The organism is Lentzea atacamensis (genome assembly GCF_003269295.1).
Taxonomy (GTDB): Bacteria; Actinomycetota; Actinomycetes; order Mycobacteriales; family Pseudonocardiaceae; genus Lentzea; species Lentzea atacamensis.
In genome coordinates, this window is the sequence record NZ_QLTT01000016.1 from 1 (window position 1) to 57,671 (window position 57,671).

The following is a 57,671-nucleotide window of genomic DNA, read 5'->3' on the forward strand; positions in this document are numbered from 1 at the left end:
GTTCATCGATCTTGGTCGACGTTGTTCTAGCAGGAACCCTGTTGCCCATCCCAGCAGGTTGACAGCTCCGCCCACTCCCTAACTTCCCGGCATTGCGCCTAGTCGTGCAGAACGCCCCGTCAGTCGTCGAACCTGGCCTGGCGCTGCCGCTACAGTTCGCCACGCCGGTGCCGCTGGCGTTCGACGTGAGTTCGTTCCAGGACAACGGCGACCGCACGGCTCGGATGTCGGCGCACCGCGACAGGAGTTCCACGTGGACAGTCCACCTCATCCTGGTCGACGAGGCGGTCTCGTCCTGCGTCTGGCAGCCGAGAATCCCTAGTGGGGTATCGACGTATCCATGGTGAGCTCGCGCTCTTGGGTGTCGCGATCGCTGCCTCCACTGTGTGGGAGATCCTCAAGAGTGCTGGCGTCGATCCGGCCTCGCGCCGGACGTGTGCGTGCCGAGAACCACGTCCGAGCAGCTCACCACGCAACAACGCGTGGTTGACCGTCGTGCTGAACAGTTCGTCGGCGTGATCGCTGAACAGACGCTGCCAAGCCGACGACGGCGTGACCGGCGAGCTGACCACCATGGCTTCGCCCCGATTGTTGGCGATCTTCACCACTGCGACCGCTGCGTTCTTCGGATCCGCGCCTACGCAGACCCTCAGTGGGCCGTTGATGTCGTCGAGGAAGATGCTGTGGTCCAGCCACTCCGTCGCACTTCGGCGCGTCCGCTCGGGTACCGAAGAACTTGCCCAGTGCGTTGGACGTGGCGCTGATGACGCCTTCGAACCACGACTTGAAGCTGAGGTGGTCCACCGACACCGTGCCTGTGCGCCCTGGCGCCCGGATGAGAGCAGTGTGCGCTGGAAGTCGGCGCGTCAGGCAGCTGCCGCGTGAGGGATCGCGGATGATTGCTCGATGGGTCGTCCACCATTCTTCGCCGTTCACGCGGAACGTCTGTGCCGGGTTCGCCGGCACGAGGACGGTGACGATGTGCCGTTCGAACTTGATAGCGACGGGTTCCTAAGCGGTGACTTCTCCCTCCTCAAAACGGGACAGGAGCCCGTCCCGGGGGCGTTGCTGACTCCGGAAGCGGCGGCGGCGGGAGGAGCACTCGTGCTGCTGGGCGAGCCGGGCGTCGGGAAGAGTTCCGCAATCCGCAGCTTGACGGCCGAACTGCCATGTCTCGATGACGTCCGCGGTGCCGCCCCTATGCACGCAATGCTGTGGGTTGACGGCGCCGACCTGATCGACGCTTCGTTCGACGGCCTGGTGGGCTGCGAGCTCGCCGCTCTTCACAGCACGGACGAGACGTGTCTCCGTCGGCTCACTCTGGTGCTGGACCAGCTCGACGAGAGCCCGATGCTCGACCGGCTGCCCGGCCGGCTCGATCGCGTGCTCCGTAGGGTGGCTCCTGGGACCGTGAGAATTCTGGTGGCGTGCCGCACTGCGGACTTTCGGCAGGTGATGAGGGAGGTACTGGCACGGCACTTCGAGAAGTGCGTGCTGGCCGATCTCGCTCCGCTGTCCCGGGCCGACGCCGTCCTGCTCGCGGGGACGAAAGTCGACGGCGAGGCCCTCGTCGATGCCGCCGTCGCGGTGGGAGCCGGAAGTCTTGCGAGCGTTCCGCTGACACTCGAACTGCTCGTCCGGATGTACGAGCGTGAAGACCAGCTGTTTGGAGACGCTGTAGCACTCTTCAAGCAGGGCATCTGGCAACTGGCGGAGGAACCCGATCCGGACCGTCCCCACAACGTCCACAGCGTGGAACAGCGTCTGGCCATCGCGGGACGCGTCGCCGCCAGGCTCCTGCTGTCGGGGAGACGCAGCGTGTGGCTCGGCAGCGGACTGGAAGCCGGGCAGTCCGACCTAGTCGCCGGCACCGTCGCTGGAGGTGTCGAGCAGACGCTGAGCGGGCCGTTCGACGTTCGCGAGGACGGAGTGCGGGAGACCCTGGGCACCGCGCTCTTCACCGCCCACGGCCAGGGCCGTCTCGGGTTCCGGCATTCGTCTTTGGCCGCCTACCTGGCCGCCGACTACGTGCGCAGGCGGAACCTGCCCCGGCACCAGCTCACAAGCCTCTTCCTCGTGGACGCCGCGGACCAGGACACGGCGAGCATTCCGGTGCCGCTGAGGGAAACCGCTGCCTGGCTGGTGGCGCTCGACCCCTCGAACACCGAGTGGCTGGCGGCCGCGGATCCCGAAAGTCTCATGGCGCACAGCGCGATCGTCAGCTCCGACGCCATTCGTGCACTCGTCGTGCGACGACTTCTCGACCGCGCCGACCAGGTGGAACTGAGCGAGACAGGTTGGCGCCCAGGCCGATGGAGAGTCGGCCACCCTGGGCTTGCCGAGCAACTCAGGCAGGTGCTGGAGCCCACGGTCGCGGAGCCTCCGGAGGGGTGGCTGGAGCTGGCGAGGATTCAGCTGGCGGTGAGGCTGGCGAGGGACTCCGCCGTGTCCGAGCTCGCGGAGACGCTTCTGAAGATCGCCGAGCACCCCGAGTGGGACACCGGTGTCCGGCAACTCGCGGCACGTACCGCGTTGGAGGCACACCCCAACGTCGCGGTGCCACGCCTACGTGCCCTCCTGCAGACACTGCTCGATCCCGCCGGACATCAGGCCGATCAGTACGACGAGTTGGAAGGGCTGCTGCTGCAGATCCTGTGGCCCGATCACCTCGCCATCGACGAACTCCTGCTTCACGTACGCGCACCGAGCCTCGCACGAGTGATCAGCACCTATGTGTTGTTCCTACACGGCTTCGCTGAAAGCGTCGAAGAGACTGACCTGCCCGCCCTGCTCGAGTGGAGCCTCGCGAGGGCCCGAAGGCCCGTACCCGCATCGCATTTCGCACCAGTCTCCTCAGCGGATCCGGCGGAGCACGGCCTGGGCGCCGAACCCGGAGGCAGCGTTCCGCACAGTCCTGTGCCGGACTACGTGGTCGAGGCGGTCGCCGAACGCGCGCTCGGATCGGTGAGCGCATTCAGCTACGTCGACGCGGTGGCTCTCATGTTGTGGCCCCGCTTGAGTCAATACGACCGGGTCGCCATACCCGCGCCGATGGACCTGGTCGCGGCGGACGGGACGGAACTCGATCAGGCTCGGTCGTTGAGGCGTGCGCTGGCACGATCGCTCGTGACGGTCGCGGTCAAGGAGAGCGGCACGAACCCTCCTGACATCTGGGCCGTTGTGGACGGTTGGCAGAGTGTCCCGCGTGTCGTGCCGAAGCGGTATGCAACGGGGGACGGGCGGCACCGCGGACGTCGCACCGCGTTGGTGGATGCTAACGACTTCGAGTGGGCGTTGAACGAGGCCGGCGCTGCACACTCGGCAGGCGAGGAGGACGTCGCTGAAGCGATGGGCCGTCTTGCGGCCTACCTGTTCGACGGCTTCAACAGGAATTCGTTCGAACTCGCCTACGCCCGGCAGGACAGTCCCGCCTGGGAGCACCTCAGATGGATCTACGACGGTGTGCCGCTCGACAGTCCGTACGCGGAAACCCTGCGGCGCGCGGCCAGACACTCTCAACCCAAGGTCTGGGACCAGTCCGCGGAGTTCATTGATGCTCAACGGCAGCGGCTGATCCTTGCGGGGGAAGGGGACTCGCACGCGTTCTGGCAACTCCTGTGGAACCTCCAGTTCGATCCGTTCACCGGCGAAGAGAGGTTCATCGGCTCAGACGACGACGTGCGGAGCTTCACCGGATTCGCCGTGCTCGGGGACGCCGCAGAGAACGCGATTCGGGCCGCGGGGCACCTCTACCTGGCCGCCGAGCACGACCACCGGGACAGCTGGCTAGGGGAGGCGAAGATCAACTATCTGGCTTGGGCCGGATGTATGACACTCGTGCTCCTGCAGCGGACGGATCGGCTGGAGGAGGTCGACCCGGCACGGTGGCACTCGTGGGCTGGGGCACTGCTGAGTCCGTGCACTGGGGCTAACGGCGGCGACAGGCTCGCTCGTCGCAAGCAGCTGCTGCAGCACGCGGCCCGGCATGCGCCCGGCGTCGTCGCAGCAGCGCTGCGGGCTCTCGTCGAGGGCGCACTTGCGCGGGGCGAGCATCCGATCGAACTCAACCACTTCGACGTGCGCCTCGGAGCCGAGATCGCCGACATGACGGCGGCGCTGGTGTCGCGGATCGGCGCGGCGCTCGGACAGGATCCCGACCGGGCTGATGCGATCGCGGCGCTGGCGACGACCCAGGCTCGGGCCATCGCGGTCACCGTGTGGGCCGAATTGGTGGGACAGCTGATCGTGGGAGGCGATGGGAGGGGCGCCGCAGCTGCCAGAGTCGCCATAGGCGGTTCCGGCCCAGGCAAGGGGGTTCAGGATCTCGCCGTCGTCGCAGCCCGAGTCCTGCTCTACCAGGATGCTCAGGAGCACTGGCCGTTCATCGCCGAAGTGGTCGTGCAAAGCGACACGTTCGGTCGTGAGGTCGCGCTCGCGTGTTCCTCGAAGGATGTCCGCGATCAAATCATGAGCCAGCTATCGGAACAGCAGCTCGCGGAAGTCCATCGCTGGCTCTCCGCATTGTTCGACCCTTCGCAGGATCCCGATCAAGTTTCTTCGCGAGAGATCACGCCGGAAGCGAGTGCGAGATCCTGGCGGGACGACACGGTCCGTGCGCTCTGGCAGCGAGCCACCGAGGCGTCGGTGCGGGAACTGCGCCGGCTCGCGGCGGAGGATCCTGCCAACCGCGTCGTCGCGGCGGCGCTGGTCAACGTCCGGCGGCAGGTGCAGGCGACCCGGTGGCTCGGCGGGGCACGGGACGGTGTTCTCGAGATGTTGGCCGACCCGTCCCGCAGGCTCGTGCGGACCACCGCTGAGCTGCTGGACCTGCTGCTCGACACCCTCAAGGACATCGCCGAGGTCCTGCCCGCGCACGGCGAGCTCCTGTGGGACCGGATCCCCGCTCCGCGACGGTCCGCACACCACGCCACCGGGGCGGAAGGCGTCGCGGGTCGCGCCTGCACCAGGACCTCGGAAACCTGGCGACCCAAGCCGGAAGCGGCGCTGTGCTCGTACTTGGCGAACCAGCTCGAGCTGCGCCTCGCGAACAGAGGGCTCGTGATCAACCGCGAGGTTCTCGTCCTGCCCCGTGATGCCTACGGCGCGGGCGACCGTCCAGACATCCTCGTCCAAGCCGACGCCACACGCGGCGACTCCCTGCCGACAGACGGTCCCACTGTCGCGAAGCGACTCTCGGTCGCGATCGAGATCAAGGGCGCCTGGAACCGGGACCTCATGACGTCGCAACGCACCCAGTTGGCCACTCGCTACCTGCCCGCTGCACACACCGACGCCGGGCTCTACGTGGTGGGTGTATTCCCCATCGATCAGTGGACGGCCACAGGGGACACCCGGAAGGCGGCAGCGAAGAAGTTCACGGACGACCGTGTGAACGAGCTGACCGGGCAGGCGTTGGAGCTCCGGCACGAGCTCGGGGTGCGCACCGAGCCGTTCGTGATGATCGTCGAACGTCCTCATCCCGCCGACAGCTGATCAGTGCGCAGCCGACCAGTGCTTCGACGGGAGACCATGCATCTTATGATTTTACGTCTAGTGACTATGCGTCACACTCTGCTTATGCTCTGTCCACCCCAGGAGCGGGGTGCCGAGAGCAGGAGGTGCGCGTGATGCACGGGCATCTGCTGTTATTGGGCTTCGACATGCCCACCAAGGGTTCGCAGGTTGGCTTCTCCTACGCCTGGGTCCTTGAGCGCGAAGTCCAACGGCTGACCTGAGATTCACCCTGGCGTGTAACTCGGTTGGAGACACCGCCTGGGGTTGGTTGACTTGTTCGGTCTCACCGCCTGTGAGGGAGAACGAACGTGAACGCCGCTGAACACGCCGACGCCGCGAACGCGGACCCGCCTGGCCCTAAGCCGATGGAGCCGTACCGGCATGACGCTGCACTTGTGCCTGTTCTGGCGCAGTTGGCCGATGTTGCGTGTCAGGACGCTGCTGACCCGCATGATGCTGGTTGGCGGGTCGATCAGCTAGCGGCGCAGCAGAGCCCTCCGGTGCAGCGCCCTGCGGCGGCGGTGTTGTTTCATACGTTCCTATACAGCCTGTACTGCGAGGAGGTCCCGCAGGCCGGCGCGAAGCTGGAGCCGCTTGAGGGGCCGTCGTACCTGCCGACGTCGTTGCGGGAGTCCACTCAGGACATGCGCGAGCTGTGGTTGGCTCTGACTGATCAGCTCACGCATCCGGTAGCGCGAGCGCGCGTGTTCGACATCGTGTTCACGCTGCGCCTGATGGCTAACAGCCGGGACGCCGCGGAGCGAGCAGCGCGGGCCTACCTTGACGCTGTCGGTGGCAGCCAGCGAGCTCAGGTGCAGGCCAACGGGGTGGTCCGTGCCTGGACACTGGCCCGCTCCGTTGGTTTGGCCACCCTTGAGCAGGAGATCAATGCTGTCATGCTCGGCATGGTCGAGGACCTACTGGACCGCGACGAGCATCCCTACGCCGTGGTCCCCATGCTGTGCGCTCTGATTAGCCCATCGCGTGGGAAGACCGCCGAGGACATCGACCTCAGAGTTGATGCCCTGCTTGACCGGACGCTGCACGCCTACCCGCAGACGCACGTCATCAAGGACGTAGCCGCCGTGGTGCGCAAGCGAGCAGCTGCTGATGCCGCCAGGGTTGAGGACGCTAACCGGGTCCTGATCAACGCGATGATGGCTGAGGCCGACGCTGCCGTTGATCCGCTGGTGATCCGCACCCACCTCGCGGACGCGGCTTCAGAAGCACGCCGGTGGAACATCAAGGACCTCGAGGACGATGCGATAGCCCGTCTGCAGACCGCACCCAAGGTGCAGTGGGAGTCAGTGGAGTTCGGGATGACGGTTCCCGCGCCCCTGTTTGACCTCTACATGCCGGGCTTCGATCAGGCCACGGACTGGCAGGAAGCGTTGAACATCTGGTTCAACACCTCCGCACCCAGCGGGAACCTGCAGACCAACGTTGAAACCACGCGCCAGGTGCTCGATGCGTCGGTGTTCCATCAGATCCTCACCACCATCGTGTTCCGTGACGGTGACCTACCTGCGCGCAAGTTGGCCGACCAAGACGACGTGTTCATGCGGGAGCTGGCTCGTACCGAAGCCCGGCAGATGAACATCTACGGCCTGATCCTGGCCCGTGGCCTGCATGAGATCAGGTTCAGATTTGGCATCCCCACGCAAAACGAGCTAGCCGAATTCCTTGGTAGCACAGGCACACACCTAGAACTGGCCAAGGCGCTAGCGACCGCGATACAGCTGTACTGGGTCGAGCTCTACGACGCCAGCACCCACATGGCCGCCCCCAAGGTCGAACCCGCCGTGCGTGCCGTCCTGCTCAAACTCAACGAACCCATCTACAAAGCCGCCGTCGGTGACACCTCAGGCCAGTTCCCTGGGCTGGGTGTTCTGCTTGACCGCCTCGAGCAGCTAGGACTCAACCACGATTGGCTCCGGTTCTTGCGCACCTTCCTGCTCGCAGATGGCTACAACGTCCGCAACCTGGTAGCGCACGGCTACCTGAACAACATCGGCTACATCAACGCAGCACTAGCTGTGATGCCCAGGGACGTTGTTCCGGTTTGGTCGGGTGACGGCCTGTCGTGAAGACAAGCGAAGGCCTCTGGTTGTGAAGTGGAGCTGTCTAGGAACCGCTTCACATGTCCGGAGGCCTTCGTGTCCCACCCTAACGCGGCACTGACGCCGCGTGCCCGACTACGCCTGGCGCGTCTGATCGTGGAGGAGAACTGGCCGGTCGCGGCGGCCGCGAAGATGTTCATGGTCGCGGAGCGGACCGCACGGAAATGGGCTGCCCGATACCGCGATGAGGGCACGGCAGGGATGGACGACCGCAGTTCGCGGCCACATCACAGCCCGAACCGGACATCCGAGCCGGTGCAGCGGCAGATCGTGGTCCTGCGGTGGCGGCATCGACTGGGCCCGGTCCAGATCGCCGGCCGACTGGGCCTGCCCGCCTCCACCGTGCACGCCGTGCTCGTGCGCTGCCGGATCAACCGCCTGTCCCGCATCGACCGGGTCACCGGTGAACCCCTGCGCCGTTATGAACATCCTCACCCCGGCTCGCTCATCCACGTCGACGTCACCAAGTTCGGCAACATCCCCGACGGTGGCGGACACCGGTTCGTCGGACGGCGGCAAGGCGAGCGCAACAAGCGCGCCACCCCCGGCCTGCCCCGAGGTGAGGACCGCAAACCCCGGACAGGCAAAGCCTTCCTGCACACCGTCATCGACGACCACTCCCGCGTCGCCTACGTCGAAATCCACTCCGACGAGCGCGGTGACACCGCGGCCGCCGTGCTGCGCAGAGCGGTCGCCTGGTTCCGCGAACGCGGAGTCGCCGTCGAACGGGTCCTGTCCGACAACGGCTCCGCCTACCGCTCCATCACCTGGCGCGACGCGTGCATCGAGCTGGGCGTCACACCCAAGCGCACCCGTCCCTACCGGCCACAAACCAACGGCAAGATCTGTGAGTCTGGAGGTGGTGCTGCAGCAGAGCTGGTCTGACTCCGGCCAAGGTATGACCGTGGTGTCCTGCGTTCGATTTGTCGGCCGGCTCTGGTGCGGCACCGTGGTGCGCACCAGCCAGACGGAACTGACCTGATAGGAGCTTGGCCAGAAGCCCCGTCACAGACCTGTCGCTCCGCCCGGCCGGTTCGCTCCGATCCGTCAGAGCAGCCTCACGGAGGGAGCGAGTTCAGCATGACAATCCCGGCTACATGTGTCATCGGTGGTGTCGACACCCACAAGCACACCCACTACGCCGCAGTGATCGATGAGCATGGTCGTTTGCTTGGTCACCAAGAGTTCCCCGCGGCCGACCACGGCTACCGGCAGCTGCTGGAATGGATGCATGGCCACGGGCCCATCGACGCGATCGGAGTGGAGAGCACCGGCTCGTTCGGCGCCACACTGACCAGGTTCCTGACCAAGGCCGGAATCCGGGCGGTCGAAGTGAACCGGCCCAACCGGCTGGCACGACGGATGGACGGCAAGTCCGACCGCCTCGACGCCGAGCAGATCGCTCGAGCAGTGCATGGGCAGACCTCGACCGCGACCCCCAAGGCCAAGTCCGGCAGCGTCGAGGTGATCCGAACTCTGCGGGTCACTCGAGCGAGCGCGGTCAAGTCCCGCACCCAGGCGTTCAACACATTGTGGGGAGTCATGATCGGGGCGCCTTCGCCGCTGCGTGACGACCTGGTCGCGCTCACCAAGCGGACCTTGATCAACCGCTGTCTGCGGCTACGTCCTGAGACCGAGGATTCTGTTGTCACTGGCTGGCGACACCGAGCGGCTGCTCCTCGCTGGGGTCAAGACCGCTCTGCGTGATCTGGCTCGTCGCTGGAAGACCCTCGACGACGAGATCAAGCTCCTCAACAAACAGATCGAGGCGCTCGTGCGGGCAGCCGCTCCGGATCTGGTGAAACTGCACGGAGTCGGCGTCGAGCTCGCCGGACAGTTCCTCGTCACCGCGGGCGACAACGCCGAACGCATTCGCAGTGAAGCGGCCTTCGCCAAACTCTGCGGCGTCGCACCACAACCCGCCAGCAGCGGACGCACCACCGGTCGGCACCGCCTCAGCCGCAGCGGTGACCGCGCCGCAAACAGCGCCCTCTACATCGTCGCCATCGTTCGCATCCGCCACCACCAGCCCACCCGCGACTACGTCCAACGACGCACCGCGGAAGGCCTGAGCAAACGCGAGATCATCCGCTGCCTCAAGCGCTACATCGCCCGAGAGATCTACAGCAACCTCCCGCGCCGCACCGCCCAGCCACAGCCAGACAGCCAACGTCCCGCAGCGGCTTGACGAACATAGGAGCATCGAACGTTTCCATCGGACCCTGGCCGAAGGCTGGGCCTACGCACGCTTCTACGACTCCGAACACCAACGCCGGGCGGCACTACCGGGCTGGCTGCATACCTACAATCACCACCGAGCCCACTCAGCCATCGGAGGCAAGCCACCCATCACCCGGCTGACCAACCTCCCTGGCCATCACAACTAGCGCTGCGCGCAACCGCGTTCCTGGTGCTGTTCGCAGCCAAGGGCGCGGCCGAGCACGACAATGCAGCCTTGAAAGCCGCACTGGCGCTCCCACACGGAACCCAGCCGCGGCGCACCCTGCGGCAGCGCATCATCGCGGCCGTCTGGGCAGCACGCCGCGAACTGATCGAGTAGACCGCAAAGCCTGGTAGCTGTGAGTGCCGAAAAGTACGTCCGTGCAGGTCGCGGGCCTCGGCGCGTGGCTGGCGGTCGTCGGGCATGATCGCGCCCCGTGCTGGTCCGCTTCGCCTACCTTGCCGTCACCCACGCCTTCGCCGCGCTGCGGCTACTGCCACTGACTGACCGTGAGAAGGACGTCGAGATTCTCGCTCTTCTCCACCAACTCACCGCCTTGCAACGCCAACTCGGCGACCGACGCCCACAACTCCGATCTGAGGACAGGGCGTTCCTCGCCGCGCTCCTGACGCCGCTGGCCCGCGCAACTCTGCGCCGACTCCGACTGCTGGTCAGCCCGGACACGGTGCTGCGGTGGCATCGTTACCTGGTGAAGCGTCACCACGCCCAGGCGAGCCGGCGTCGAAGGCGTGGGCGTCCGCGCACCGTGGCATCGGTTCGCCGCCTTGTCCTGCGTCTGGCTGCCGAGAACTCCTCGTGGGGCTATCGGCGCATCCACGGAGAACTCGCCCTCCTCGGTGTCACGGTCGCTCCTTCGACCGTGTGGGAGATCCTCAAAGCTGCTGGCGTCGACCCGGCGCCACACCGAGTGACCGTCACCTGGGCCGAGTTCCTGCGCTCCCAGGCCGAGGTGGTCCTGGCGATGGATTTCGTCGAGACCGTCACAGTGACCGGCGCACTGATTTTCGCGATTGCCATGTGCAGTGACGGCTCAGAGGCAACGGGAATCGGCTGGCTGAGAGGGAGGGCCGCAGGTAGCGCTGGGTGTCGCGGTGAGCAGGGTGGGACGAACAGCGGTAGGGGAGTTGGACATGGTGCTCACCTCGTGCCGTCGGCAGGTGGGTGTGTGACTAGTTGTTCGAGCGTGAGCGGGGGTTCGCCGGTGAGCGTGGCGAGTGCCGTGGCGATTTCGGGGCGTTGTGCGCGGGTGTAGATGCTGGTGCTGTCTTCAGGGTGGTCGTGGTGGCCGGCGTAGGCGCGGGCTATGGCGTGTCCGAAATGGCGTTCGACCCAGGTGAGGGTGGCGTGCCGAAGCTGGTGGGGGTCGGCGTGCTCACCAGATCTCTGCGGTCGCTGCAGTCATCGACGGCCAGCTGCTGCGGAGAGTGTTTGGTGGACTACGGGTCGACGATTAACCTGAATGCGCGGCAGTGTGGTGCTAACGGCGGAACGATTTCTGCGACGTTGCTCGTACGACCGTGTGCGTAGTGCCCTTCTGTCGAAGGAGTGTGGTGTCGTGGCTGAGCGGTATATTCGTGAGATCTACGAGTCGTTGAAGTACTGGGCGACCTGGTTGCCTGGGATCGAGATCGAGATCGGCGACTACGGGCCCATCAATGGTTTCGTCTTCAAACCCGAGGGCAACGTCCGGGACCGCGGCATCAAGGTGGCCACCGAGGACTCATCGGCCATCTCCTCGTTGAGTCACAAGTCGAAGGGGTCTGTTGCCGTAACGTTCCAGGTGGCGGCCGACATGGAACAGAAGGTTCCGGGTGTTCCGACAGGGAAGGCTGGGATTGGCATCACCTTCTCACAGGAGAGTGCCGTGGCGTTCTCCGCGGTCGGTTGCCAGGTATCCAGGGCGAAGGATGTCTCGCTGCTGGAGCGGCAGGTCCTGGACGGCGGGGAGAGTTGGCTTAAGGACGGGTACGTGGTGGTGACCCAGGTCGTCCGGGCGAAATCGGCCACAGTGATGATGTCGACGAGCCGCGACGCGGAGTTCGTCGCCTCTGCCTCGGCTGATCTAACAGCCGGGTTCGTCGACATCGGCAACGCATCCCTGTCTCTGACATCGCGCGTTGAGCGCAACGTGAACACGGCACTCTTCGCGAAGAAAGGCGTCACGCCGTTGTTCAGCGGTATCCGGTTCGACGAACGGTTCTGGTCAGGTTGGACAGGTGTTCCAATGGACTTGGCTTCCGGCGGCGGACAGCCATCCCCGTTTGCTGCATTGACGCCGAAAGCTGCCGAGAGGACGCCGACTACCTTTCGGTGACTTTCGGTAGCCGGCAGGCCTCGTTCGGCGATTCCATCGAACAAACCTCGTGGGTGAGCTGAGCTTCATCACCTTCCTCGAATCGGCTGCACAGCGACACGGAGCTGACCCGCTCGAGTGCGACCTGGGCACGACCGTTGCCTCACCCACGATGACGGCCCGACAAGAACCAGCTGGTCGACTGGTTGTCTGACTTCCTCAGACTTATACCCAGCCTGCACGAGGGCGTCGACCGCAAACCCGACCCGACCCAGGCGCGTGATCCGTTGGAGACGAGTGGCCGTCAACGAGCACGCATTTGTCGGAGGTACCTGGTAGACCACGTCTGCAGCGCGAGCCGCTGCACGATCGTCTGCTCCGAACGACGGGAGAACCAAGTTCGAGACGTCTGATCTTGCGGACTGCGTCTCGCCACGAGGACTGACAATCGATGGTCACAGCAGTGCTTCCCCGGAGGGTGGCGGCTCTGATGATCGGCCGTGGCGGTGGCTCAGATGCCGCTTACGGACCGATGGCCAGGTGGGGCCTAAACGCAGGGTGCACTGAGATGGCCTCTTTGCTCAGAAGGTCCGCAGTCGGAAGGCTGCGGTCTTCGATGGCGTGGATTCGCCCCTGCGGTGATTCATAGCCGATGACGCCGATCTCGTACATGATCGTGGCTAACCGCTCCCGCGTGGCGGTGGAGTACCATCTCAGATGTCGGAACTGCTCGTCGACCGACGGTACTAGGAGCGCGCGAGAGTCCATCAATTGCGCGAGGTCAGCACCCGTCATGGTGGCCGCGACACCTTGGAAGACCTTTTCTACGAACTGGCTGATGTTCGGGTACGTGTCGCCGTAGTCGGCATTGAGATTGTAGACCTTATCCTGTGCGAAATCGCCCAGGCATGCTGCAAGGTGCTGCTGGCCGATGCGCTCTCTGCCTGCCCGTGCCGCAGCTAGATTGCATAGGGTGATCATGTCGCGAGGTCCGCTTACGCAGTACTGCGTGCAGTACCGCATGAAGATTTCCGGGTCGCCAGTCCATGTGAACTTTCTTGCCCAGAGCGACGATACGTCGAGATCACCTGGTCCGATGTCGATCCCCTCTCTGTACGCGATCCGGCGTGCGACCAGCTCGATCAGTGCCTGATGATCCCAAGATAGGAATCCAATTGCGTGCCGAACACGGTCGTACTCTCGCTGGTTCTCATACCAGGACCTCCAGAGGCCGTGCTTGACGAATAGCAACACGTGAACGCGATCCTTGCCGCGTGTATTGATATCTGAGACGGCCCGGACGACGCCTTCAAGAAAGAGGGGGTTCTCGATGGTCCCGGGGAAGACGTCCTCGACGTCATCGATCATGATCGCGCCACGTTTGGACTCGAGGGCGGCGAGCACATCTGCCATTAGTTTTTCGATGGCGACTTGCACCAGGTTGCCCTCTTCTCGCTTCAGAAGGTCAGCGAGCCGCAGGTTGATGCCCGCGATACTCACGTCCATAGCGCCGGTCACCCTCCTGAGTGTCGCCGTCGAGGCGTCCAGCGCGGCCTTCAGTTTGCGAGCGGTCGCGTTGCCTGCGGGTGCGGACTCGCTGATTCGGTGCGCGAATTCTCGCAGGAGGACAGTGGCGATCGCGTTCTTCGTTCGACCTGAAGACTCCTTGACGGTAGCGGCGTTCAGGCCGAGGTATGCGTGGTCGGCATCTAGGTTCAGGGTGGCGATCTGGTCGGTGGTCGCGAGGTACCTGCGCAGGTCAGTTTTTCCGCTTCCCTTGACTCCTACGATGACCTGCACCCCGGAGGCTGCTGTCCGCCACTTCAGGCGATCTTCGATAGAGCGGAAGACGTGATGCGCTGTCAATGTGGTCGTCGAGGCGGTGGCGGCATCCGCCTCGCCGAAGTAGGTATCGGGCGAGATCATCGTTTCGCTCCGGACGCCTCGCTGTAGTGGACGCGCACGATGCGATCGATGCCTCCGGCCTTGGAGTACAGATAGAGTAGTCGACGGAACTGATCGAGGCTAATCTGTATTGACTTGTTCTTCGCCTTGAGGCGACCATGGATTGTCTTGGCATCAGGTACTGCAGGACGATGGATGCTGCGGATCGTGTCGAGGACCTTCTCGATGGGCGCTTCGCCCTGCTCCAGCAGTGACCGGACCGACGATTTGATCAGGAGATCGAAAACGGCCTGATCGTGCGCGGCGCGCGCACCCTCGCGACTCGTGGACACTTCTCCGTCGTGTGCGATGATGATCAATTTCAAGTCGAACAGGAACGCAATCAGCCGGCCGAGCGTCCTCGCCGACATGTAATGATCATCTGAAGAACCATCACCACGGATCTTCATCTCGACTGGTCTTGCCTGGCGGATTGCTTCGATGACATCGGCCGGGCTCGACCACACCCTGCGTTCATCTATGAGTCGCACGACGTAGTGGATACGCGTGTAGTTGTTGGCCATCGGTCCCCCAGCGGGTGATCGGGAAGACGCGGCGAGCGGACTCCATTAGGCGTGTGCCGTGGAGGTCGGGTGGAAACGCCATGTTGTTACAGGCTGTTACCGTTCTGAGATCTCTTGTGCGCGCGTGACACCGCCGCTCGCTCCCTCGATGTTCTTGACATGCACCTCGAAACTGGGCATCGCTGGCTGACCTGGGCTGTTACGGGTACTACTGGCCAGCTGGGCGACTTGGCAACGCTGTAGGCGTCGTGCTGGTCGCCGAGAAAGAAGTCACCGATGAGCAGTGCGGCGGGGAGACGAGTGCCCGGCCAGGCCCAGGAACAGCACCGGGACGTGTTCGACATCTGTCCAATGGTTCAGTTGGTGCCGACTGGAGGTCCCGGACGGATGGCGACTGCCAGAGGATGCTCTTCGTTCGTGAGCGCGGCGAGCGCAGTGGCTACCTCTTCGACGGTGGCGCGGACGTAGGTCGTCGTGGTGCCGGCGTCACTCTTGCCGAAGTGTCCAGCGAACGCCCGCGCGACGGCGTAGCCGAAGTGCCGCTCGACCCAGGTGAGCGTGGTGTAGCGGATCCAGTGGGTGCTCACCTGTTGTGTGGCGACCCAGGGCAGGTGTTTGCCCAGCCGTCGCCACAGGTAGTCGTATCGACGCCTGGTGATCGGGTCGCCGTTGCGATAGCGCAGAAGTTGCTCGTTGCCGACGGCGCCGCGTTCTTTGCCGAGAACAAGGAGGTGATTCATCATCGTCGGTGATACCGGTTGCCAGCGCAGGGTCCCGCCCTTTTCGAAGAGTCTGACCAGACATTGCTCGGCGTCCAGGTCGCAGTGCCGGAGCGCGAGCGCGCCGCCGCGACGTGCGGCGGTTTCGGTGTGGAAGCGGAGCAGGACGAGGTCGAGCTCGGGGTCGTTGCCGGTTGAGCCGGCGATCTCGTTGATCTCGCGGAGCCGGTTGTCGGGAAGCGCCCGGCGAGTGGTCGCGAGGCGACGTGGTTTGGGGACGCGGCGCGCTGGGTTGTCGCTTTCGGACATGAGGCGGTCTGCGGCCGCGTGCTGGTAGAGGCAGCGTGCCGCGGCGATGAGATGTTCGGCGGCACTGCGCCCGCCTCGGGAGTTCCTGCGGACGATGGCGTTCGTCTTGGTCTGTTCGGCGAGCTGCTTGATCTCGAGTGGTGTCGGCTCGTTGAGCGGTCGGTCACCCCATTCGTCGACGATGCGGTTCCAGTACGGCTCGTAGACGCGCGAGGTGCCAGCGGGTACCGCCTTGGCGACGCGCTCGACGTACTCGCGGATGTTCGGCATCGAGGTCGGCGCCGGTTGGTCGAGCAGCTGTTCCGGCCTGACCCCGAGGCGACTGAGCAGGAGCCGCACCGCCTCGAGGTCAATGTCGCTCACGACGCCTCTCCGCGGGCGTGCGCGACGAGTGCCTGGTCGAGCACCGACGTCGTGCAGACGATAAGGAGATCGTGGGCGGCAGACGTTGCGAGCAGGAGGCCGTCGCCCGCACGCAGCTGACACAGGTGCCGGATCGCGGCCGGTATCCGGACGTGGCCGAGCTTCGTCACCATCGCGGTGCCGGCAGAACGACTGAGCACGATGACTTGGCCGTCGAGCACGGTCGGCTTCAACGACGTGCCCGGCCGCCAGTTCAGGAGCCGGATCAACGACCTGTCGCCGAGACGACCTCGATCGTCGATGGTCGTGAACGCGTAGCGCGAGGAACTCCGTTGAACTCGCTCGGGAGGACGGGGTACCGGAAGTCCCGCAATTCGAGGTGAACGCATCTCGCGGCCGGCGGGGTTGGCCGTCAGCTTCTCGGCTATAGCGTCGACAAGGTTCATGCCGCACGTCCTGCTGTCGACACGTGCACGACCTGGCGGAAGTCATCAAGCAGCATTGAGACGGCGAGGGCAGCTTGGTGCGGGACCACTCCGTTCCCGAGGATTCGCAGGTGGTTGACCCGGAGCAGTGGAACCTCGGTGAGCCACCCTGCCGGAAGGCCCATGAGGTGCTCGACGAACGCCGGCGACAGCACCGGACCGCCGTGTGTGCCGGGCACGGTCGGGTGCGGAGTGGCCCGGCCTGTGACGTTCTCCCACCGGGTTACGACTTCGGAGAACGCGCGCCAGTTCGTGCGCGAGCGAGGCGGGGTGCTGGACGAGTTGCCCTGGACGACCGCGTTGACTTGGGCCTGGAGCCACGTGCTGTTCGCCGGCCCGTGGCAAGCGTCGCGTTGACGACGTCGTGCAGACTCACCTGGCGGCCGAGGGCACGGCGTCGAGCGGGATCGGCGGGCCCGCGGTTGTCGCCGTCGCGAGCTTGTGGTGTTGGAAACAGCGGGCCACGCGAGCAGGAACACGCGTTCGCGGCGGTGTGGCGCGCCGACGTCGGAGGCGCGAACGCTGCGCCAGATCGCGTCATACCGTGCTGCGGCCAGGTCTCCGAGAACGCGGTGGAGTCCGCCGTTCCTCCAGCGGAGTGCGGCGACGTTTTCCACGATGACGAACTGCGGTCGTAGTACGCGAATGCACGCCACGACGTCGATCCACACTCCACTGCGCGTTCCCTTCTGGATGCCCTTGCGTTGTCCAGCGGCGGATATTTCCTGGCAGGGGAACCCGACGGTGAGCACGTCGACCGGGTCGACCGCGGTCCAGTCGACGAGGCGAAGGTCGCCGAGGTTCGGCACGCCCGGCATGCGGGCGGCAAGGACCTCTTGAACCTGTGGGTCGAAGTCGGAGCACCACGCGATGTGACCACCGCCGAAGGCGGCGAGCACGCCGAGGTCCAAGCCGCCGTAGCCAGTGCAGAGCGAACCCAGCACCGGCCCTGCGCTGGACCTGACGGACAGGTCGGGTGCAGTGCGCGTGCTCATGCGGCACGCGCTTTAACGGCCGCTGAGCGGGACGGACGAAGTGGTGTGCGGAAGACGAGCACGTCTTCGTGCGCGATCAGGTGGAGGGGTAGACCCGCCTCTCGCTGCTTGCGGAGGAAGTCGCGTTGGAAGAACGAACCGCGCGCGACGAAGTCCTGTTCGGCCACCCGTGCGAGCAGGGCAACGCACCGCTCCACCGGGATGAGGCCGGCGTTGCGTCCACACGTGAGGATCTGCGAGGGCAGGTCGATGAGCTCGGCGTGTTCGCGCCAAGGTCGGACCGTGATGGCGATGTGCCCGCCTGGGCGCATGAACTCGGCGACCGCAGTGAGAATGCGGGTGAAGCCGCTGAGCAGACGGTGATGCCCGATGTTGGCCAGGTTGCCGCGGTCGAGCGTGCTGCCGTACTGGTGGAAGTACTTCTGAATGCCTTCACCCGGCGCCACCGCGACTCGGCCGTGCGTGGACGGGCCGTAGGGCGGTGAGGTCACGACGAGCGCGCCTTGACCGCGCAGATCGGCGGGCAGCAACGTGGACAGCTGACGGGCATCGCCGTGGAAGACCTGGCCGTCGCGGTCGAAGCCTTGCTCGGCCGCGAGAGCGAGGTTGTTGTTGGCGACGGTGACCCAGTGCGGTTCGTACTCGACTCCCACGGCGCGCCGTCCAAGGTGGACGGCCTCTACGAGCGTGGTGCCGATGCCGCACATCGGGTCCAGCACGACGTCGCCCGGCTTTGTGTAGTGCGCGATGGCGTAACGCGCGACGTCGGGCAACATCTTCGCGGGATGGGCGGTCGACTCGCGGGTGTAGCGGTTCCTGCGCTGGGTCGAAGGCGAGGTCTGAGCCGTCGCCCACACCGACACCGGGAGTTCGCTGTTCATCGGATGACCCCCGTTTCGATGACTGCTCGGGCGGGTGCGAGCGATCGAGCGGCGTGGTCGTGCGGCTGCACGAACACCAGCACGTCCGAGTGGATACGCAGGTGGGGCGCGGGAAGGCGGTGCACTGAGGCGCGGTGTTGTGCGCGACTGACCTTCTGGGTGCCGTCGACGTGGAACCGGCCGCAGTGGATCGGGACGTGCACGGCGACGATGTGCTGGAGGTAGAGCAGATCGGCGTATTGGGCGCTGGTGACGAGCTGACCGGTGGGGTCTGTCAGTTCGCCGCCCGCCGCGTCGTTGTGAGTCAGCGCTACGAAGATGCCGCCAACCCGGAGAAGACGAGCCGCGGCCAGTGCGACCCGGTCGGCCACCTCGGCGACGGTCTGGTGAGGCGGCGCGCTGGTCACGACCAAGTCGGCGGACGCGGTCGGCTCCAGCTCCACATCGGACTGCGAGTTCGCCCGGCGGCCGAGATTGTTCGTGACGTCGATCGCTGCTGCGGTGGAGCTTGAGCTGGTCGGCCAGGGAAGGACGACGACTCGGTCGCGCGGACGGCTGAAGGCGCGGATCACCTTCTCGACGAGGTGTACCGGCCAGTCCTCATCGAGCGGAACCTGCGTAGGACCGCAAGCCCACACGGTCGCCGGCGTCGGACTGGTCGTAGGTGACGGCGAGCGCCTCGCCGGCCGGGCTGGGCTCACCCTGCTGATGTTGGGTGCCGTCGGGTAGGGCCTGCGGTTGTCGTCAACGCGGGCGGTGCGCGGTGCTGACGGCGGCCGTGTTCGAGGACGGCGAGCCGTCCCACCGGTGTTGGGTGAATCGTCTCGACGAGTCACGGACCCTCCAGATCGGGGATGTCACCTGATCGGCATGCGGTGATTGACACCCCTGAACTCCGAATGCAGATCCTGTTCGGGACGCGCGAATTCGAGCCGGTCTTGAGGCGGCCTGGACGGCAGTGACTGATCGGGTACCGGACAGGTACCGAGGCACTAATCTGCTGGTAGCGGACGTGGGAGCCACGATGAGCGCACTCGACCGCCGTGGCTGCTGTGGCAGTCCTGAATGCAGTTGGTAAGAGTCACGTCATTGTCGGGTCAGTGTTTGGTGATGGTCGGCGTGGCGTCCTGACGGAGCTGGATTTCCGCTTCGTCAGGAGTTCCGATGCTTCCCAGAAATTGCCCTGGCATCACTGCCGACTCGATGCCGCTCGACGTCGTGCGCTCTGCCTTCACTTGGCTCACCACCGGCCCTCATCCGGTGTCCGTCGACGGGCGGCTGTTCGACGGGTTCCCAGATCGGTGGGTCCGGTTGGACGAAGTCCGTGACCTCCTGCTGCGCCGCACGTGTCCGCAGAACGTCCGCGATGCCGTGTGGACGCACCTCGTCCGGCTCGCTCGGACCGAAGGTGCCACGTGGACGGTCGCGTGCGCCGGCATCGCGTTGCCGGCGCTCCTCAACGTCGCTTCGAAGCTGACGGCTCGGTTTGCCGACGATCCGAGCGACATCCACAGCTCGGTGCTCACCGGGTTCCTCACCGAACTGGCCGCAGTCGACCTCAGCCGTCCGCGCATCATGGTGCGGCTGCGCTGGGCCGCCTATCGAGCTGGACACGCAGCTCTCCGGGAAGCACTGGACACCCCAGTTCCGTCAGCCGGTTCGTTCACCTCGGCATCTCCACCAGCGCCGTGGGGGCACCCGGACTTCGTTCTCGCCCGTGCCGTCGAAGCCGGTGCGATCTCGTCCAGCGAAGCCGACCTCATCGGCTTGACCAGACTGGAGAAGGTGTCGCTGGCCGCGGTCGCCGAGCAGCGCGGCGCGAGCTACGAGGCCACGAAGAAGGCGCGCCAACGTGCTGAACGACGCCTCGTCCTTTACCTGCGCGATGACGTCGACACGGTGTCCCCGAACACCTCCGGATCCGGAGTTCAGGGGTGCGAGAGGCAGCCGGACGCCTCCACGCACACCAGTTCGCCCGACGTGCCCGCGCCGCCGTCGAGCACGACTCCGGAGGTGCCGCGATGCGCTTGATTCGTTCGTTCCGCAACAGCAGCCGGGTTCTTGTTCTCACTGAGCTGGTGGTCGTCGCGCTGCTGGTCGCCACCTCGACCGCGTCTGCGCAACCTGTGCACGTAGTTGCGCTCGCGTCCACCCTGGACGAAGTCCTCACCAACATCCGCAACTGGATCATCGGCATCGCGGCCGCTGTCGCCACCGTGTGCTTCTCGATCGGCGGGCTGCGGCTCCTCATCAACGGGTCTGAACCCGGCGAGGTCGACAAGGCGAAGGCCTCGTTCAAAGCCGGTGGAGTCGGCTTCGCCATCGCGATGCTCGCACCGTTGCTCGTCGCGATCCTCAAGACGTTGGTCGGAGACCGGTGATGAACACGGTCTCCACGGCCACACGTCCTTCGACGACTAAGCGGCGGCTCGCGTGGGTGGTGCTCAGTGCCCTCGCCGCGATTCTCAGCGTCGGAGTCACCCCGGCTGCTGCGGAACCGCAGCCGACGAACCCGACCACGACGACCAGTCCGCCGACGACCTCTGCGCCACGTCCGTCGACGCCACCTTCTCGTGAGACAGACGAGTGCGGGATCACCGACGTCGGTGCGTGCGTGTCGGAAGGCATCACGAGCTTCTTCTCGGCGTTGGTCGTTGGCGCACTCAACCCGCTGCTGCAGACGGTCGGCGAGACGTTGCTGGCGACGCCTCGACTGGACCAGGTCCCCCAAATCGCGGAGTTGTGGGAGTCGTCCCGCGGGATCGCTGTCGCGAGCTACGCGCTGCTCATCACAGTGGCCGGGCTGGTCCTGATGACGTACCAGACGTTGCAGACGCGCACCACCATCCGTGAGACAGCGCCCCGCATCGTCGTCGGCTTTCTGGCCGCGAACCTGTCGTTGCTCCTCGCGGGGCGAGCTGTCGAGTTCGCCAACGCGCTGTCGTACGCACTTGTCGCCGACGGTGTGGAGCCGAACGCCGCCGCCCAGCAGCTCGCCGGGATGTTCGCCAACACCGTGACGAGCGCGGCAACCGGCGGCAGCATCTTCAACCTGCTCATCAGCCTCGGCATCGTCGTTCTCCTGGTGGCGTTGCTCGGTACCTATGCCGTCCGGGTCGCGGTAACCGCGGCACTTGTCGCGGGTGCGCCCCTGTTCCTCGTCTTGCACGGACTGCAGCAGACCGAAGGGATCGCGCGATGGTGGTGGCGCGCGTTCGGCGGCGTGCTCGCAATCCAGGTGGGACAGTCGCTCGTCCTCATCGTCGGGTTGCGCGTGATCCTGTCCGACGGGGGCTTCACCATCTTCGGTCCCACTCAGGACAACGTCCTGAACCTCATCGTCACCGGCGCTCTGCTGTGGATCCTGGTCAAAATCCCGACCTGGGTTATGCAGCGTGTGCAGCTCGGCGGTGGTCGTAGTTTCCTCGGTTCGCTGATCCGTGGCTTCATCGCCTACAAGACCTTCGGCCTCATCCGCGTTGGAGGCACCAGGAGCACGCCAGCACCTGGCGCTCGTGCGAACCAGCCACCGACAGGATCGCCCGACCCGTACTCGAACGTGAAGGCGGATGGGTCGGGCCAGTACATGCTCCCGTTGCCAGGACTGAGACGACGTCCCAAGACCGCTTCGGTACCTCCCGCTCCTCGGACCGGAGGATCGCGGAAACCGCAGGGGCGACAACTCGCCCTTCCGTTCGACAAGGGATGGCCTTCGGACCGGCCAGTGCTGACCCGCAGTGGCCAGTACCGGCTTCCCATCGACGTTCCTCGGGTTACTCCGAGCAGTCCGCCGACGCCAGCGAGCCCGGCACCCGCGCCTCGCCGTGACCTCGGCAAGCAGCTTGAGCTCCCGTTCGACCCGTACCGAGGTGTACGGCCGACACGTCATGGTCAGTACGTACTGCCGCTGGATGTTGCGCGCGTTCCGAAGCCACCGGTACCTCCAGCGCCCAAGCAGGCCCGACGGACTACCAGCCGCGTGCGTCAGCCGGAACTTCCCTTCGACCCGTTCGCTGGATCTCGCCCGCAGCGTGATGGTCAGTACGCGTTGCCACTTGAAGGTGTGGCGCGCGTTGCGCATCCGCCGATGCCAAAACCGACGCCGCCGGCGCGCCGACCGCGGTCACGTCAGCTTCGGCTCCCGCTCGACCTGCCTGCCAGCGCACCGCGAGGCACCAGGCCGACCACGGGCGGTGCGTCATGACGCGGCCCGTACGAATTCCCGCTGACGTCGATCGGCCTGACCGCATCTTGTTCGGCCTCACAGGACACCAGCTCGCGCTCCTCACGACGACCGGCGTGATCCTCTACGTCCTGTGGGCGCTTACCCAGCGGATCGTTCCTCTGTTGGTGTTCTTGGTTCTCGCACTCCCGGTCGCGGCGATTGCGGTCGTGCTCGCTCTTGGCCAGCGCGACGGCGTCTCTCTGGACCGCCTGCTCTGGGCCGCGTTCCGGCAGCGCTTGACGCCGCGAAGGCATGTCGCGGCGCCAGAGGACGTCTCGTCCACACCAGACTGGATTACCGCCAGCGTGGAGTCCGGCGCCGAACCCGAGCACGCGTCGTCTCAGTTGCGATTGCCTGTGGAGGACGTGATGCCGACCGGCGTGGTGGACCTCGGCACGGATGGCTTGGCGCTCGTAGCCGTGGCCAGCACCGTCAACTTCGCTCTCCGAACCCCGATGGAACAACAGGCCGTCGTCTCGAGCTTCGGCAGGTACCTGCATTCGCTCACCGGCCCCGTCCAGGTGCTGGTCCGCGCGCACCGGCTGGACTTGACCGACCAAATCGCCGAACTGCGCGACACCGCCGGCGGACTGTCGCACCCGGCGCTGGAGCGGGCGGCTCGCGAGCACGCTGACTTTCTCGAACAACTGGGTGCCGGAACAGAGTTGTTGCGCCGACAGGTCCTGCTGGTGCTGCGGGAGCCGTTCGGTATCGCTCAGGAAACCAAGCGCGCGTTGCCGATTCTCCGCCGCCGCGGAGGTGGGCAGGTTGGGGATGGCACGCGGCGAGCTGCCGAAGCACGGTTGGTCCGGCGGCTGAGCGACGCGATCGAACTCTTCACGAGCGCCGGCGTCGTCATCACTCCGCTGGACGCGGGCCAGGCGACCGCAGTGCTGGCGGCGGCGTGCAACCCCGACACCCTCCTTCCGCCCTCCGCCGGACTTGCCAACGCCTGCGAGGTCATCACGACCGCGTCCGACTACGACTGGGAGCAGGCGCGATGACCAACACGATCATTCCGGACGCCATCTCCGTGGGCACGAGGCACCTGGAGCTCGGCGACGAATGGGTGGCGAGCTTCGCCGTGACGGGTTTCCCCCGCGAGGTCTACCCGGGCTGGCTTTCCCCGCTGCTGAACTATCCCGGCCGGTTGGACGTCTCATTGCACATCGACCCGGTCGACCCGGCGACATCGGCGGTCCGGCTGAAGAAGCAGCTGGCGCGCCTGGAGTCCGGGCGCCGACACGATGCCGAGCACGGTCGCCTTCCGGACCCGCAGGCCGATATCGCGACAGCAGACGCACACGATCTGTCCGACCGCGTGGCTCGCGGCGAAGGCAAGCTCTACCGAGTCGGCCTGTACCTCACCATCCACGCCGGTGGTGAGCAGGAACTGGCGGACGAGGTGGCCGCGCTCCGGTCGTTGTGCGCGAGTCTGCTGCTCGACGCCAAGCACACGACGTACCGGAGCCTTCAGGGCTGGGTGTCCACGCTGCCGCTGGGCATGGACTTGATCGGGATGCGCCGCACCTTCGACACCAGCGCGCTCAGCGCTGCCTTCCCGTTCACCTCACCGGACCTGCCGGCACCCGACCCGACGAGCGTCGCAGCGCCGTCGGGAGTGCTGTACGGCTACAACATCGGCTCGCAGGGCCTGGTGCACTGGGACCGCTTCGGCGCCGGGATGCACAACCACAACTCCGTGATCCTCGGTCGGTCCGGTGCGGGGAAGTCCTACCTGGTCAAGCTCGAACTGCTCAGATCGCTCTACCGCGGTATCGAGGTCGCGGTCATCGACCCCGAGGACGAGTACGTCCGGCTTGCCACCGCGGTCAGTGGCGTCCAAGTGCGGCTCGGCGCGGACAACATGCGCCTCAACCCGTTCGACCTGCCGGTCCACACGCGAGCTGACGGACACCGTTCTGCGCCGCGCGACGCGCTCCAGCGACGTGCTCTGTTCCTGCACACAGTGATCGCCGTCCTCATCGGACGTGAACCTGACGCAGCAGAACGAGCGGTTCTCGACCAGGCCATCGCCGCCGCGTACGAGTCGGTCGGCATCACCGCCGACGCTCGAACGTGGTCTCGGCCGGTTCCCACCCTGCGCACGCTTCGGGAGGTTCTCGACGGCTACGGGGACAAGACGGCGACGAATCTCGCCGCCCAGCTCCGTCCGTACGTCGACGGCGCCTTCAGCAAGCTCTTCGACGGCCAGACCACCACACATCCAGAAGGCCACCTGATCGTGTTCAGCCTTCGCGACCTTCCGGACGAGCTGAAGAGCGTCGGCACGGTGCTGACGCTGGACGCGGTGTGGAGGTGCATCACCAACCCGGCGATCCGCCGGCGACGGCTCGTCGTCGTGGACGAGGCGTGGTGGCTGATCAAGGAGCCTGCGGGGGCGGCCTTCCTGTTCAAGACCTCGAAGGTCGGCCGGAAGAACAACGCGGGTCTCACCGTGATCACTCAGGACGCGCTGGACGTTCTCGGTAACGAGATCGGTCAGGCGGTAGTCGCGAACGCCGAGACGCAGATCCTGCTGCGGCAGGCACCCCAGGCGATCGAGAAGCTCGCCCAGCTCTTCCACCTCTCGGAAGGCGAGCAGGAGTTCCTCCTGTCCGCCGACCAAGGCCAGGGGCTGTTGTCCACCGGAACGCAGCGCGTCGCGTTCCACAGCATCGCGTCCCCGGCCGAACACGAGTTGATCACCACCAATCCGGCAGAACTGCAGGACGAGCTCGACGACGCGGAAGCGGCGTATGTCGACATCGACGACGCCGAGGCAGCGTGATGACGACCAACTGGATCGACGACTACCTGACCGATCCGGGCTCGGGCCTCGGTGGCTTCATTTCCAGCGCTCAGGACTGGGTGATCACATCCGGACCTGAGCTCGCGCCCGCTGCAGCGGTAGGTGCTGGTGTTGCGCTCGCTGGTCGCCGCGCCTGGCGTCGGCGCTGCCACAAGCGCCTCGCGGCTGAAGCTCGGATGGTCACCGTTCTGGTCCCGCCACAGCCGGATCCGACCGGCGGTGCAGCGCTCTGGTCCCACCTCGTCGGACTTCTGCGCCCCGCTTGGCATCGGCTGCTCACCGGCCAGCCACACCTGGCCTTCGAGTTCACGTTCTCCCAAGCCGGAGTGGGCATCCGATTGTGGGTGCCCGGCGCGATCCCACCAGGTCTTGTGGAACGGGCTGTGGAAGCGGCGTGGCCAGGCGCCCACACGAGCACCACACCGGCCGAAGCACCTCTTCCGCTCGGCAGGCCTGGTGAGAGGCTGCTCGCAGCCGGGGGAGAGCTGCGGCTCGCCCGTGAAGAGGCTCTCCCACTGCGGATTGACTTCGCCGCAGATCCGCTGCGAGGACTGCTCGGGGCACCAGTCGGCCTGGGACACAACGAGCACGCGTGTGTGCAGGTCCTTGCCCGCCCGGCCACCGGGCGCCGCCTCGCACGAGCGCGACGTGCGAGCCGCAGCAATACCAACCTCGCCGGGCACCTCCTCGACCTGCTCACGCCGTCGTTGAGAACCCCACGGCGGGGTTCCAGCACCACAACCAACTACACCAGCCCTGAGTACAGACTCGAGTTGTCGGCTCAGAGCCGCGCATCCGTGCAGAAACAACGCAGCAGCCAGTTCGAGACCGTGGTTCGGTACGGCGTCTCGACGCTGCTCGGCGTCGACGCCACGGAGACTGAGGTCCGCCAAGCGAAGGCTGCGATCCGTGGACGAGCTCACGCCTTGGCGGCGACGTTCGCCACCTACACGGAGCACAACCGATTCACTCGTAAGCGGCTGCGTCGGCCGGTCGAAGCGCTCGCCGAACGCCGACTCGGTCGAGGGGATCTGCTTTCGGTTCCCGAACTCGCGGCCATTGCGCACTTGCCGACCGATGACACCCTGCCGGGCATACAACGCGCTGGCGCGCGTGCGATCGCTCCACCACCCGGAATCCCAGCGACCGGCCAAGGCATCAAGCCGCTTGGACGCACCGACAGCGGCCACAGCAGGCCGGTCGGCCTCCGGGTAGCCGACGCCCGGCATCACATGCACGTCATCGGCGCCACCGGCTCCGGCAAGTCCACCTTGCTGGCCCAGCTCGTCCTCGCGGATGCCGAAGCGGGACGTGCCGCGGTCGTGATCGACCCGAAGGGCGACCTCGTCACCGACCTCTTGTCCCGGTTGCCGGTCGCGGCCGCGGACAGGGTGGTCCTCTTCGACGCGGATTCCCGCAGCCAGTCACCTTGCCTCAACCCGCTGGACGGCGGCGACCCGGATCTCGCGGTCGACAACCTCGTCTCCATCTTCCGCCGCGTGTACTCCGCGTTCTGGGGACCACGCACCGACGACGTCATGCGGGCCGCCTGCCTCACGCTCCGGATGACAGACGGCGTCGCGACGCTGGCCGACGTCCCGAAGCTGCTCGCTGACCCCGCCTATCGCGCCAGGACCACCGCCGGCATCACGGATCCGGTGCTGCGCGGGTTCTGGACCTGGTACGACGATCTCAGCGACGCGAGCCGATCCCAGGTCATCGCGCCGCTGATGAACAAGCTCCGAGCCTTCCTGCTGCGCAGATTCGTGCGCGACACCGTGGCTGCCGGCCGATCCACAGTGGACATGAAGGAAGTCCTGGACAACGGCGGAATCTGCCTCGTCCGCATCCCCAAGGGCTCGCTCGGCGACGAAACAGCGAGGCTGGTCGGCTCGATCGTGGTCGCCAACGTGTGGCAGGTCATCACGGCCCGCGCCCGTACGCCGCAGCGCGACAGACGCGACGCCAGCCTGATCCTCGACGAGTTCCACAACTTCCTGAACCTGCCGTACGCGGTGGACGACATGCTCCCTGAAGCGCGAGCCTTGCGGCTCTCGCTGGTGCTGGCTCACCAGAACAACGCGCAGCTTCCGGGTGCACTGCAGGAAAGCATCTCGGCGAACGCCCGCAACAAGTTCTTCTTCAACGTCAGCCCTGAGGACGCGCACCACCTCGCCCGGCACACCGCCCCGCGGATCTCCGCTCACGACCTGTCCCACTTCGACGCCTTCCACGCCGCGGTCCGCCTGGTCGTGCACGGCGCCGAGACCGAGCCGTTCACCGTGGTCACAGAGCCACTTCGGCCGGCTGTACCAGGACGGAGCCGATTCCTCCGTGCCGCTGCGCGCGACAACCAACGACTTCGTGCGAAGACCATCCACACGCGACCCGACAGTGATGGACCCGCGTCACGTCGGGCGGTGGATCCACGACGCGGCAACTCGACCAGCTGACCAGGGGAGTACGCAATGCTCGCCGCACCCACTCCGCAACGACGTCACCGAGCGCCCAATCCGGCTCGACCGGCACCTCGCGTCGCGAACTCCGCGGCACACCAAGCGGTGTTGTCGACCAGGCTCACTCCCCGGGATCGGTGGATCATCAGCATGCTCTGGGAACACCGCGTGCTCACCTCCGAGCAGATCACTTCGGTGGCGTTCCCGTCCTACCGCTCTGGACGACAGCGCCTGCGGGAGCTGTACCTCTGGAGCGTGGTTGACCGCTTCCAGCCCTTCACGCCGACCGGAAGCGCACCAATGCACTACGTCCTCGCGCCCGCCGGCGCGGCGGCGTTGGCCGCGCAACACGGCTTCGAGGTGAAGGAACTCGGCTACCGCCATGACCGGGCCGTCGGCATCGCTCACAGTCTGCGGCTGGCCCACACCGTCGGTGTGAACGAGTGGTTCGTCCGCCTCATCGCGGACGCCCAACGCGGTGGCGCGTTCACCGTCGACGCGTGGTGGTCCGAAGTTCGGTGCGCGAGGCTCTTCGGGGACCTCACCAGGCCGGACGGCTACGGTCGGCTCGACCGCGGCGGCGCGCACGCCGAGTTCTTCCTCGAGTTCGACCTCGGCACCGAGCCGTTGACCAAGGTCGTCGCCAAGCTCGTGGGCTACAGCGCCCTAGCCGAGAGCACCGGGATCTCAACCCCGCTGCTGTTCTGGTTTCCGACCGCGCGCCGCGAGGCCAACGCCCGCAAACAACTTCTGGCAGCTTGGCGCGGACTCGACAACCCCGACGCCGTGCCGATTGCCACCGCGGCCGCCAACCTCCTCGATCCCAGCGATGAACAGAGTCCCGCGAACGCGGTCTGGCTAGCCCTCAACGCCCACTCGTCGAACCGGTCGTGGCTTCACGAGGTGCTTCCGACGTGTCCACGCCCCGCCGCTTCCGCGACCGACTTGCCGGTGGTCTTGCCTCCGCCAGACCCGATGCCGCCTCTGGCATCGCGACCTGCGGCTGCTGCCCGATGATGGTCAAGCTCGGCGCCGCAGTTGGCGCGGTTCTGCTCGTTGCCGTCCTCGCGGCGGCAGGTGTCGTCAACGCGGTGTCCTCCTTGTTCGGCTCCTCGTCGTCCGGCCATGTGAACTGCGCCAAGCCGATCGAGGACATACCGCCGGCATTCTGCGCGCTCTACGTGGCTGCAGCGCGAGTGTGTCCCGGCCTGGACTGGAGCATCCTCGCGGCCATCGGCAAGATCGAGACTGACCACGCGCGCCTCGACACTCCGGGCGTGACCAGCGGCGAGAACTTCGCCGGTGCCGGCGGGCCGATGCAGTTTCTCGAGCCGACTTTTGCAGGCGTGCTCGGCCGTCACAAGCTCCCGCCCGGCGGTGCCACTCCGCCCTCGCGCTACAACCCGCACGACGCGGTCTACGCGGCAGCCTTCTACCTGTGCGATTCAGGCGCCCCGCAGGACCTCCACAAGGCGATCTTCGCTTACAACCACGCCGACTGGTACGTCCGCGACGTACTCGCTCAAGCTCGGAGGTACGCCGACGCAGCCAATCTCGGCACCGGGAACTGCGCAGAGGTCCGCGCGGCCACGCCCGCAGCGCGTGTCGCGATCGAGTTCGCGTGCGCACAGCTGGGCCAGGCCTATGTCTGGGGTGGAGACGGCGAGGCGGAAGGGGGGTTCGACTGCAGCGGGCTCACCAAGGCGGCATACCACGCGGCTGGCGTCGAACTACCCCGCACGGCGCACACTCAACATGATGCGGGGCCGCTGGTACCTGCGGGCGAAACGCTGTTGCCGGGCGATCTGGTCTTCTACGGTACCTCGCGGGATATCCACCACGTGGGCCTGTACATCGGGGCAGGGCAGATGATCCACGCGCCCACCTTCGGGCAGGTCGTGACGATCGGCCCGTACCGCTGGCCCGGTGACGACTACTACGGGGCGACCCGGCCGCATAGCGCCGTGTCTACATGAGACAGAGATTCTTCTAGTAGCCGCTTGACTTCTCGTGTTGAAGGAAGCGTTCATAGTCCTGTAGCTGGCTTCAAAGCGGGAGCGCGCCGCAGGCTACATTTGAGCCCTGGCCAGGGCATGACTGCGTAACCACGTCCCAGAAGCGGAGACCGTCATGCCCAGCAAGAACCGAACCAAGACCACAGCGAAGATCGAGAAGGACAGCGCCACAACGCCTGAAACGGCCGCGAGCAAGTTGCGTGCGGCCCTGGTCGCGGCGCCAGGTTCTACGGCCGCTGATTTGGCCGTCAGCGTCGGAATCAACAAATCCACCGCCGGGAAGATTCTGGCGCGCTGGGAGGCAGATGGGACCGCAATACGCACGGCACGCGGAGTGGTTGATGGCCGACGCGTCGGTGATCTGTGGTCGGCTGCTACCGACGCGATGGAGCCGGAAGTGGTCGCGGCACCTGAGCTGGTCGAAGCCGCGGTTCCTGTCCGCGAACCGCTCGACCCGCTTCCGGAAGGACGGCTGAAGCCCGGTGCGTTGAGGCAGTTGGCGGAGGACTACCTCCGCATGCATCCCGGTGAGGCGTTCGGGCCGACGCACATCGGCAGGGCTCTCGGGCGTTCTCAGGGCGCTGTGAACAACGCGCTGGAAGCGTCCACGTTGGCCGGAACCGTCGTGAAAACGCAGGCGGCCCCGAAGCGGTTTGCGATCGCGCCCGCCGTGACGAAGTAGATAGAACGTCCTGAATTGTTGCCGGGCCTGCGGGTTCGGCAACAACTCGCTTTCGTGGTTGGGAACGCTAGAACCCAGGGGAGAAGAAGGCCGACCGGCGACTCCACGTCGTCGGTCGGTAAAGCTGGGCGCTGGAACCTAGTTCATGGATGGATTACCACCTGCGGTCTGTACGGCTTGGCACTTACCGTCGCACGGCACGTCGCTTTCGCTGACGAGCAACGGGCAGTCGTAGCGGTGTGCCTTGGTGAGCAGCACGCTGCCGTCCTGCCGGTCGATGGCGCGGAACGGGCCGCCGTTGGCCTTCGCCCACCGCACGTCATCCGGTGTGATCACACGTTCGCCTGCGCTGCCGTACGCCACGGCCAACAGCGCGCCGACGACGTCCATGACGTGCTCGGGGAGGGCGATGGTCTTGACGAGGACGGCCGTGACGCGCTGCGTCAGGTCATTCGCGAGGGGTTCGAGTTCGGCTTTCACGTTGATGTGCCTGAACGGCGTGGCCGTGCGGTCGAACCAGTGGTCCGGGTGGTGCATCACGAGAGGCGTCCAGGTCATTTCACTGCTGAGGACCTCGGCCGCGGCGAAGCAAGGCTCCAACTCGACGTCCCGATGGACTCGCACTCGGACCGTGTGGGGGCCGAGGTGCACGATCCGCAGGAGCGTGTAGTAACCGTCGGCCGCGCTGATGCTCTCATCGACCACGGTGTGCGGGAATGACGTTGTCATGTCGACCTTCCGTTGTGTTGTTGGGGGATCTACGCCGGAGACGCCGGCGAGTCTGCGTTCTTCGTCAGCAGGAAGACCGCGTCGCCGTCGTACGCGAGCTCCACTGGCTCGTTGCCGAAGGTGAGGTGTTCGCCGTCCGCTGTGACGACTCGCCAACCTGATTGGCGCACCCGGTCGGTGCAGTAGTAGCTCCCGACGAGGACGCCGTTGCGGGTGACGGTTCCGTAGAGCACCTGTTGGGCGTCGGCGGGGTCGGCGACGATGGAGGTCACCTCGAAGTTGTTCTCGCGGAAGCGTTGGACGACGGTCTCCGCATGCGTGTGAGAGGTCATTGCAGGTCTCCTTCGTGATCAGTTGGGGAGTGCGAGTACGCAGTCCGCCTCGTGGAGTGAGGCGTCCCGTGCTTCGTCGGCGGGGACGACGTCGCTGTCCGGGTCGAGGTAGTCGCCGAGGTCGGCGAGGCATGCGATACGCACGACGGGCACCTCGGCCTCGCAGCCCGGACACCGGTCCAGGACGAACCAGCTCTCGCCCGGACCGGTGAAGTCGGTCAGGAGTCGCCACTGCCGAGCGGTTGCGGGGTCCGTGACCGTGATCAGGTCACCGGGCACGTTGCCGTTGCGTGTGCGGTACTGGCGATCAGGGTCGTCTGTGACGGTGACGCTGTCGGCGGGCATCTGCAGCGCTGCCGCAACGTTCCGTGCTACACGGGCGCGACGGGCCCACCTGTTCCATTGTTCTGGAGTGTCGTGGCGTCGAGTGAACTCACCGATGCCCTTGTCCCGCATGGTCCGCGCGGCGAGAACCGCCCGGTCGGCAAGGCCGAGCGCGGTCTGTGTCGTAGCCGTGTTGTTGCTGTGCATGGGAATACACCTCCAATTGCGTTGGCCTCGGTCAACGCACGGCAGCCTTCAGGGCGTTGGTCGCTGCACGGCCGATCGCCGTAGCGGTAGCGGTGGGGTCGTTGAGGCGGTGCACGGTGACGCCCTCGAGGGGCTCGTCCCACGGGCTGGATGTCAGCCACAGCACCCCGCATCCGGACGCGCGCAGTCGGTCGACGCGTTTCTGCCCGGCGGGGCGTTCGTCGCCGCTGAAGTGTCCGTCGGACACGATCACCAGCAGCTGCGCGGCTCCAGGGCGCGAGAGTCCCAGGGCACCGTCGAGGGAATCGACAGCAACGGCAACGCTTTCCCAGTCGTCGTCGGCGTCGAATTCGGTCACCTCGGCAGGGACCGTGCCGGGGCGGGTGATGGGCCGGACGTGTACGCCGAAGATCACTGCTGCTGTCTCGGCAGGCACGGCGGACTGGTGCCCGGCGTGGGCGAGAATCCATGCGGTCGAAGCGACTGGGCCACGAAGGTGGCGCATCGATCCGGACACGTCGCAGGCGATTCCCAGCCGTAGGGGCGGGGTGGGCACGGTCAGGCGGGTGGTTCGGGTGAACGGTTCCGCTGTGGGCACCGCTCCTGCCGCCCGTTGGGCGTCTGCGGCGAGTGCGCCGCGCATCCGAAGCCGTCCGGGAGGAATCGGCGACGTTGACTTCACTGCGACTCGTTCGCGCATGCCAGCGGTCGACAGCGCTCGTGCCAGCGTCCGGGCGGCCGTGCGTTCGGCGGTGGTCGGTTTGCGGGTGCCCGTGATGGTCGTTGATCCGTAGCCCGAACGGGGGTGGCTTGAGAACACGGCCCGTGCAGTTGCTTCAGCGGCATCGCTAGCCACCTTTTCGGCTGCTTTCGCCGCAGCAGCCGCAGCGGCCGGATCTTCTGGAGGTGCTTCGTCCGCCACCGCGCGTGCCACCTTGGCCAGCGTCCGGCCGATCGCTTCGGACAGCGGCGAAGGCAGCGAGGACTCGCCCGCCGGCTCGGGCTCACCGGGCGTACCGGGATCGGGTGTTTCGCCGTCAGCGTCGGTGCCAACAGCCTTGCACCAGCGCCTGCCGAGGTCGACCATCGTGTCGGCGTCGTCGTCGGCCGTGTCGAGAGATTCCTGCCACAACGCCCGAAGTTCGGTCAGCGTGTCGGGTCCGAGAATGTCTTCGACGACGTCGGCGACCGGTGCGGTTTCGGCGGCGGTGAGGACACCACCGTCCACCCGTGCCAGCACCAGGGCAGCAGCGCGGGAGGCGTCCGCCCTGGTCATTGTCGGGGCTCCCGCGAAGTCGGCGAGGACCAGGTTCGTCGCTGACGCGCGCAACCAGTGCCGATCATCGGGACGGCGTCGGACGTGCGCGGCTTCCATGCGCGACTCTTCCAACAACATCGCGGCGTCTGCGACAGCGGCCGGAACGTCATCGGGCAGTTGCCACACGCTGTGCTTCGCGTGTGCGCACTCGTGGGTGAGCAATCCCCATGCGACTGGGTAGCGCGCACGGTCGGAAAGGTTCGCCGGATCAACGGTGGCGGGGTCCACTCCCAGGTGGTCGCCGTCGACTTCGATCACTGCACGTGCGGGGTAGAAACAAGCCGGGGCACCGCCACCCGCACCGGGCGCGATCGTGACCAACAGGTCCTCCCGATCGGCGATCACCGGTACTTCGTCCGCCAGGGCTGCGGACAGCGCGAGCCATTCCGGGCGCGCGGGGAAGATGGCGGCACCCGTTGCGTCCGGGTCAGCTACCAGGTGGGCGGTCATGGCGGGTGTCCTTTCCGGATAGTTCGCGCGCTAGATGCGGGTGCCGAGTGCCAGCGGTTGCACCGTTGTGCCGAACGCGTCGCGTACAGCGGCGGCCACGGTGCTGCGGTCCTCTTCGGGCGCGATGCCAACCAGGTTTCCCGCAGCCGCTTCGGGTCCGAGTACGCCCGCGATCTTCTGGAAGGCGATCAGCTCACGCAGCTGTGGTGCCCAGCCGATCTCGCCCTTGGTCTGGCGGGTGGCGAGGTTGCGCGCGACCTTGACGGCCCGCTTGTCGATCTTGAGCTGCGCAGCGAGGTCGTAGTCGGTGGACACGTGGATCTGAGCGGAGAACCGGGATGACAGGGCGTCGGTGAGGATCGCGCCGTGCACACCGGGGTTGTGCCCGGCGACCACGTAGAACCCGTCAGCGGCGTCAACGACCTCACCACCGTTCGCCTTGACCACGATCTGACGGCGGCCGTCCATCGCGGGGTAGACCACGGCCAGCACGGTGGGCGGGATCAGCGTCGCGTCATCGATGAACAACGGCACGCCCGCACGCATTGCCCGTACCAACGGACCGTGCACGAACACGTAGCGGCCGTCATCGGTCTGCGTGTACTCGCCGACGAAGTCGGCGACCGTGGTGTCGCCGTCGCCCTGAACCGTGAGCAGATCCGGGAATGCAGCCTCGACCACCGACGTCTTTCCGGTCCCAGGCGGTCCGTACAGCAGTGCGGCGACTCCGGCTTCCCGCAACCGTTGCAGCGCAGTCACGTCCGGCATGCCGGACAGCAACCGGGGGTGGTAGGTCAGGCCGTTCGGGCGCGTGACCGGTCCCGTGACCACGGCCGTCGTGGTGGGAGTCGGGGCGGGTGCTGCGGATTCCGGAACCGTTGCGGTTGCTGGTGACTTCGTGCGTCGGAGGCGTCGGGTGGATACCGGGGCGGGTGTGATCGCGGTTGCTGCCACAACGGCGGTGGTCGCGGTGGCGCGGTAGGTCAGCGGCGCGGTCGACACGACTTCGGCGGCACCGCAGTCGGTGAGCACTTTCAACGCGTTGCCCACCGCGCCCGATGATCGTCCGCCGAGTTTGGTGGCAACGACACGCGGCGTCATGCCCGTGGTCGGGTCATCCGCCAGGACGCGGGCAACCATTGCGCGGAGTTCGCCGTTGCGCAGACGGGTGGCCGATCCTGTTGCGGGCGTGGTGGTCGGGGTCGTGGCGGGGGTGGTCATCGCGGTTTCCTTTCGATCCGATTGCGGGGGTCAGGCAGCCGCGATAAGCGACTCGTCGTCGGGCGTGTTCTGGTGGGTTTCAGCAGCAATGTCAGCCGATTCCTGGGTGTGTTCGTGTTCGATCCACCCGCAACAGCAATACGCGGTAACCGTGCCGTCGGTTTCGGTGGTGGTGTCGGCGTAACACATGATGGGCCCCGTTCTGCAGACATGGCTCGCGCCAGGCGTGGTATTCGGTGTGGTTCCCGGTTTCCCGGTGTGATTCAAATATAACTCCGCCGCACACCAATTGCCAGTGCATTAGGGGTCTTTTTTCAAGACTCTTTCGGGGAAATTCGCTGCATTGTCCGGTGGTGACAATTAAATTTGTGTTGTGTCTGCGTTGTCGTTCTGGTCGGAGTGTTGTCTGGTTCGGATGCCGGCGCGCGGTCTGGGCCCGGCGTGGGTAGTTGAACAGGGCAGCTAGGTCGTTGCGGGGCCGAGGTGAGGGTGACTTGCCAGGTCTGTGCAGGTGTCGAGAAGGTTCAGGCCCGCTGGCGCACCGTTTCGACCTCCCGCTTGTGGTCAAGCGAGTCTGGGACACCAGGTGATCCCGCTGTGGTCGTCCTGCCACGTGTTTGGTGTGCGGGAGAAGGGGCAGGTTTGGAGGTGCCCTTGGCGTGTATCAGGACCTGAACCCCGGAATGATCCTCCTCTTCTGGTTGCTTTGTTTGATCATGGTGAAATGCACGGTAGCATCGAGGTGCGTGGAATTGAAATTCCACGCAAAGGTTCTTTACTGGTGGTGGAGATTCTTTTTGGTGGTGCGTGGCTCTCATGATGCGGGCCGCTGGTCTTTGGTGTGGTGCCGCGGGAGGTTGGCTGCAAGCCACGTCGCTTCTGGCGACGGTTTGTCGTCGATCTCCGCCAGCTTGCTGGTGAGCAGTGCGAGAGTGCGCGGGATGGCCTCAAGCCGGCCGAGCCGGCCCTGGAGCCGCATGATGTCTCGGTACAGCAGCTCGTTGTGCGGATCGAAGGCGCGTGCGCGCTCCAGCAGCTCAAGCGTCTGTTCGGGATCGACGTCGCGCAGCGCGTGCGCCAGCGCGGCGGCCGCGTCGATGACGTCGCGCCGAACGGCCTCGCGTACCGGTTCGAGCCATTCGCTTTCGACCCCGTCCGCGAGCGGACCGGTGTGGAGATTGACGACCTCGCGGTATGCGTCGATCCGGTCTTGTGTGGTGCCCGCCGTGCGGCGGGCCGTGATCGCGCGGTCCAGGTGCCAGTAGTCGACGTCTACCAGGTCTGGGTTGAGGCGGTAGCGACCTCCGCCGACGATCGCGATGTCCGTGATCGTTCCTCTGGTGGCCTTGGTGACGGCGTTTCGAAGCCGGGAGAGTGCTGTGTTGAGGGCGTTGTTGGTCTTGTCCGAAGTGTTCGCCGGCCACAGGGCGTTCACGAGCGCCTCGCGGGTCGTGCCGTCGGGATGGACGGCGAGGAAGACGACGAGTTCGCGTAGCCGCGGCTGGATGGTGGCGGTGACATCGTGCTCGGCGTCAGGCCAGCGCAGCGCAGGGACACCGAGTACCCGGACCTGGAGCGGTGGGCGGTCCACGGGAACGACGTTCGCGCCGAGCTCAAGTGCGCCATCCGCGGCTTCGGGTTGCGGGCGGTATTCGGCCTCGCGGAACAAGCTCAGGAGGTCCCTCGCATCGTCGTCGCCGAGGTGGAAGAGCCTGGCGCCGGTGAGCTCTTCACCAGGGCCAGGACTTGCTGAGGAGACGGTTCCGTCAGCGCGAACGTAGAGCGTGATGCCGGGCGCCCACTGCCCGAGGAGGACCCCGGCAAGTCGACGCTGGGACTCCTGCGGAAGCGCGCCTTCGAGTCGTCGTCGGCTTTCGTCGTCCAGCTCAGCCACGACTACCGCCGGAGGCGGCTGTTCGGCGAGCTCCGCATAGCTGGAGACGATGTGCAAAGCGGACGGTGGCTCACCGACTGTGGCTCCGCCAAGGAGTAAGGCCAAGTCATCAGCGGTGATCGCGACGGTTGTGCGCGTCAAGGCTGTCAGGACCAGAGCACGCGCTGCCGCGGCTGCGCCTGGGCCGACCAAGCCAAGCCCGCCGCACGCAGCAAGGTCCAGTGCAACCTCGTGACCGCTCCTGACACCGAGCGGTGTTGCCTCGTTGTGAGGAGTCGGCTGGTGCTCGGCGCGGTGGTGGGCGAGCTGCAGCTCGTACACCACGGGTGCGACAGGCAGATCATCACGCAGTCCGCTGCCTGGCTTGTACCTGCTGCGGTAACGCCTTCTCGCCGCCACGAGGGCAGTGCTCACAGCCGCGGTCAGGGCCACGCCGACGAACGCCGTGGTCTTTCCTGATGGCGCGGATGCGGGCTGCGGAAGCTGTTCCTCTTGCTGAGGCAACTCGTGCGAGGGAGCCGGTGCCGGCAGCGCCGTTGGTCCGGGCGGGGGAGTGGGAACAGGTGGAGGAGGTGGTGGTGCCGGGATGTGGAGCTTCTCCCCAGGGAAGACCTGGTGCGGGTCCGTCAGAGGTCGGCCGTTGGGTTGTGGTTTACCGCGGTTGAGTTCGAAGATCTCGGGCCAGCGGGTGCCGTCGCCGAGCGTGCGTTCGGCGACGGCCCACATCGAGTCGCAGTGCCCGGTGACCGGATCGGGATCCCGCACGGTCTCGACCACAGCTGCCGTGCTGGACGAGGCCAGCTGCGGGCCTTGGGCGGCAGCGCCGATTGCACGGTTGCCGAGCATCGTCAAGACGATCGTGCCGATCAACACCGCCGCCGGCGAACGCACCGCTGCCAGGTCCGGCCACCGCACTCCGCGCAAGACGTCCGCGGCGCGAAGCCCGACGTCCACGACGAACGCGGCCCACAGCAACCAGCAGATGCATGCGAGCCCGTCGATCAGGAAGGAGGGGGACATCGGTTGGGTGAGCACGGCGGATAGCACGGCCCAGCTCGGAACCGCGTCGGGTAACGGCCATCCGACGTAGTGACACAGCGCAAAAGGCAACCCGATCAGCACCGCGAGCAGCACTGCGAATGCCGCCAACGCACGTGCCAGGCTGCCGATGGCGGCGACAACGCCTCCGCGGATCATGTTCGCGGTCATTGTGCTGCGGCAGGCGCAAGGGCCTGCGAGGTCGCCTGTTGGGCGGAGGAAATTTCCTGCACTGCAGGGTTGTGCTGATCGCTGGAGGAACCCGGCTTGGGCGGCCGCGCACTCGACCGCTTCCTCCTGCCGCGCTTCGGCTTGCTGGCCACCGTCCACTTCGTGAGTTCGTCCACCGGGACGTCGGTAAACGAAGCGAGCTCGGGAAGGCTCATCACGTCCTCGGCTTCCGTGATCAGCTCGCCCAGCTTGACGTCGACCTCCTGCAGCTCGGTGGCCAGAACCGTGCGGCGGTGCGCGAGCTCGCCGACGAGCTGCGCGGTGGCCAGCCGGCGATTGCTCCTCTCGGCATCAGCAAGCTCGACCCGCCTGCGGATCTCGTCAGTCGTAGCCATCGTGTTCCCCTTTCCTGCGTCTTCACGGGCTTGGTGTGGTGGCACCGCGGTGGGGACTCGCGTGACCGGTTGCCTGAACGGTGATGCTGGGGATCCCGACGAGGCCGAGCAGTTGCGTGCGTTGGGAGGCGGTCACGACGACAGTGACGGTGTTGCCGGAGACGGTGACGTTGCCGTCGAGACCGGCTGAAGAGAGATGCGCTCGGGCCTTGCTCGCCGCCTGGTCGGGCGCGAGCTGGAGATCGTTGTCCAGCCGGTAGGTGGTGAGGTCGATCGCTTGAGCGCCTGCTCGCGCTGCTGCCTCGGCAGCGCCTGCGGCTTGAACCTTGGTGGCGAGCGCGAGGCCGCCGTCGAGGACGAGGCCGGCGAGGGCCAGGAGGCTGGCGGTGAGGGCGACGAGGAACGCAGTCATGTGTCGCTCCCGACGGAACGCCAGGTGTCGACTGCCTCCGAAGCGGTGGAGGACAGCCGCTTCCGGGCTGGCACACCGAGCAGCGTGGCGCCGCTGAGATCAACTGTGCATGAGACCGTCACGGTCACCGCTGCGCCGGGTCGTACACCGCCGAGGACCTCGACGCTCATCGCTTGGCAACTGACCCCGGCATCGGCGAGTGCTCGGGTCGCGACAGCTGTGGCGGCAGCGCTGGCTCGTTTGTCTGTGCGCTCGATGCTCGCGGCGCGTGCCGCCTGGTGTGCCACGTCGTTGAGCCGGAGCCGCGCGTCGACGCCCCGGTGCACTACGACCGCCACGAACACCAACGCCATCACCATGACGGGAGCCCACAGCGTGACCTCCGCTGCTGCGGATCCTCGCTGATCACGCCACCACGGCATTCCGGTCACCGCCCAAGTTCGACGAAGCGCTCGACGGGACCTGCGGCCTCGGCGTGCACTGGAAGGCTCAGGAAGGGCACAACCTGCTTCGCAGCCCCTGAGATCTGCACCAGCGCCGTCTCAGAACCCCGCTCGCAGCGGACGTTCGCATCGCGTAAGGGCCCGTCTCCGAGATCAGCGAGCACGCCCTGGGCGCTTGCGGCGCCGTCAGCCGGCGATCCGCCGTGTGCTCGAACGGCTGCGAGCCCGTGCGCGGCCGCAGCTTGGGCGATGTGCGTGGCGTGCGACCACATGGCGAACTGCACGATCAGCAAGAAGGACAGAAAGGCCACCGGCAGCATGATCACGACTTGCGCCGAGGCGCTTCCACGGTCGTTGGGCAGCCGAAGTCGTTGCATCGGACGCCTCCGCTCACAAGGAGATCTTGGACGCGGCACCGACGAACAACGATGTGAGGAGCGCGGCCACCGCCAATGCTGCGGCGACGAGCGCGGCAATGGTCACCACCGTCTCGCCCACATACCCGCGATCGTCGTGCCGCAGGCTCTCGATCGCTGCGCGGACGTTCCGGAACACGAGATAGATCATGGTCACTCCTAGAGTCCGTTGAGGACTGAAACCAGGGCTGGGTATCCGATGAACAGGAGAAAGCCGAGCATCAGCAGAACGAGTGGCAGGCTCATCCGCTCGGTCGCCGCACGCGCTTCGCCTTCGGAGTCGGTGATCTCCTTGGCGCGCAACGCGGCCGCTTTGGAGCCCAGGCTTGAACGGATCTTGGCGCCATCGGTGCCGGCGAGGCTGACCGCGGCCGCGAGATCGGACAGCTGACGCAGCTGGAGGTCCTCACCGAGTCGGTCGAGCGCTTCCCACGGGGTCGTGCGAGTGACCTGAGCGGTGACCAGTGCTTGCCGCAGCTGGTGAAACGCCCAACCGTTGCCGACATCGGCAGCGTCGGTCAGTGCCGCGTCCACTCCCGCCCCACCTGCGAGCAGAATGCGCACGAGGTTGAGGTAGGCGCCCAGCGCGTGCCGGAAGTCGGAGCGGCGCCGTTGAGCTGCCTCACGAACCTTGAGGTCAGGCACTAGGAACCCGATCACGGCGAACCCGGCGATCGCGACCACAGAGGTCGTCCATGGCAAGCCGACACCGTTGATGACCAGTGCGAGGCTGACGCAGGACGTCAACGCGGCACCGACCAAGCCATACAGCGCCTTGGACACCAGGTGCCGTTCGACGTCGGTGCCCACGACGTTCAGGTCGGCTCGCAGGCGTGCGGTCGGAGTACCGAACGGACCGACAACCCTCCACACCGGACTCCTGCTCGTTGAGGGACTCGGGGAAGCGGACAGCATCGCGAGCACCTCGTGCAAGGCAGGCCTCGGAGGAAACAGCCACACGGCGAGAGCCCACAGGCCTGTCCCGAGGCACGCGCCCCACAGCAACGGCCTGATCATCGCGGCACCTCCGCAAGGAGGAACCGACCGGGCTCCCGCAGGCGGGCGATTCGGGCGAGCCAGGTGAACGCGATGCCGAACAGCGAGCCCACAACGGTGAGGACGAGTTGCCCCTGCACGCTGTCGAACGGGTCGAGGTAGGCGCGGTTGAGTGCGATCAAGCCGCCGGCGAACGCGATCGTCGTGATCACGATGACCCGGACGCTCGTGCGGGTCTGTCGTCGACCCGCCTCGATCCGCATCCGCATGGACGCCTGCTCGCGTGCCTCCGCACCGAGCTCGCCCAGCAGCTCGGCGAGATGACGTGCTTGATGCTGGCTGCAGAGCACGAGAGCAGCGATCACCAGGTCCGCTGTCGGATCACGCAGTTCATCTCCGAGACGCCGCAACGCCACCGCGAGGCGTTCGCCGCCGCGCAGTTGAGCGGCAAGCGACGTGATCTCAGGCCGGATAGCTTCGGGCGCGCGTGCTGCGGTGGCCAGCACGGCGTGCTCCAGTCCAGCCGCGGCTACCAAGGTGTCGCGCAACATCTCGGTCCAACTCGCGATCGCTTCGATGCGGGCGAGCCGGGCACGCTGCTCGGCGTCCGCTCGCAAGACGCGTGGCAACAACGCGACACCGAGTCCGGCCAGGACAGCTGCCGCGATCCAGCCGGTGGCCACGCCGGCCAGCAGCGCGGTCGCCACGCTGACGCACAGCCGCACGACGGCAGAGCGGTCGGGAATGAACCACTGCCGACGCCGTGCGGAGGTGCCGCGAAGGCCCAGCGCGAGTAGCCACGCACCTACGGCACATCCGGCCGCAAGCACTCCGAGCAACGCGGAACTCATGATCCCCACCGCTCCGCGAGCTCAGGGTCGTAGCCCGCAGCGATGAGTTCGTCGAGCGTGCGAGTTCGGAGTGGCGCCGCGGGAACTGCTCGCAGATCGGGGCCTGGACGCCACACCTCGTTGCTGATGATCTGGCGCCCGTCGGCGTCCACGACTTCCCGCACCGAAGACACGACGCGATGGCGCCGGTCGGACGAAAGCTCGAGGTGAACGACGAAGTGCAGCGCGGAGGCGACCAGGAGGTTGGTGGCCTCGAGCGTCAGTCGCTCGGGTCCTTGGACGGCATATGCACCCAGCTTGGTGAACGCGCCTGCGCTTGAACTTGCGTGAAGGGTGCCCATCGAGCCGTCGTTGCCCATCGACATCGCGTTGGTCAACGGAATGACCTCCGGACCGCGGACCTCACCGACGATCACGCGGTCGGGCTGCATGCGCAGCGATTGCCACACCAGGTCGGACAGCGTGATCGCGCCGACTCCTTCGAGGTTGGGCTCGCGCGCCTGCAGTGCGACCACGTCCGGGTGCGCCGGGTCCTGATCGAGGCCGAGCTCGAACACGTCCTCGATGGTGATCAGGCGTTCGTGCGCCGGGATCGCCGAGGCGAGTGCGCGAAGCAACGTCGTCTTGCCGATCGTCGTGCCTCCGGTGACGAGCACGTTCTTCCTTGCGCGAACCACGGCGGCGAGGAACGACTCCATCCCTGGGCCGATCGTGCCGTTGTCCCGCAGCTCGGCCAGGTTCACGCGCTGGAGGCGGTGCCTGCGGATGGACACCGAGGGCCGAGCCGTCACGGTCATCACCGCCGAGACGCGTTCGCCGGACGGCAGGGCGAAGTTCACGATGGGGGAGGCGTTGTCGAAGCGGCGCTCCTCGATGCCGCTGCGCGCAGCCAGCGTGCGGATGAGATGGACGAGATCGTCGTCGGAGTCCACGATCGCGGGCAGCACTTCGCGCGTGCCGTCGGCGCGTTTGACGGACACCCGCTCGGCGCCGTTCACGTTGATGTTCTCGATGCTGGTGTCGGCGAGCAGCGGGTCCAACCTGCCGGCGCCGAACAGCTCGGCCAGGACCTCGGCGACCGCGCGCCGTTCGACGTCCGCGCTGAACAGCTCAAGTCCTGCCTGGAGCCGCTTTTGTGCGATCGACTCGACGGAGTCGCGCAGAATCGCCTCGGCCAGCTGACGCCGTTGCTGCGGTCCGAGAGGCGGGCGCTCCGCGTTTCCGTCCGCTCGGAGTCGCGCGCCGAGCTGGTCGGTGACGTCGTTCCGCAGACGTTCACGCAGACTCCGCACGTCGCTCATCGGCTTCGGAAACGGGAGGTCTGCCGGCCCGCTCAGCGGGCTCACGGCGGTCATCGGGAACTCCGCTGCAGCGTCACGTCCTGTGGGGCCGTGTGCAGGAGCTGCCTGGCCAGCCTTTCCGCATGTCGGTTCAACACGGAGTCGAAGCCGCGCTGATGCCACAGCGCCTGCGCGCCCTTGGCGTCGTCCGGGATACCAGCGAGCACCGGCAGACCCAACGCCTCTGTAACCTGTGCCAACGGATAACCCTTGCCCACGAGCACGAGGCCAGGATGGTGCGACCAGGTCTGCATGTGGGCTCGCCTTGCGGAGACATGCGCCAACGAGTCGTCGTGGGGTCGTGCCACGACAAGGAGTGCGTCGGCGGACCTCAACAGTCCGAGCATCGTTGGATCGGGGTCGACTCGGCCGACATCGATGATCACCGGACTGCCGAGCGTTCGAAACGGACTGAACTGCGAGGCCGCCAACGCTCCGAACGCGGCACGCGACTGTGCAGGATCCGATGGCGCGGGCACGATCCACAGGCCGCTCGCCAGGGCATGTGCGTGCCGCGTCAGGAGTTCCGTGTCGGAGCTGCCACGCGCGGCAGCGGCGAGGCTCACGAGTCCGGGGGAGTTGGGCAGCCGAAGGCGCGCCGCAGTGTCTCCGCCTGCTGAATCCGCCTCGACCACGATGGGACGCGTTGGCCCGGGCCAGCGGGCACCGAGTGCGACGGCGAGCGTGCTCGCGCCGGGAGAACCCTTGAGAGAACAGGTAATGATCATCATCAACGACCTCCGACCATCAGCAGGGCGACTTTGTCTGCAGGCGTCGAGGACAGGGCTCGCGCGTCGAGCTCCGGCAATTCCACCGAGACGACAGGCGTCTGGCCGGTCCTGTCGACTGCGACGACCACGGCGCGCCAGGAACTCGTTGTGCTGCCTTCGTTCGCGGCGGAAGCTAGTACGACCACGTTCGACCCGGCGGACAACTCGGGAGGGAACTGCCCCGGCTTGAGGCCGAGGGCGGCTATCGCTCTGCCGTTGGCAGGCACTCGGGGCGGTCCCAGTACTTCATCGGAGAGGAGGACCCCGGCCGGCAGCGCGTACGCAACCTGCCTACCGACCACGCTCGAGACGGCAGAAGCGGGAACGACCTTGACAGCCCCTTCCATGGCGAGACTCACCCCGACGAGGTCCTGCTCCACGATCACCTGGCCGACTTCGACCGGCCGCGCCAGCGCGATGACCTCCTGGCGCTCACCAAGCTGTTGTGCCGCAACCACTCCACCGGCTGCACACGCCACCACCAGCACAGCGCCGAGCGTGAGGTGCGGGATACTTCGTCGCCGACGGCCAGGCGTCCGGGACGTCGGCCCCGTCCACGTGCTGACCGACTTGGGTTTGATGGCCGGTGGCGTTCTCATCTGGGCCTCCTGAAGGCATGGGGTACCGAGACGTGACGCCTGAATCGTCGGCACGCTCGGGTGTTTCTGGGAATCAGCGGGAGTTGAGGGCTTGGCTCTCGGCGACGCGCAACGTCGTCGACGCTGTCGTCGTCAGGCCGGGGAAGACGCCGCTCTGTCCGGCGCCGGACCAACGCACGTTCCACTGGACCGTGACGGTGGCGGCGTAGAGCCCACCGGGCAGGTGCGTGGAGGAGCGCCGGTAGGTGTGGCCGCAGTCAGGCGAAGCGCACTTCGGATCGTGGCCTGCGGTGAACGGCGTGCCCGGACCGGAGCACTTCACGGTGGAACCGTCGCCCGTGGACCACGTCGCGGCCGTGGGCTCGGCGACAGCGGTCACGGTGATCCCGGGTACCGAGGCGCTCGCTGAAGTCGTTCGCCAACCTTCGCGCAGCCACAACCACGTTGGGAGGTGCACCAGCTGCTCGGCGGCCGGGTTCACCGCAATCGAGGGTGCGGGCAATCGCAGGCGGCTCTTGGCCATGATCGCCACTTGCTCTGGGGTCATCGACGGCTCGGCCTGTTGCCCGGCAGGGATCCAGACCGGTGGCCGATTAGCGGTGTCTTTGCCGTCGGCCGAACACAGGAGACGGAACCATCCTCCTGGCCCCTCCGGCTGAGGAGAAGCAGGATCTCCGTGGTCGACCGGGACGTACCTGCATTCGAAGGCACCCGAGGCTTCTTCGTGCGCCACCGTGCCGGACACGCTGGGGCGGGCTTGAGCCTCGGACATCTCCGCGATTAGTTCGCAGCCCGGCCCTGGTTTCGTCGAGCAGTCGACCGAGCCCCAACCAGGATCACCTCGGGCTGATGAGGCAGTGGCCACGAGTCCGGCCAACGTGATCGACATGGCGATTGCGAGACGAGTCAGCATGATCCGACCCCCTGCACCGCGAACCGAGTCACGCGCCAATTGCCGTCGGGCTGAGCCTTGACCTCGGCGAGGATGGAGCGCCGGCCGCCACCTTGACCGTCCGCGGGCTCGTTGGTTCCCCGGCGGTACTTCAACCACCCGCTGTCGTCGCCACAGTCCCTGATCTTCACGGTCGTCACCACGCCGCCGGAGCGGTCCACATTGGTCACCTGAGGATCGCTCTTGGGAGATCCCTTCGTGACCAGGCCCTTCCGGTCATCCTCGGCGAGGCTGTTCTTGATGACGACGAGCGCATCGCCGGTGGCGTACTCGGCCAACCCCGGTGCCTCTGAGTTCGACGTTTCGCCGGCCGCCGCCATCTCACGCCACATCGCGAGGTAGGCGTCGACTGCCTTGCGCTCCGGAGGAGTGGGCAGCGGGGCGACGCTCGTGGCCGTTGAACTCGAAGTGGCGCCCGGCGGCGTTGAGCTGTTGTTGCCCGCGCTGCACGACGCGACGGCAACGACGCCGAGAATCGCGGCGACTCGTGCGGTTCTGGTCATCGCGGCCTCCAAGTTGATGGTGGGGCTGAGGTGGGCGCCGGGGGAGCAACGACGCCCACCTCGATCGGAACGCCCGGCTTCGAGCTGATGTCCGGGCGGAGGTACTGGTTCAGCGACGTGAGCACTATCAGCAGGAAGACGGCGGTTGCGCGGTGCAACGCACGTTGCGCCTCGTAGGCGATCACGGGGTACTCGTCCCTGAACGGTAGGCACATCACGCACCGCCCTTCAGGCCAGCACGATCGCGCCCATTGCACTGGCAATCAGAAACGGTCCGAGCGGTAAGGGATCGCCGCGGCTGATGACGCGGCAGGCACGAAGAACGCGCATGCTGGCTGCCGCGATGACGAACGCACTCAGGAGCCCCATGAACAGCTGCCGCCAGCCGAACCAGCCCAGGACGAAGGCGATCGGGGCCAGGAGCACGATGTCGCCGAAGCCGAGCCCCTGGCGTGAGCCGACATAGACCGCCAGGCCGGCGGTGGTCACCACGGCAGTGGCCAGACCTGCACGGAGCAGCGGTTCGAAGTCCGACCGAAGCAGCGCCAGGAACGACAGCTGGATGACGCCGCCCGCGAGCAGCGCACCGTTGATCTGATGCGGCAGCCGGTGGACGGTCGAGTCGATCATCGCGAGAAGCAGCCCGACGATCATGAACCACGAGAGTGCGTTCGCCTCCAGCGCCATCTCGGTAGCGACGCAGCTCAACGCGATGCAGAGGAAGCTGCTTGCGGCCGCCAAGGGCATCCATCCGCACCTCGTCACGGCGTTCCACGACAGCTGCTCGTCGTGCGTGACCGTGCGAGCTATAGCCATCACGACCGGTCCGGCAACGGCGCCGAGAAGCCCGTAGGACATCCAATGCGACATCGCAGCTCCCTCCGCTTGGAGGTCCTCCAAGTCGAGTCGATCTGATCAACGAAAGTTGTCGTTCGACCGGGTGGTCTCCCACGCGTGACAGTCCGGAATCCGAGGCGAAGTGGGGCTGGGTCGACATACGCTCACCTCTCACCAGGGGGTTGCACTGTTCGTAGTCAGGAGACGACGTTCAGTGTTGGCAGGATCGAGAGCGATTGGCCAGGGGAGGGGCGTCTCCAGATGAACAGCAGACGGCAGCAGACGGGTGTCGAAACGACCGAGATGACCTTCGGGCAGTTGCTCCACCTGCTCCGGGAGGACCGCAAGCTCTCGCTGAAGGAGTTGGCGGGCGAGGCGAACGTCAGCAAGGGCTACCTCAGCAACCTCGAGCACGACATTCGCAGCCCTTCTGCCGAGATCGCGGAGGCGATCGACCGCGCGCTCGATGCCGGTGGTGAGCTGGCTGATCTCGCGGTGCCAAGGCCGCGCGCGAGAGCAACTCGTGAACGCATCCGCCCAGCTCAGCTACCGGCCGCCCTGCGCTCCTTCGTTCCGCGGCGTGAGGTGCTTGAACAGGCCTCTGCCGCACTCGCCGCGCACGAGGGGTTGATCGCCTTCGACGGTCCGGCCGGCGTTGGCAAGACCGCCTTCACGGTGCACTGGGCTCACACCATCGCGCCGGAGTTCCCCGACGGAGTGCTGTTCACCGACCTCCGCGGCTACGCGGCAGACCCACCGGAAGACCCCGCCGTCGTACTCGGACGGTTTCTGCGAGCCTTGGGCACCTCACCCCAGGACATCCCGAGCGACCTCGACGGCCGAGTTGCCCTGTACCGGACGTTGCTGGAAGCGACCCGCACGCTGGTGGTGCTGGACAACGCGGTTGATGCCGAACAGATCAGGCCGTTGCTACCGAGCTCACCGCGGTCGTTGGCGCTGGTGACCAGCCGTAACAGGCTGTCCGGTGCGGTCGTGCACGACGGTGCCGTGCGAATCACCCTGCATCCGATGAGTTCGGACGAGGCGCTCGATCTGATGCGATCTGTCCTGGGCGCTCGGGTGGATGGTGACCTCGCTGCCGCGCGGGTCATCGCTGACCGAGCTGGGCGTTTGCCGCTCGCGCTGCGCATCGCCGGGGAGCGCGCGAACCTGCTGCCGACCGTCCCACTCCGCAAGCTCGCCGACGAGCTGACTCGTCGCCAGCCGCTCGATGTGTTGGCCGCTGACGAGACACTGGCCGTGAGGACCGTGTTGTCGTGGTCTCACGACGCGCTTCCTGGACCGATGGCCGCGACGTTCAGGCAGCTCGGCCTCCATCCCGGCGGTCCGATCAGGATCGAAGCCGCAGCCGCGCTCATCGGGCTCTCACCGCTGCAAACTCAGGGCCACCTGTCCGCCCTGGCCACCGTGCACCTCGTAGAGCAGACCGCACAGGACAAGTTCGTGATGCACGACCTCGTGCAGGCGTACGCCCTCGAACAGGCTCGCGAGCTCGCCATCGAGGAGGCCAACCGTGCCGCTCTGTCGCGTCTGGTCGACCTCTATCTGAACACCGGAGCCGCGGCGATCCGGATGCTATGGCCCTCCCGGCCTCGAAGGCCGCTCGACCTGCCTCAAACCGACGTGCTCACGCTGACCTTCCACCGCCCCGCTGACGCGGTCCGATGGTTCGAGGACGAACTGCAGCTCCTCGTTCGCCTGGTCCGATGCGGGGCGCGCTGGAACATCACCTCGGTCGCGTACCTGCCGGTGGTGGTGAACGAGATGTTGTTCCACCGCCGTGCCTGGTCGTGGTGGGTGCCCGCGTTGCGGGACGCACTGGAGATGGCCCGGCGGGGTGGCCACCGTGACGCCGAGGCGTGGGTGTTGGAGACGCTCGGCGACGCGGGCATCGACGAGTTGAAGGCGGCCTCGTCAGCCGGCCTGTACCGGCGAGCCCTGCAGATCAGGACCGAGTTGGGCGACCTCAGCGGTATGGCCGCCTGTCACGTGGGCCTTGGCCGCGCTTGCTACCAGCTCAACGACCTCGACGCCGCAACCACGCACCTTGAGATCGCTCGCCGGCTGAGCACGGAGGCCCAGGACCAGTGGGAGTTCGCGGTGGCGTCCGCGCACCTGGCATCCGTGCTGGCCGCCTCTGGCGATGCCGGTGGTGCGCGATCTCTGCTCATGGCGGTGCAGACGATCTTCGACGAGGCAGAGGACCTGATGTCCTCGGGGTGTACCTCGACCCTGCTGGCAGGCCTGGCCGAGTCCGGTGGCGAGTACGAAGTTGCCCTGCACCACCTGAAGAACGCGTTGCGCACCTTCAACACGGTCGCCGATGTCTGGAGCCAGGCCCACATCCACAGGCGCATCGGTGACCTTCACGCCGACCGCGGCAACCTCCACGCTGCCCACCGGTCGTGGTCTGCAGCCGCGGAACTGCTCAGCGGCAACCCCGAGCCGACCGCAGCTGGGCTGCGAAAACAGTTGATGGAGAGTCTCAAGGAGGATGTCTAGTGCACCAGGCGCTCAGCACCATGCCCGCGCTCACTGGAAGTCTGGACGCTGATGAAGACGCGCTCGCATGGGCCGCGCACGACTACGGCGACACCGTTCACGACCGACCGACAGCCGTCCTGCGGCCCGCCAACACGGCCGACATCAGCACGGTGGTCAAGCACGCTGGCGAGCACAACCTCGCCGTCGTCCCACGCGGACAAGGCCACTCCACAGGAGGACAAGCCCAAGCACGCGGCGGAGTCGTCATCGACATGACCGCCCTCTCCTCGATCCATGAGATCGGACCAGACCGGGTCGTGGTCGACGCGGGCGCGAAGTGGAGCGACGTCCTACGCGCGACCCTGCCGCGCGGGCTCACGCCGCCAGTGCTCACCGACTACCTCGAACTGACCGTCGGCGGCACCCTGTCCGTCGGTGGCCTGGGCGGAGCCAGCCACCACCACGGTGCACAGACCGACAACGTACTTTCGCTCGACGTCGTCACCCCTACCGGCGACGTCGTGACGTGTTCACCGAGCACGAACCGAGCAGTGTTCGACGCGGTTCGCGCAGGCCGGGGACGCAACGGAATTATCACCCGCGCCACCCTGCGCCTGGTCCGAGCGCCGGAAACCGTTGCCTGGCACAAACTCCACTACGGCACCATCGATCAACTCGTTGCCGACCAGCGCCACCTGGTGGCTGCTGGGATGTTCGACTACGTCGAGGGCCAACTCAAGATCCGCGAGGGTCAGCACGTCGCTGAAATTGAGGCCGTGACGTTCACCGGAACCAGCAGCGGGCGGGGCCATCTCGATGGGCTGTCCTTCCGCGATGTCGAGACCCAGGCGGCGAGCTACTGGGAGTTCGTCGATCGGCTGGCACCCGGCGAACCTCTCCTGCGCGAAGCCGGGCTCTGGGACTCTCCACATCCATGGTGCAACCTTTTGGTGCCCAGCTCTGTGGCGGAGGATCTGCTCCGCCACGCCGACGGCGAGCTTGGCGCTGAGCTCTACAGCGACTTCGGGCTCGTCCTGGCCTACCCGCTGCGCACGGACAGGATCACCACGCCTCGGCTATGTCTTCCAGATGGCGAGCTGGTGTTCCTGATCGCCGCACTGAGGTACGCGCCATCTGAGTCACCGGAGATCGTTGCGGCGATGCAGGAGGCCAACGACAAACTGATCACCAAGGCCCTCAAAGCCGGCGGAACCTTGTACCTCGATCCGCTTTGAGTCGAGCGTCTTCCGTCTGCTCCGCACGAGCAGACGGAAGACACCTTCCAAATCCGTTGTGGACGCCCGAAAACTGAAGTGAACCAACCACTTCAACCGAAGGCGGAACCAACGATGAACCGTCGACTGGCCAGCGCCGCCACCGCTCTGGGCGTGCTTCTCGTCAGCAGCGCGGTCGGCATGATCGACCGAGCTGCTGGCTCAACAGCGAAGGCGATGCCGGCGTACTGCGGCTTCCTCGAGCTGGCCGAGCCGCAGGGTGAGCTCACGGCCCGCTACTACCACTGCGGCAAGCACTTCATCCTCATCAGGTTCCACTGGAGCCAGGGCAGCACCGGAACCAGGTGCATAGAGCCATGGGGCACGGACAACTTCTACAAGGACGGGCCGCACAAGGTCGTCAACGCCTACTACATCAAGACGCCGCCGAACCTCGTCGGTCCAGTCGATGACCTGAGGTGCGCGCTATCGCAACCTCGTGCCTAACTGGACTGTGGACGTATGAGTGCTTTCGTTCGTGCGGCCTCGCGGAGACGTCGTTCCGCGAACTTGTGCGTGAGCACAGCGCGGAACGTTGGCTCGGCGATCTTCAGAACCTGCACCTGCCGGTCGGCCTTCGACTTGCAGGTGGAGCGGACGATCAGCTCGACCGGGTCCACTCCGTACACGAGCGCGAGCTCGGCGAGCGTGATCAACGTCGGCAACGCCTTCCCGTTCTCCATCTGGGACAACTGAGAGACGGAGAGAGTCGGCACCTTCGCGGAGACCTCGGCTTGACTTGGTCCGGCCGCGATACGGGCGTCGCGCAGTGCTTTGCCGAGCGCGACTGGATAGGGCTGTTGTGTGGAGAAGTTGCCCAGAGCTCGATCGATGTCCAGTCCGCGTTCTTCGGCCAGCTCCCTCAAGTCGCCATCGTCGGCCTGCTGCAGCAACGCACGTGCCCGTTGAACGCTTTCGCCGAGCAACCAGAAGTGATCTTCGGCTGGGAACGTCTCCAGATCTGTGCGCCGACACAGCAGGCCGACTTTGGTGAACCGGCGGAGCTGGTTGAGCAGATCCGGGTGAGTGAGCCGGGTCAGCTCCAGGAGTCGCGCCACGGTGTGCTCGGTGCTGACACGCTCCAGGAACGCTGCCAGGACCACACCGCCTTTGCGCTGCCAGGACAACCGCCCGTCCTTGGCGATCCTGTCGGCAATCCTCATGACCTACGACACCTGCTTCACGGCCTGATAGATCAGCGCCGTGTCGATCAGGAGCGCCAGCACATCGATCTGTTCGTCGTTGTGCGGCATGCTGACGGCTTCGGGGCGGTTAGCCGGCAAGTCCTCTGGCGTTCGGCCGTCCCGCGGCCACGGCAGGATGTGTTCGTGTGCCCGCCACGCCAGGTCGCACTCGGGGCACGTTGGCCAGCAACGCACTTCGTCCGGCCACTTGTCAGAACCCGCGGTCACCTCGACGCCGCACAAGGTGTGGCCCACGTCGTTGACGGCGAGTTCCTGCGGTATCGCGTGGCGGGCCCCGTCGTGGGGCTGCCATTTGTAGCTGCGAGCCATGCCCGATCACTTCCCGTGAAACATGTACGCGACCAGCGCACGTGATGTCGGCAGTGATCCACGGAAATCGACACAACAGTGAAGAACCAGCACGCGGATCTATCCCGCACCTAGCAGGAATCTGCCATCCGGCGCCCCTGCCTGCGTAAACAGGAGGATGCCCTGACTGGGTGAAAATAAAGTTCTCCGGGCGGAACGACTGTTCGACAGGTGTACGGAGCTAACCTGTGCAGGCACAATGCGCCGAATTCGCGTCAGGGGAGACCGATGGCGACACCGAGGGAAGGTTTGGCTGTCCGCCGCAAGGCACTGGGGTATTCGCAGGAGCGGCTGGCGGAGATTCTTGGAGTCACGGTCGGCACTGTTGGTCGTTGGGAACGGGGCGAGTCGGCGCCAGAGGCGTGGCGTCAGCCGCGTCTGGCGAAGGTGCTCGGTCTGTCGACTGTCGAGGAGCTGATCGACCTTCTGCACCCGCGCGACGAGGTGCCGGCGGCCGAGAGTTGCGACGTTGACCGGCTCGAACGGGCGCTTGCGAATCCGTCCGAAGTCGATCTCGTGACGGTCGCACAGCTTCGTGAGCGTGTGTCGCTGTTGAGCGTCCGCTATGACGGTGAGCGATCGACAGGCTTGTTGGCTGAGGCGGGACAGGCGCTCGGTCAGACCCGATTGCTGCGTGAACACGCACGCCAGTACCGAGTTAGGCGGGACCTGCTCGCGGCGGAAGCAGAAGCCTCCACGTTGATGGGCCAGTTCGTCTGGGACGCTTCTCAACGTCGTGACCACGACACGGCAAGGGAGCACTTCACCACGGCGGCCGAGGCGGCCCGTGGGATCAACGATCCGGTGCTGGAGGCGGTCGCGCTGCTGCGGACTTCGTACGTTGAGCTCTACGGCACCGAGGATCCGGCTGAGGGACTCGTTTTGACTGAACGCGCGGCTGAAGTGGCGCGCGGGCACAGTGAAGTGCTGACGGGACTCGCAGATCTCCACGCTGCCGAAGGGCACGCGATGCTCGGCGAGCGTCTGGCCTGTGAGCGTTCTCTGGAGCGGGCGCAAGACCACTTCGGACGGATCTCGGACGACGAGCCGGTCGTGGAGATGTTCTCAGAGACCCAGTACGGCCGTTTGGCAGGATCGTGCTACCTGCGCCTGCACGACGCGACGAGAGCTCAGTCGACGCTGGAACGGGTTGCCTCTCAGGCGCCGTCCCGTTCGAAGTCCCGGACCATCGTGCTGGCCAATCTGAGCCTGGCGCATCTCCAGCTGCAGGATCTCGAGAACGCTGCCGCGGCCCTGCACGTCGCGATCGACTGCGTTGAGGCGACGTGGGGCGGCGGCGGTCTCAAGGTGATCTTCGGCGCGGCTCAGCAACTACGTCCATGGCGGAAGGAGCCTGTGGTAGATCAGGTGTATGACCGCCTGTTCACGATGATGGCGGCGTCGTAGAAAGGATTGCCTGTGGCGAATCCGGACGAAGCCAAGAACGAGGTTCGGCACCGCGTCTGGGATCTGCTCGCCGAACACCACGCGGCTCCGCCGGACGTGCACGGGTCGATCCCGAACTTCGACGGTGCTGAACTCGCTGCAGCACGGCTCGCCGAGCTTCCGGCCTGGAAGCAGGCACGCGTCGTGAAGGCCGTGCCGGACAAGCCCCAGGCACCGGTCAGGGCACTAGGCCTTGAGCAAGGCAAGTTGCTCTACGTGGCGGTCCCCAAGATGGCGGCGGCGAAGCCGTTCTACGAACTCGACCCCACCAAGTTGCCGGTATCGCCGGCGGAAGCGGCGGTGCCGAAGAAGGCTGCGGCCTTCGCCAGGACCGTTGACACAGACGAGATGCCCCCGATCGATTTCCTGGTGTGCGGGTCGGTCGCGGTCAACCGCCGGGGTGTCAGGTTGGGCAAAGGCGCGGGATACGCCGACATCGAAGTCGCCTTGCTGCAGGAGGCAGGGCTGATCGGCGACGCGACGACGATCGTCACGACGGTCCACGACCTTCAGGTGATCGAGGGTGAGCTGCCGGAGACCAGCCACGACTTCTCCGTCGACGTGATCGTCACGCCGACCCAGGTCATCGAGTGCGGCCCGCCTCGACGGCCGGCGGGCATCCTGTGGTCGGAGCTGGACCCGGCCAAGATCGCCGCTATTCCGGCTCTCGCCTCGCGGGCAGAACAGCGCCCACGATCCGGTCGCTGACCATCAGCTGGTCGCTCATTCCTTTCCAGCGGTGTTTGGAGACCTTGTCGACCGACGTCACGATTCGTCCGTGTCCGCGAGACTTGGCGCAGCGTCGCGCGAGGGCTCCGCGGAGCGCAACGCCTCACCGAACCATGCAGCATGGCGCTCCAGCTTCCGCGCTGCTGAGTCGACCAGGACGACCAACACTTCGAACGCGCCGGGGCCGCCCAAGAGAGACGCAGCGCGCCGGATCGCGCCCGCATCCCGTGCCGCGTGTGCCGACACGAAGGCGGACGCGACCTTGACGTTCTCTTGCCATGCTGCGCGGTCGTCAGCGTCTACCTCGTCAGGGATGGCGAACACGATCGGGACCGCGACGGGTGAGACGAGTTGGTCCAGTGGGACGCCGTCGAGCAGGACCCTCGCCAGGATGCTTGCTGCTGAGACGACAATCCGCGGATCCGCGTGCGTGACGACCGACTGGAGCGTGCGCTCCACAAGCTCGGGTTCTGAGCGCAAGTGGTGGCCGAGCGCGCGCAGGCCCCAGGAGGCTCCGAGCCCGCTGTCGGCGTCTTGTCGAAGGCGGGCCTCATCCTGTGCGATCTGCTCTACACCGCAGGGCTCGTATCCGTCGTCGGCGGATTCGAGATCAGGCCCCATGAATAGCGGCCTCGCGGGTGCGACGCGGATCGTGATGCTGCGCTCCGTCGTGCGGTTGCCATTTGTAGCTGCGAGTCATGCCCGATCACTTCCCGCGGACTTGTGCGCGATCTGCTTGCGCGATGTCGGTAGTGATCCACTCAAATTGCCGTGCCACTGAGAGTCCAGCCCACGAATCTGCCACGGATCTAGCACCGATCTACCATCTGGTGCTTCTACCTGCGTGAACACGTAGATGCCCTGATTGGGTGAAGCTGAACATCTTTGGGCTGAACTGATGTTTTGCGCATCCTCCAAGCTAGGCTGCTGGTGAACTATGCGGCGCATTCACGTCAAGGGGGATCGATGGTCACGCCGAGGGAGGCGCTCGCGGCCCGCCGCAAGGCTGCGGGATTCTCTCAGGAGCGGCTTGCTGCGCACCTCGGCGTCACTACCGGAACTGTCGGACGGTGGGAACGTGGCGAGGCCACTCCAGAACCGCCGACGCAGCGGCGGCTCGCGCGGGCGCTCGATCTCACAGGTGTCCAGGAGCTGCTGGAGCTTCTCTATCCGCAGAAGTCGTTGCTCACGGCGGTGGACGAGCGTGTCGAGGTGCGGTCGACCGGCAGTCGAGCAGGCCAGCCAGGACGTGATCCTCGTAGGGCGGTCCAGACCGGACACAGCCTCGACCGCGTGCACGGCGTTGTACCGCTTGTCCGGCGGGCACTCGACGCTTTCGACCTTCCAGATGACGGGCCTACGCGGCCGCTCGTCGAGATCAGCGCAGACGTGGCCCGTGCCAACGAGCACCGTCTTGAGGCCAGGTACGGCGCACTTGCGGACGCTCTGCCGGACCTCCTCGCAGAGCTGGCGCGGGCGGGTCAGGTCGCCAAGGAAGGCCTGCAGCAGCAACAAGTCGCGTTGCTTCGTGCTCTCGCGCTACGCGCTGCAGACGGTATCGCGTTCAAGTTCGGATACCTTGATCTCTCAGGTCGCCTCATCGACCTCATGCGACAGTCCGCAGCTCAAGCGAACGACCCGCTGCTCGTGGCGGCGGCTGAATACGTCCGCACAGAGACGTTCTTCGCGAGTGGCGATCTCAGCACTGCCGGTCGAGCGCTCCTCAGGGCTGCCAGTGCGTTGTCGTTGTCCAATCTCGACGATCAGCACGTTGCTGCCGCCTACGGATCCCTCCACATGCGAGCCGCAGTGGTGGCAGGGCGGATCGGCGACCCTCACGCGGCCAGAGATCATCTGCATGAAGCGAGCGAGGCAGCCAAGAGGGTTCCCGAAGGCGTCTACCGCGGCACTGCTTTTGGGCCGCAGTCGATTCGCATCCACGAACTCGCGGTGGCCACTGAGCTGCGCGACCCGGTCGGCGTCGAGCGGGCCGCGACATGGCACCCGTCGGCGGAGCTGCCCGCAGAGCGCCGTTCGCACTACTACATCGAGCTGGGCAGTGCGCAACTCGATCTGGGCCACCATGAAGAGGCTTGTGTTTGCATCGAGATGGCGCGTGAGGCGGCTCCTCAACACACGCGAGAACATCCACAGGTCAAGGGGACTCTCGCTGCACTTCTCCAGCGTCGTCCTGGAAACAGCAGAGTGGTTGAGCTGGCCGCTTGGGCGGGCGCACGGGCGATCTGACCTTCTAGTCCGTGAGCAGCGCGGGAAGTTCGTCGAGTGAGTTGATGACCCAATCGGCATCCCGTTGCACCAACGGATCGTTGGCCCACAGGTATCCCCAGGGTCCGCGACGGATCAGCGCGGTATGTAGTCCTGCGGCCTTCGCGGCAACGATGTCGTTGTCCCGGTGGTCTCCCACGTACACGATCTGCTCCGCGGGTGCTGCAGCAGCTTCGACGACGCGATCGAAGAAGGTCTTCGAGGGCTTGGCAACGCCCCATTCTCCGGACGTCGCGACGAAATCGACTGGCAGGGCAAGGGCTCGGAGCAATTCGGCTGCACGGGCAGTCTGGTTGCCGGCAATCCCAACCCTCAGCCCAAGGCCGCGCAGTGCCGCAAGGCTTGGCCGCACGTCGGGGTAGAGGTCCTGCTCCTCGATCTGTTCGCCGAGTCCTGCGTCCTCGCGCAGCTGCCGCTGGTGCGCGACATCGAAGCCTGGGCGGAAGTACTGGAAGGTCTCCGCGTTGTCTCTTCCAGCGGCGGTTACTGCGCCGAGAACGGTCGAGAAGGTGTGTCGCGGTACGCCGATCCAGTCGGCCCACGCGCCCCACTCACGCGAATCGTCCAACAGCGTTTCGCCGACATCGAAGACGACAGCAGTGACCATGCACCCACTCATACGCCATGGAGGTGCGCGGGGCGAGCGCTTCGCCCGGTTGAGTTGATGTTGCGGCGGCGTGCAGCGTCTACGCGACCGCGCCCGTACGTGCGGCGAAGGCTTTCAGGCCGGGCAGAGCGTGTGCTGCCGGGTGTCGCAGCAGGCCGATGGTGATCAGCTGGATTGGTTTGCGGTACCTGACCTCGTCGGGGGAGGCGTGTTCGGCGGCCAGCAGCGCGCGGAGGGCGTGCTCGGGTTTGTTCCACTCGTGGTAGGCATGGGCGACGTCGGACCAGTAGCGAGCGCGCCGTTCGGCCACGGGGATGGCGGCCGGGTTGATCTTTTTTGCGGCTTCGACAGCGGTGCCGTAGTCGCCGAGGGCCCGGGCGACGCTGATCCGGTACAGACCGACACCGGTGGGGCCGAAGGCGGTGAACCGGTGGTTGCTGTCTGTGCCGAGCCTGGTAGCGGCCTCGACCGCTTCGGCGGTCAAGCTGAGGGCG

The 57,671-nt window shown here is 66.2% G+C and carries 53 protein-coding genes and 2 pseudogenes (1 of these 55 running past the window's edge); 24 read left to right on the top strand and 31 right to left on the bottom strand.

Features of this window, described 5'->3' with window-relative positions:
• Positions 1-1,209 precede the first annotated feature (1,209 nt).
• The 9 genes and pseudogenes from C8D87_RS43010 to C8D87_RS43045 all read left to right on the top strand — a co-directional run bounded on the left by C8D87_RS43010 (position 1,210) and on the right by C8D87_RS43045 (position 12,190).
• A complete protein-coding gene (locus C8D87_RS43010) occupies positions 1,210-5,493 on the top strand; it encodes a hypothetical protein (RefSeq protein ID WP_112232275.1) in 4,284 nt (1,427 codons plus the stop codon).
• Positions 5,494-5,822: 329 nt separating this feature from the next.
• Positions 5,823-7,601, top strand: a complete 1,779-nt coding sequence (locus C8D87_RS43015) for a hypothetical protein (protein ID WP_146772080.1) — start codon at positions 5,823-5,825, stop codon at positions 7,599-7,601.
• A gap of 69 nt (positions 7,602-7,670) precedes the next feature.
• Positions 7,671-8,480, top strand: a pseudogene (locus C8D87_RS43020) (IS481 family transposase); the annotation flags it as partial.
• A gap of 234 nt (positions 8,481-8,714) precedes the next feature.
• Positions 8,715-9,341, top strand: coding sequence for an IS110 family transposase (locus tag C8D87_RS47285; RefSeq protein ID WP_215732660.1), 627 nt, complete (start codon positions 8,715-8,717; stop codon positions 9,339-9,341).
• Positions 9,280-9,822: a transposase gene (locus tag C8D87_RS47290; RefSeq protein ID WP_215732655.1), complete on the top strand. Its 543-nt coding sequence runs from the start codon at positions 9,280-9,282 to the stop codon at positions 9,820-9,822. Before C8D87_RS47285 ends, C8D87_RS47290 begins: the two co-directional genes overlap by 62 nt.
• A gap of 10 nt (positions 9,823-9,832) precedes the next feature.
• Positions 9,833-10,021: pseudogene (locus tag C8D87_RS43030) on the top strand (integrase core domain-containing protein); the annotation flags it as partial.
• Between the two features lie 23 nt (positions 10,022-10,044).
• Entirely contained in the window at positions 10,045-10,194 is a 150-nt protein-coding gene (locus tag C8D87_RS46575) for a hypothetical protein (RefSeq protein WP_170166798.1), read from the top strand.
• A 97-nt stretch (positions 10,195-10,291) separates the two neighbouring features.
• Positions 10,292-11,128 (top strand): hypothetical protein, encoded by an 837-nt coding sequence (locus C8D87_RS49020; RefSeq protein ID WP_325049770.1) that lies wholly within the window; start codon positions 10,292-10,294, stop codon positions 11,126-11,128.
• 303 nt (positions 11,129-11,431) lie between these two features.
• A complete protein-coding gene (locus C8D87_RS43045; RefSeq protein WP_112232280.1) occupies positions 11,432-12,190 on the top strand; it encodes a hypothetical protein in 759 nt (252 codons plus the stop codon).
• 501 nt (positions 12,191-12,691) lie between these two features.
• Here the strand turns inward: C8D87_RS43045 and C8D87_RS43050 are convergent.
• The 8 genes from C8D87_RS43050 to C8D87_RS48380 form a co-directional block, all read right to left on the bottom strand.
• Complete coding sequence (locus C8D87_RS43050) at positions 12,692-14,095, bottom strand: P-loop ATPase, Sll1717 family (protein WP_112232283.1); 1,404 nt, start codon at positions 14,093-14,095, stop codon at positions 12,692-12,694.
• Positions 14,092-14,637, bottom strand: a complete 546-nt coding sequence (locus C8D87_RS43055) for a hypothetical protein (RefSeq protein WP_146772081.1) — start codon at positions 14,635-14,637, stop codon at positions 14,092-14,094. Before C8D87_RS43055 ends, C8D87_RS43050 begins: the two co-directional genes overlap by 4 nt.
• Before the next feature lie 356 nt (positions 14,638-14,993).
• Positions 14,994-16,028: a tyrosine-type recombinase/integrase gene (locus tag C8D87_RS43060; RefSeq protein WP_411711537.1), complete on the bottom strand. Its 1,035-nt coding sequence runs from the start codon at positions 16,026-16,028 to the stop codon at positions 14,994-14,996.
• Entirely contained in the window at positions 16,025-16,474 is a 450-nt protein-coding gene (locus C8D87_RS45515; protein ID WP_146772082.1) for a hypothetical protein, read from the bottom strand. The genes C8D87_RS43060 and C8D87_RS45515 overlap by 4 nt, the downstream gene beginning before the upstream one ends.
• Positions 16,471-17,508, bottom strand: coding sequence for a DNA cytosine methyltransferase (locus C8D87_RS43070; RefSeq protein ID WP_112232289.1), 1,038 nt, complete (start codon positions 17,506-17,508; stop codon positions 16,471-16,473). Before C8D87_RS43070 ends, C8D87_RS45515 begins: the two co-directional genes overlap by 4 nt.
• Positions 17,505-18,389, bottom strand: a complete 885-nt coding sequence (locus tag C8D87_RS43075) for a TRM11 family SAM-dependent methyltransferase (protein WP_112232291.1) — start codon at positions 18,387-18,389, stop codon at positions 17,505-17,507. Before C8D87_RS43075 ends, C8D87_RS43070 begins: the two co-directional genes overlap by 4 nt.
• Entirely contained in the window at positions 18,386-18,961 is a 576-nt protein-coding gene (locus C8D87_RS43080) for a hypothetical protein (RefSeq protein ID WP_233442558.1), read from the bottom strand. The genes C8D87_RS43075 and C8D87_RS43080 overlap by 4 nt, the downstream gene beginning before the upstream one ends.
• 525 nt (positions 18,962-19,486) lie before the next feature.
• On the bottom strand, positions 19,487-19,624 hold the full coding sequence (locus C8D87_RS48380; protein ID WP_233442559.1) for a hypothetical protein: 138 nt from the start codon (positions 19,622-19,624) through the stop codon (positions 19,487-19,489).
• Between the two features lie 76 nt (positions 19,625-19,700).
• Between C8D87_RS48380 and C8D87_RS43085 the strand changes: the two genes are divergently transcribed.
• The 9 genes from C8D87_RS43085 (at position 19,701) to C8D87_RS48385 (ending at position 30,579) form a co-directional block, all read left to right on the top strand.
• A complete protein-coding gene (locus C8D87_RS43085) occupies positions 19,701-20,420 on the top strand; it encodes a hypothetical protein (protein WP_233442560.1) in 720 nt (239 codons plus the stop codon).
• Positions 20,411-20,770 carry a pilin gene (locus tag C8D87_RS43090; RefSeq protein ID WP_215732656.1) on the top strand — a complete coding sequence of 120 codons (360 nt, stop codon included), beginning with the start codon at positions 20,411-20,413 and terminating at the stop codon, positions 20,768-20,770. Before C8D87_RS43085 ends, C8D87_RS43090 begins: the two co-directional genes overlap by 10 nt.
• Positions 20,770-22,593, top strand: a complete 1,824-nt coding sequence (locus C8D87_RS43095) for a hypothetical protein (RefSeq protein ID WP_146772083.1) — start codon at positions 20,770-20,772, stop codon at positions 22,591-22,593. The genes C8D87_RS43090 and C8D87_RS43095 overlap by 1 nt, the downstream gene beginning before the upstream one ends.
• Complete coding sequence (locus tag C8D87_RS43100) at positions 22,590-23,618, top strand: PrgI family protein (protein WP_112232299.1); 1,029 nt, start codon at positions 22,590-22,592, stop codon at positions 23,616-23,618. Before C8D87_RS43095 ends, C8D87_RS43100 begins: the two co-directional genes overlap by 4 nt.
• Positions 23,615-25,405, top strand: a complete 1,791-nt coding sequence (locus C8D87_RS43105) for a VirB4 family type IV secretion system protein (protein WP_112232301.1) — start codon at positions 23,615-23,617, stop codon at positions 25,403-25,405. Before C8D87_RS43100 ends, C8D87_RS43105 begins: the two co-directional genes overlap by 4 nt.
• Positions 25,405-27,879 carry a type IV secretory system conjugative DNA transfer family protein gene (locus C8D87_RS43110; RefSeq protein ID WP_112232303.1) on the top strand — a complete coding sequence of 825 codons (2,475 nt, stop codon included), beginning with the start codon at positions 25,405-25,407 and terminating at the stop codon, positions 27,877-27,879. The genes C8D87_RS43105 and C8D87_RS43110 overlap by 1 nt, the downstream gene beginning before the upstream one ends.
• A 15-nt stretch (positions 27,880-27,894) precedes the next feature.
• Positions 27,895-28,899, top strand: a complete 1,005-nt coding sequence (locus C8D87_RS43115; protein ID WP_112232305.1) for a replication-relaxation family protein — start codon at positions 27,895-27,897, stop codon at positions 28,897-28,899.
• Entirely contained in the window at positions 28,896-29,858 is a 963-nt protein-coding gene (locus C8D87_RS43120) for a C40 family peptidase (RefSeq protein ID WP_112232312.1), read from the top strand. Before C8D87_RS43115 ends, C8D87_RS43120 begins: the two co-directional genes overlap by 4 nt.
• 436 nt (positions 29,859-30,294) lie before the next feature.
• Positions 30,295-30,579, top strand: coding sequence for a hypothetical protein (locus tag C8D87_RS48385; RefSeq protein ID WP_233442561.1), 285 nt, complete (start codon positions 30,295-30,297; stop codon positions 30,577-30,579).
• 138 nt (positions 30,580-30,717) lie between these two features.
• Here the strand turns inward: C8D87_RS48385 and C8D87_RS43130 are convergent, their stop codons facing one another.
• The 18 genes from C8D87_RS43130 to C8D87_RS43225 form a co-directional block, all read right to left on the bottom strand.
• Complete coding sequence (locus C8D87_RS43130; protein WP_146772084.1) at positions 30,718-31,308, bottom strand: hypothetical protein; 591 nt, start codon at positions 31,306-31,308, stop codon at positions 30,718-30,720.
• Between the two features lie 29 nt (positions 31,309-31,337).
• Positions 31,338-31,640 (bottom strand): hypothetical protein, encoded by a 303-nt coding sequence (locus tag C8D87_RS43135; RefSeq protein WP_112232318.1) that lies wholly within the window; start codon positions 31,638-31,640, stop codon positions 31,338-31,340.
• An 18-nt stretch (positions 31,641-31,658) separates the two neighbouring features.
• Positions 31,659-32,171, bottom strand: coding sequence for a hypothetical protein (locus C8D87_RS43140; protein ID WP_112232320.1), 513 nt, complete (start codon positions 32,169-32,171; stop codon positions 31,659-31,661).
• A 31-nt stretch (positions 32,172-32,202) separates the two neighbouring features.
• Positions 32,203-33,939 carry a hypothetical protein gene (locus C8D87_RS43145; protein ID WP_112232322.1) on the bottom strand — a complete coding sequence of 579 codons (1,737 nt, stop codon included), beginning with the start codon at positions 33,937-33,939 and terminating at the stop codon, positions 32,203-32,205.
• 30 nt (positions 33,940-33,969) lie between these two features.
• A complete protein-coding gene (locus C8D87_RS43150) occupies positions 33,970-35,160 on the bottom strand; it encodes an AAA family ATPase (RefSeq protein WP_112232324.1) in 1,191 nt (396 codons plus the stop codon).
• An 814-nt stretch (positions 35,161-35,974) separates the two neighbouring features.
• Complete coding sequence (locus tag C8D87_RS43155) at positions 35,975-38,422, bottom strand: BTAD domain-containing putative transcriptional regulator (protein WP_146772085.1); 2,448 nt, start codon at positions 38,420-38,422, stop codon at positions 35,975-35,977.
• Between the two features lie 258 nt (positions 38,423-38,680).
• Complete coding sequence (locus C8D87_RS43165; RefSeq protein ID WP_112232330.1) at positions 38,681-39,070, bottom strand: pilus assembly protein TadG-related protein; 390 nt, start codon at positions 39,068-39,070, stop codon at positions 38,681-38,683.
• Positions 39,067-39,492, bottom strand: a complete 426-nt coding sequence (locus C8D87_RS43170) for a TadE/TadG family type IV pilus assembly protein (RefSeq protein ID WP_112232414.1) — start codon at positions 39,490-39,492, stop codon at positions 39,067-39,069. The genes C8D87_RS43165 and C8D87_RS43170 overlap by 4 nt, the downstream gene beginning before the upstream one ends.
• Positions 39,493-39,497: 5 nt before the next feature.
• Positions 39,498-39,890, bottom strand: coding sequence for a TadE/TadG family type IV pilus assembly protein (locus C8D87_RS43175; protein ID WP_112232332.1), 393 nt, complete (start codon positions 39,888-39,890; stop codon positions 39,498-39,500).
• Between the two features lie 13 nt (positions 39,891-39,903).
• Positions 39,904-40,080, bottom strand: coding sequence for a hypothetical protein (locus C8D87_RS46580; protein ID WP_170166799.1), 177 nt, complete (start codon positions 40,078-40,080; stop codon positions 39,904-39,906).
• Between the two features lie 8 nt (positions 40,081-40,088).
• Complete coding sequence (locus C8D87_RS43185; protein WP_112232336.1) at positions 40,089-40,946, bottom strand: type II secretion system F family protein; 858 nt, start codon at positions 40,944-40,946, stop codon at positions 40,089-40,091.
• Positions 40,943-41,776 carry a type II secretion system F family protein gene (locus C8D87_RS43190; protein WP_112232338.1) on the bottom strand — a complete coding sequence of 278 codons (834 nt, stop codon included), beginning with the start codon at positions 41,774-41,776 and terminating at the stop codon, positions 40,943-40,945. The genes C8D87_RS43185 and C8D87_RS43190 overlap by 4 nt, the downstream gene beginning before the upstream one ends.
• Positions 41,773-43,131 carry a CpaF family protein gene (locus tag C8D87_RS43195; RefSeq protein WP_215732657.1) on the bottom strand — a complete coding sequence of 453 codons (1,359 nt, stop codon included), beginning with the start codon at positions 43,129-43,131 and terminating at the stop codon, positions 41,773-41,775. The genes C8D87_RS43190 and C8D87_RS43195 overlap by 4 nt, the downstream gene beginning before the upstream one ends.
• The gene (locus C8D87_RS43200) at positions 43,128-43,682 is read right to left on the bottom strand and encodes a P-loop NTPase family protein (protein ID WP_146772086.1); all 555 of its coding nucleotides are present in this window, start codon (positions 43,680-43,682) and stop codon (positions 43,128-43,130) included. Before C8D87_RS43200 ends, C8D87_RS43195 begins: the two co-directional genes overlap by 4 nt.
• 164 nt (positions 43,683-43,846) lie before the next feature.
• Positions 43,847-44,374 (bottom strand): flagellar biosynthesis protein FlgA, encoded by a 528-nt coding sequence (locus C8D87_RS43205; protein WP_112232342.1) that lies wholly within the window; start codon positions 44,372-44,374, stop codon positions 43,847-43,849.
• Positions 44,375-44,558: 184 nt separating this feature from the next.
• The gene (locus C8D87_RS43210; RefSeq protein WP_146772087.1) at positions 44,559-45,032 is read right to left on the bottom strand and encodes a hypothetical protein; all 474 of its coding nucleotides are present in this window, start codon (positions 45,030-45,032) and stop codon (positions 44,559-44,561) included.
• Positions 45,033-45,391: 359 nt separating this feature from the next.
• On the bottom strand, positions 45,392-45,940 hold the full coding sequence (locus C8D87_RS43215) for a hypothetical protein (protein ID WP_233442562.1): 549 nt from the start codon (positions 45,938-45,940) through the stop codon (positions 45,392-45,394).
• A gap of 228 nt (positions 45,941-46,168) precedes the next feature.
• Entirely contained in the window at positions 46,169-46,810 is a 642-nt protein-coding gene (locus tag C8D87_RS43225; protein WP_112232348.1) for a prepilin peptidase, read from the bottom strand.
• 228 nt (positions 46,811-47,038) lie between these two features.
• On the opposite strand from C8D87_RS43225, the gene C8D87_RS43230 reads away from it, so the two are divergent.
• The 3 genes from C8D87_RS43230 (at position 47,039) to C8D87_RS43240 (ending at position 51,003) form a co-directional block, all read left to right on the top strand.
• Positions 47,039-49,300, top strand: coding sequence for a helix-turn-helix domain-containing protein (locus C8D87_RS43230; RefSeq protein ID WP_112232350.1), 2,262 nt, complete (start codon positions 47,039-47,041; stop codon positions 49,298-49,300).
• Positions 49,300-50,517, top strand: a complete 1,218-nt coding sequence (locus C8D87_RS43235) for an FAD-binding protein (protein ID WP_112232352.1) — start codon at positions 49,300-49,302, stop codon at positions 50,515-50,517. Before C8D87_RS43230 ends, C8D87_RS43235 begins: the two co-directional genes overlap by 1 nt.
• Positions 50,518-50,631: 114 nt before the next feature.
• A complete protein-coding gene (locus tag C8D87_RS43240; protein WP_112232354.1) occupies positions 50,632-51,003 on the top strand; it encodes a DUF6355 family natural product biosynthesis protein in 372 nt (123 codons plus the stop codon).
• On the opposite strand, the gene C8D87_RS43245 is transcribed toward C8D87_RS43240, so the two are convergent.
• The gene (locus tag C8D87_RS43245) at positions 51,000-51,719 is read right to left on the bottom strand and encodes a helix-turn-helix domain-containing protein (RefSeq protein ID WP_112232356.1); all 720 of its coding nucleotides are present in this window, start codon (positions 51,717-51,719) and stop codon (positions 51,000-51,002) included. The genes C8D87_RS43240 and C8D87_RS43245 overlap by 4 nt on opposite strands.
• A gap of 3 nt (positions 51,720-51,722) precedes the next feature.
• Positions 51,723-52,070 (bottom strand): zinc finger protein, encoded by a 348-nt coding sequence (locus C8D87_RS43250; RefSeq protein WP_112232358.1) that lies wholly within the window; start codon positions 52,068-52,070, stop codon positions 51,723-51,725.
• A 267-nt stretch (positions 52,071-52,337) separates the two neighbouring features.
• Here C8D87_RS43250 and C8D87_RS43255 point away from each other — a divergent pair, with 267 nt between their 5' ends.
• Entirely contained in the window at positions 52,338-53,516 is a 1,179-nt protein-coding gene (locus C8D87_RS43255; protein WP_112232360.1) for a helix-turn-helix transcriptional regulator, read from the top strand.
• Between the two features lie 6 nt (positions 53,517-53,522).
• Entirely contained in the window at positions 53,523-54,263 is a 741-nt protein-coding gene (locus C8D87_RS43260) for a 5-formyltetrahydrofolate cyclo-ligase (RefSeq protein WP_112232362.1), read from the top strand.
• Between the two features lie 57 nt (positions 54,264-54,320).
• Here the strand turns inward: C8D87_RS43260 and C8D87_RS43265 are convergent, their stop codons facing one another.
• Positions 54,321-54,905, bottom strand: a complete 585-nt coding sequence (locus C8D87_RS43265) for a hypothetical protein (protein ID WP_112232364.1) — start codon at positions 54,903-54,905, stop codon at positions 54,321-54,323.
• A 345-nt stretch (positions 54,906-55,250) separates the two neighbouring features.
• On the opposite strand from C8D87_RS43265, the gene C8D87_RS43270 reads away from it, so the two are divergent.
• Entirely contained in the window at positions 55,251-56,531 is a 1,281-nt protein-coding gene (locus C8D87_RS43270; RefSeq protein WP_112232366.1) for a helix-turn-helix transcriptional regulator, read from the top strand.
• A 4-nt stretch (positions 56,532-56,535) separates the two neighbouring features.
• Here the strand turns inward: C8D87_RS43270 and C8D87_RS43275 are convergent, their stop codons facing one another.
• Positions 56,536-57,177, bottom strand: coding sequence for an HAD family hydrolase (locus C8D87_RS43275; RefSeq protein ID WP_112232368.1), 642 nt, complete (start codon positions 57,175-57,177; stop codon positions 56,536-56,538).
• A 79-nt stretch (positions 57,178-57,256) separates the two neighbouring features.
• Positions 57,257-57,671: the end of a helix-turn-helix domain-containing protein gene (locus tag C8D87_RS43280; protein WP_112232370.1), read on the bottom strand. It continues 953 nt past the right edge of the window; the window shows 415 of its 1,368 coding nt (coding positions 954-1,368); its start codon lies off the right edge, out of view; its stop codon occupies positions 57,257-57,259.

Bases quoted from the DNA above. Each gene is read 5' to 3' on its own strand.
- C8D87_RS43010 (WP_112232275.1), top strand. From the start codon at position 1,210: ATGCTGTGGGTTGACGGCGCCGACCTGATCGACGCTTCGTTCGACGGC.
- C8D87_RS47285 (WP_215732660.1), top strand. From the start codon at position 8,715: ATGACAATCCCGGCTACATGTGTCATCGGTGGTGTCGACACCCACAAG.
- C8D87_RS43050 (WP_112232283.1), bottom strand. From the start codon at position 14,095: ATGATCTCGCCCGATACCTACTTCGGCGAGGCGGATGCCGCCACCGCC.
- C8D87_RS43055 (WP_146772081.1), bottom strand. From the start codon at position 14,637: ATGGCCAACAACTACACGCGTATCCACTACGTCGTGCGACTCATAGAT.
- C8D87_RS45515 (WP_146772082.1), bottom strand. From the start codon at position 16,474: ATGAACCTTGTCGACGCTATAGCCGAGAAGCTGACGGCCAACCCCGCC.
- C8D87_RS43070 (WP_112232289.1), bottom strand. From the start codon at position 17,508: ATGAGCACGCGCACTGCACCCGACCTGTCCGTCAGGTCCAGCGCAGGG.
- C8D87_RS43075 (WP_112232291.1), bottom strand. From the start codon at position 18,389: ATGAACAGCGAACTCCCGGTGTCGGTGTGGGCGACGGCTCAGACCTCG.
- C8D87_RS43090 (WP_215732656.1), top strand. From the start codon at position 20,411: ATGCGCTTGATTCGTTCGTTCCGCAACAGCAGCCGGGTTCTTGTTCTC.
- C8D87_RS43095 (WP_146772083.1), top strand. From the start codon at position 20,770: ATGAACACGGTCTCCACGGCCACACGTCCTTCGACGACTAAGCGGCGG.
- C8D87_RS43100 (WP_112232299.1), top strand. From the start codon at position 22,590: ATGACGCGGCCCGTACGAATTCCCGCTGACGTCGATCGGCCTGACCGC.
- C8D87_RS43105 (WP_112232301.1), top strand. From the start codon at position 23,615: ATGACCAACACGATCATTCCGGACGCCATCTCCGTGGGCACGAGGCAC.
- C8D87_RS43110 (WP_112232303.1), top strand. From the start codon at position 25,405: ATGACGACCAACTGGATCGACGACTACCTGACCGATCCGGGCTCGGGC.
- C8D87_RS43115 (WP_112232305.1), top strand. From the start codon at position 27,895: ATGCTCGCCGCACCCACTCCGCAACGACGTCACCGAGCGCCCAATCCG.
- C8D87_RS43120 (WP_112232312.1), top strand. From the start codon at position 28,896: ATGATGGTCAAGCTCGGCGCCGCAGTTGGCGCGGTTCTGCTCGTTGCC.
- C8D87_RS43130 (WP_146772084.1), bottom strand. From the start codon at position 31,308: ATGACAACGTCATTCCCGCACACCGTGGTCGATGAGAGCATCAGCGCG.
- C8D87_RS43135 (WP_112232318.1), bottom strand. From the start codon at position 31,640: ATGACCTCTCACACGCATGCGGAGACCGTCGTCCAACGCTTCCGCGAG.
- C8D87_RS43140 (WP_112232320.1), bottom strand. From the start codon at position 32,171: ATGCACAGCAACAACACGGCTACGACACAGACCGCGCTCGGCCTTGCC.
- C8D87_RS43145 (WP_112232322.1), bottom strand. From the start codon at position 33,939: ATGACCGCCCACCTGGTAGCTGACCCGGACGCAACGGGTGCCGCCATC.
- C8D87_RS43150 (WP_112232324.1), bottom strand. From the start codon at position 35,160: ATGACCACCCCCGCCACGACCCCGACCACCACGCCCGCAACAGGATCG.
- C8D87_RS43165 (WP_112232330.1), bottom strand. From the start codon at position 39,070: ATGACTGCGTTCCTCGTCGCCCTCACCGCCAGCCTCCTGGCCCTCGCC.
- C8D87_RS43170 (WP_112232414.1), bottom strand. From the start codon at position 39,492: ATGCCGTGGTGGCGTGATCAGCGAGGATCCGCAGCAGCGGAGGTCACG.
- C8D87_RS43175 (WP_112232332.1), bottom strand. From the start codon at position 39,890: ATGCAACGACTTCGGCTGCCCAACGACCGTGGAAGCGCCTCGGCGCAA.
- C8D87_RS46580 (WP_170166799.1), bottom strand. From the start codon at position 40,080: ATGATCTATCTCGTGTTCCGGAACGTCCGCGCAGCGATCGAGAGCCTG.
- C8D87_RS43185 (WP_112232336.1), bottom strand. From the start codon at position 40,946: ATGATCAGGCCGTTGCTGTGGGGCGCGTGCCTCGGGACAGGCCTGTGG.
- C8D87_RS43190 (WP_112232338.1), bottom strand. From the start codon at position 41,776: ATGAGTTCCGCGTTGCTCGGAGTGCTTGCGGCCGGATGTGCCGTAGGT.
- C8D87_RS43195 (WP_215732657.1), bottom strand. From the start codon at position 43,131: ATGACCGCCGTGAGCCCGCTGAGCGGGCCGGCAGACCTCCCGTTTCCG.
- C8D87_RS43210 (WP_146772087.1), bottom strand. From the start codon at position 45,032: ATGACCCCAGAGCAAGTGGCGATCATGGCCAAGAGCCGCCTGCGATTG.
- C8D87_RS43215 (WP_233442562.1), bottom strand. From the start codon at position 45,940: ATGACCAGAACCGCACGAGTCGCCGCGATTCTCGGCGTCGTTGCCGTC.
- C8D87_RS43225 (WP_112232348.1), bottom strand. From the start codon at position 46,810: ATGTCGCATTGGATGTCCTACGGGCTTCTCGGCGCCGTTGCCGGACCG.
- C8D87_RS43230 (WP_112232350.1), top strand. From the start codon at position 47,039: ATGAACAGCAGACGGCAGCAGACGGGTGTCGAAACGACCGAGATGACC.
- C8D87_RS43240 (WP_112232354.1), top strand. From the start codon at position 50,632: ATGAACCGTCGACTGGCCAGCGCCGCCACCGCTCTGGGCGTGCTTCTC.
- C8D87_RS43245 (WP_112232356.1), bottom strand. From the start codon at position 51,719: ATGAGGATTGCCGACAGGATCGCCAAGGACGGGCGGTTGTCCTGGCAG.
- C8D87_RS43250 (WP_112232358.1), bottom strand. From the start codon at position 52,070: ATGGCTCGCAGCTACAAATGGCAGCCCCACGACGGGGCCCGCCACGCG.
- C8D87_RS43255 (WP_112232360.1), top strand. From the start codon at position 52,338: ATGGCGACACCGAGGGAAGGTTTGGCTGTCCGCCGCAAGGCACTGGGG.
- C8D87_RS43265 (WP_112232364.1), bottom strand. From the start codon at position 54,905: ATGGGGCCTGATCTCGAATCCGCCGACGACGGATACGAGCCCTGCGGT.
- C8D87_RS43270 (WP_112232366.1), top strand. From the start codon at position 55,251: ATGGTCACGCCGAGGGAGGCGCTCGCGGCCCGCCGCAAGGCTGCGGGA.
- C8D87_RS43275 (WP_112232368.1), bottom strand. From the start codon at position 57,177: ATGGTCACTGCTGTCGTCTTCGATGTCGGCGAAACGCTGTTGGACGAT.